This window comes from Methylobacterium sp. V23 (assembly GCF_002917135.1).
GTDB lineage: Bacteria > Pseudomonadota > Alphaproteobacteria > Rhizobiales > Beijerinckiaceae > Methylobacterium.
The window spans coordinates 55,725-112,255 of record NZ_PDHT01000017.1; the positions used below are offsets into that span (position 1 = coordinate 55,725).

Annotated in this window: 52 protein-coding genes, 1 tRNA gene and 1 pseudogene; 26 read left to right on the forward strand and 28 right to left on the reverse strand. The window is 66.4% G+C overall.

What is annotated here, in order from left to right:
• Nucleotides 1-120: 120 nt before the first annotated feature.
• From CRT23_RS16780 to fliL, 6 genes are all read right to left on the reverse strand, one after another.
• On the reverse strand, nt 121-534 hold the full coding sequence (locus CRT23_RS16780; RefSeq protein ID WP_103710584.1) for a hypothetical protein: 414 nt from the start codon (nt 532-534) through the stop codon (nt 121-123).
• A gap of 38 nt (nt 535-572) precedes the next feature.
• Nucleotides 573-1,226 (reverse strand): invasion associated locus B family protein, encoded by a 654-nt coding sequence (locus CRT23_RS16785; protein ID WP_245436310.1) that lies wholly within the window; start codon nt 1,224-1,226, stop codon nt 573-575.
• Between the two features lie 141 nt (nt 1,227-1,367).
• Nucleotides 1,368-2,183, reverse strand: a complete 816-nt coding sequence (locus tag CRT23_RS16790) for a hypothetical protein (protein ID WP_103710586.1) — start codon at nt 2,181-2,183, stop codon at nt 1,368-1,370.
• Complete coding sequence (locus tag CRT23_RS16795) at nt 2,180-2,704, reverse strand: DUF6468 domain-containing protein (protein ID WP_103710587.1); 525 nt, start codon at nt 2,702-2,704, stop codon at nt 2,180-2,182. Before CRT23_RS16795 ends, CRT23_RS16790 begins: the two co-directional genes overlap by 4 nt.
• Nucleotides 2,705-2,715: 11 nt before the next feature.
• Nucleotides 2,716-3,933: a flagellar motor switch protein FliM gene (gene fliM / locus CRT23_RS16800; protein WP_103710588.1), complete on the reverse strand. Its 1,218-nt coding sequence runs from the start codon at nt 3,931-3,933 to the stop codon at nt 2,716-2,718.
• Nucleotides 3,934-3,985: 52 nt separating this feature from the next.
• Nucleotides 3,986-4,489 carry a flagellar basal body-associated protein FliL gene (gene fliL / locus CRT23_RS16805; RefSeq protein WP_103710589.1) on the reverse strand — a complete coding sequence of 168 codons (504 nt, stop codon included), beginning with the start codon at nt 4,487-4,489 and terminating at the stop codon, nt 3,986-3,988.
• 285 nt (nt 4,490-4,774) lie between these two features.
• Between fliL and flgF the strand changes: the two genes are divergently transcribed.
• From flgF to flgH, 4 genes are read left to right on the forward strand one after another with little or no spacing between them, the layout of a single operon-like run.
• Nucleotides 4,775-5,515: a flagellar basal-body rod protein FlgF gene (flgF, locus tag CRT23_RS16810; protein WP_055951331.1), complete on the forward strand. Its 741-nt coding sequence runs from the start codon at nt 4,775-4,777 to the stop codon at nt 5,513-5,515.
• Nucleotides 5,516-5,527: 12 nt separating this feature from the next.
• A complete protein-coding gene (gene flgG / locus CRT23_RS16815) occupies nt 5,528-6,319 on the forward strand; it encodes a flagellar basal-body rod protein FlgG (RefSeq protein ID WP_055951334.1) in 792 nt (263 codons plus the stop codon).
• Nucleotides 6,320-6,333: 14 nt separating this feature from the next.
• A complete protein-coding gene (gene flgA, locus CRT23_RS16820; protein WP_103710590.1) occupies nt 6,334-7,425 on the forward strand; it encodes a flagellar basal body P-ring formation chaperone FlgA in 1,092 nt (363 codons plus the stop codon).
• Between the two features lie 47 nt (nt 7,426-7,472).
• Nucleotides 7,473-8,219 (forward strand): flagellar basal body L-ring protein FlgH, encoded by a 747-nt coding sequence (gene flgH, locus CRT23_RS16825; protein WP_103710591.1) that lies wholly within the window; start codon nt 7,473-7,475, stop codon nt 8,217-8,219.
• A gap of 71 nt (nt 8,220-8,290) precedes the next feature.
• Here the strand turns inward: flgH and dksA are convergent, their stop codons facing one another.
• A complete protein-coding gene (gene dksA / locus CRT23_RS16830) occupies nt 8,291-8,710 on the reverse strand; it encodes an RNA polymerase-binding protein DksA (protein WP_055951344.1) in 420 nt (139 codons plus the stop codon).
• Between the two features lie 583 nt (nt 8,711-9,293).
• Here dksA and CRT23_RS16835 point away from each other — a divergent pair.
• Nucleotides 9,294-9,836, forward strand: coding sequence for a ferritin-like domain-containing protein (locus CRT23_RS16835; RefSeq protein ID WP_055951347.1), 543 nt, complete (start codon nt 9,294-9,296; stop codon nt 9,834-9,836).
• Between the two features lie 22 nt (nt 9,837-9,858).
• Here the strand turns inward: CRT23_RS16835 and CRT23_RS16840 are convergent, their stop codons facing one another.
• Nucleotides 9,859-10,284 (reverse strand): flagellar assembly protein FliX, encoded by a 426-nt coding sequence (locus tag CRT23_RS16840; RefSeq protein ID WP_103710592.1) that lies wholly within the window; start codon nt 10,282-10,284, stop codon nt 9,859-9,861.
• Nucleotides 10,285-10,590: 306 nt separating this feature from the next.
• Between CRT23_RS16840 and CRT23_RS16845 the strand changes: the two genes are divergently transcribed.
• From CRT23_RS16845 to CRT23_RS16855, 3 genes are read left to right on the forward strand one after another with little or no spacing between them, the layout of a single operon-like run.
• Nucleotides 10,591-11,664: a flagellar basal body P-ring protein FlgI gene (locus CRT23_RS16845; protein ID WP_245436312.1), complete on the forward strand. Its 1,074-nt coding sequence runs from the start codon at nt 10,591-10,593 to the stop codon at nt 11,662-11,664.
• A gap of 45 nt (nt 11,665-11,709) precedes the next feature.
• Nucleotides 11,710-12,087, forward strand: a complete 378-nt coding sequence (locus tag CRT23_RS16850; protein ID WP_055951355.1) for a rod-binding protein — start codon at nt 11,710-11,712, stop codon at nt 12,085-12,087.
• Nucleotides 12,071-12,559, forward strand: a complete 489-nt coding sequence (locus CRT23_RS16855; RefSeq protein WP_103710626.1) for a hypothetical protein — start codon at nt 12,071-12,073, stop codon at nt 12,557-12,559. Before CRT23_RS16850 ends, CRT23_RS16855 begins: the two co-directional genes overlap by 17 nt.
• A gap of 55 nt (nt 12,560-12,614) precedes the next feature.
• On the opposite strand, the gene CRT23_RS16860 is transcribed toward CRT23_RS16855, so the two are convergent.
• The 4 genes from CRT23_RS16860 to CRT23_RS16875 all read right to left on the reverse strand — a co-directional run bounded on the left by CRT23_RS16860 (nt 12,615) and on the right by CRT23_RS16875 (nt 18,206).
• On the reverse strand, nt 12,615-12,938 hold the full coding sequence (locus CRT23_RS16860; RefSeq protein ID WP_146056410.1) for a porin: 324 nt from the start codon (nt 12,936-12,938) through the stop codon (nt 12,615-12,617).
• A gap of 75 nt (nt 12,939-13,013) precedes the next feature.
• Nucleotides 13,014-14,828, reverse strand: coding sequence for a hypothetical protein (locus CRT23_RS16865; RefSeq protein ID WP_103710595.1), 1,815 nt, complete (start codon nt 14,826-14,828; stop codon nt 13,014-13,016).
• A 56-nt stretch (nt 14,829-14,884) separates the two neighbouring features.
• Nucleotides 14,885-16,765 carry a flagellar hook-associated protein FlgK gene (flgK, locus tag CRT23_RS16870; protein WP_103710596.1) on the reverse strand — a complete coding sequence of 627 codons (1,881 nt, stop codon included), beginning with the start codon at nt 16,763-16,765 and terminating at the stop codon, nt 14,885-14,887.
• A 46-nt stretch (nt 16,766-16,811) separates the two neighbouring features.
• Nucleotides 16,812-18,206, reverse strand: a complete 1,395-nt coding sequence (locus CRT23_RS16875; protein WP_103710597.1) for a flagellar hook-basal body complex protein — start codon at nt 18,204-18,206, stop codon at nt 16,812-16,814.
• Nucleotides 18,207-18,458: 252 nt separating this feature from the next.
• Here CRT23_RS16875 and CRT23_RS16880 point away from each other — a divergent pair, with 252 nt between their 5' ends.
• Both CRT23_RS16880 and CRT23_RS16885 read left to right on the forward strand, forming a co-directional pair.
• Nucleotides 18,459-18,926, forward strand: a complete 468-nt coding sequence (locus CRT23_RS16880; protein WP_055951371.1) for a BLUF domain-containing protein — start codon at nt 18,459-18,461, stop codon at nt 18,924-18,926.
• Nucleotides 18,927-18,981: 55 nt separating this feature from the next.
• Nucleotides 18,982-19,434 (forward strand): response regulator, encoded by a 453-nt coding sequence (locus tag CRT23_RS16885; protein ID WP_055951374.1) that lies wholly within the window; start codon nt 18,982-18,984, stop codon nt 19,432-19,434.
• Nucleotides 19,435-19,618: 184 nt separating this feature from the next.
• Here the strand turns inward: CRT23_RS16885 and CRT23_RS16890 are convergent, their stop codons facing one another.
• From CRT23_RS16890 to CRT23_RS16900, 3 genes are all read right to left on the reverse strand, one after another.
• On the reverse strand, nt 19,619-20,410 hold the full coding sequence (locus tag CRT23_RS16890; RefSeq protein WP_103710598.1) for a DUF2189 domain-containing protein: 792 nt from the start codon (nt 20,408-20,410) through the stop codon (nt 19,619-19,621).
• A gap of 240 nt (nt 20,411-20,650) precedes the next feature.
• A complete protein-coding gene (locus CRT23_RS16895; RefSeq protein WP_103710599.1) occupies nt 20,651-22,270 on the reverse strand; it encodes a peptide chain release factor 3 in 1,620 nt (539 codons plus the stop codon).
• A 101-nt stretch (nt 22,271-22,371) separates the two neighbouring features.
• Nucleotides 22,372-23,124 (reverse strand): SDR family oxidoreductase, encoded by a 753-nt coding sequence (locus CRT23_RS16900; RefSeq protein ID WP_103710600.1) that lies wholly within the window; start codon nt 23,122-23,124, stop codon nt 22,372-22,374.
• 98 nt (nt 23,125-23,222) lie between these two features.
• On the opposite strand from CRT23_RS16900, the gene CRT23_RS16905 reads away from it, so the two are divergent.
• A tRNA-Gln gene (locus CRT23_RS16905) sits at nt 23,223-23,297 on the forward strand.
• Between the two features lie 116 nt (nt 23,298-23,413).
• A complete protein-coding gene (locus tag CRT23_RS16910) occupies nt 23,414-25,171 on the forward strand; it encodes a site-specific integrase (RefSeq protein WP_103710601.1) in 1,758 nt (585 codons plus the stop codon).
• A 46-nt stretch (nt 25,172-25,217) separates the two neighbouring features.
• Here the strand turns inward: CRT23_RS16910 and CRT23_RS16915 are convergent, their stop codons facing one another.
• Complete coding sequence (locus CRT23_RS16915) at nt 25,218-25,457, reverse strand: helix-turn-helix transcriptional regulator (protein WP_348628864.1); 240 nt, start codon at nt 25,455-25,457, stop codon at nt 25,218-25,220.
• A 436-nt stretch (nt 25,458-25,893) separates the two neighbouring features.
• On the opposite strand from CRT23_RS16915, the gene CRT23_RS16920 reads away from it, so the two are divergent.
• Entirely contained in the window at nt 25,894-26,685 is a 792-nt protein-coding gene (locus CRT23_RS16920) for a hypothetical protein (protein ID WP_103710603.1), read from the forward strand.
• Nucleotides 26,686-26,711: 26 nt separating this feature from the next.
• On the forward strand, nt 26,712-27,149 hold the full coding sequence (locus CRT23_RS16925; RefSeq protein WP_103710604.1) for a hypothetical protein: 438 nt from the start codon (nt 26,712-26,714) through the stop codon (nt 27,147-27,149).
• Between the two features lie 1,056 nt (nt 27,150-28,205).
• Here CRT23_RS16925 and CRT23_RS16930 read toward each other — a convergent pair.
• A complete protein-coding gene (locus tag CRT23_RS16930; RefSeq protein ID WP_103710605.1) occupies nt 28,206-29,930 on the reverse strand; it encodes a diadenylate cyclase in 1,725 nt (574 codons plus the stop codon).
• Between the two features lie 89 nt (nt 29,931-30,019).
• Here CRT23_RS16930 and CRT23_RS16935 point away from each other — a divergent pair, with 89 nt between their 5' ends.
• The 5 genes and pseudogenes from CRT23_RS16935 to CRT23_RS16950 all read left to right on the forward strand — a co-directional run bounded on the left by CRT23_RS16935 (nt 30,020) and on the right by CRT23_RS16950 (nt 34,857).
• The gene (locus CRT23_RS16935; RefSeq protein WP_103710606.1) at nt 30,020-30,955 is read left to right on the forward strand and encodes a patatin-like phospholipase family protein; all 936 of its coding nucleotides are present in this window, start codon (nt 30,020-30,022) and stop codon (nt 30,953-30,955) included.
• Between the two features lie 30 nt (nt 30,956-30,985).
• Entirely contained in the window at nt 30,986-31,852 is an 867-nt protein-coding gene (locus CRT23_RS16940; protein ID WP_103710607.1) for a nucleotidyltransferase, read from the forward strand.
• A 721-nt stretch (nt 31,853-32,573) separates the two neighbouring features.
• Complete coding sequence (locus tag CRT23_RS29165) at nt 32,574-32,780, forward strand: hypothetical protein (RefSeq protein WP_245436304.1); 207 nt, start codon at nt 32,574-32,576, stop codon at nt 32,778-32,780.
• A gap of 12 nt (nt 32,781-32,792) precedes the next feature.
• Nucleotides 32,793-33,071 (forward strand): annotated as a pseudogene (locus CRT23_RS29750) (hypothetical protein); the annotation flags it as partial.
• Nucleotides 33,072-33,723: 652 nt separating this feature from the next.
• Nucleotides 33,724-34,857: a hypothetical protein gene (locus CRT23_RS16950; protein WP_103710608.1), complete on the forward strand. Its 1,134-nt coding sequence runs from the start codon at nt 33,724-33,726 to the stop codon at nt 34,855-34,857.
• Nucleotides 34,858-35,657: 800 nt separating this feature from the next.
• Here the strand turns inward: CRT23_RS16950 and CRT23_RS29755 are convergent.
• The 5 genes from CRT23_RS29755 to CRT23_RS16975 form a co-directional block, all read right to left on the reverse strand.
• Entirely contained in the window at nt 35,658-35,909 is a 252-nt protein-coding gene (locus CRT23_RS29755; protein ID WP_348628865.1) for an SDR family oxidoreductase, read from the reverse strand.
• Nucleotides 35,906-36,442, reverse strand: a complete 537-nt coding sequence (locus tag CRT23_RS16960) for an SDR family NAD(P)-dependent oxidoreductase (protein ID WP_348628866.1) — start codon at nt 36,440-36,442, stop codon at nt 35,906-35,908. Before CRT23_RS16960 ends, CRT23_RS29755 begins: the two co-directional genes overlap by 4 nt.
• A gap of 74 nt (nt 36,443-36,516) precedes the next feature.
• A complete protein-coding gene (locus CRT23_RS16965) occupies nt 36,517-37,539 on the reverse strand; it encodes an aldo/keto reductase (protein WP_103710609.1) in 1,023 nt (340 codons plus the stop codon).
• A 40-nt stretch (nt 37,540-37,579) separates the two neighbouring features.
• A complete protein-coding gene (locus CRT23_RS16970) occupies nt 37,580-37,993 on the reverse strand; it encodes an SDR family oxidoreductase (RefSeq protein ID WP_245436306.1) in 414 nt (137 codons plus the stop codon).
• Nucleotides 37,994-38,039: 46 nt separating this feature from the next.
• Nucleotides 38,040-39,098, reverse strand: a complete 1,059-nt coding sequence (locus CRT23_RS16975) for an SDR family oxidoreductase (protein WP_103710610.1) — start codon at nt 39,096-39,098, stop codon at nt 38,040-38,042.
• Between the two features lie 307 nt (nt 39,099-39,405).
• Here CRT23_RS16975 and CRT23_RS16980 point away from each other — a divergent pair, with 307 nt between their 5' ends.
• The gene (locus CRT23_RS16980; RefSeq protein ID WP_103710611.1) at nt 39,406-42,081 is read left to right on the forward strand and encodes an excinuclease ABC subunit UvrA; all 2,676 of its coding nucleotides are present in this window, start codon (nt 39,406-39,408) and stop codon (nt 42,079-42,081) included.
• A 125-nt stretch (nt 42,082-42,206) separates the two neighbouring features.
• Nucleotides 42,207-42,890 (forward strand): type 1 glutamine amidotransferase domain-containing protein, encoded by a 684-nt coding sequence (locus CRT23_RS16985; protein WP_103710627.1) that lies wholly within the window; start codon nt 42,207-42,209, stop codon nt 42,888-42,890.
• Between the two features lie 119 nt (nt 42,891-43,009).
• Here CRT23_RS16985 and CRT23_RS16990 read toward each other — a convergent pair whose 3' ends face one another.
• The 3 genes from CRT23_RS16990 to CRT23_RS17000 are packed head-to-tail and all read right to left on the reverse strand — an operon-like array spanning nt 43,010 to nt 45,724.
• The gene (locus tag CRT23_RS16990; protein WP_348628867.1) at nt 43,010-43,834 is read right to left on the reverse strand and encodes a type 1 glutamine amidotransferase domain-containing protein; all 825 of its coding nucleotides are present in this window, start codon (nt 43,832-43,834) and stop codon (nt 43,010-43,012) included.
• A 1-nt stretch (nt 43,835) separates the two neighbouring features.
• Nucleotides 43,836-45,005 carry a zinc-dependent alcohol dehydrogenase gene (locus CRT23_RS16995; RefSeq protein ID WP_103710613.1) on the reverse strand — a complete coding sequence of 390 codons (1,170 nt, stop codon included), beginning with the start codon at nt 45,003-45,005 and terminating at the stop codon, nt 43,836-43,838.
• 11 nt (nt 45,006-45,016) lie between these two features.
• On the reverse strand, nt 45,017-45,724 hold the full coding sequence (locus CRT23_RS17000; protein ID WP_103710614.1) for an SRPBCC family protein: 708 nt from the start codon (nt 45,722-45,724) through the stop codon (nt 45,017-45,019).
• 389 nt (nt 45,725-46,113) lie between these two features.
• On the opposite strand from CRT23_RS17000, the gene CRT23_RS17005 reads away from it, so the two are divergent.
• Nucleotides 46,114-48,075: a PAS domain S-box protein gene (locus tag CRT23_RS17005; protein ID WP_103710628.1), complete on the forward strand. Its 1,962-nt coding sequence runs from the start codon at nt 46,114-46,116 to the stop codon at nt 48,073-48,075.
• A gap of 312 nt (nt 48,076-48,387) precedes the next feature.
• Here the strand turns inward: CRT23_RS17005 and CRT23_RS17010 are convergent, their stop codons facing one another.
• Entirely contained in the window at nt 48,388-49,176 is a 789-nt protein-coding gene (locus CRT23_RS17010) for a Crp/Fnr family transcriptional regulator (protein ID WP_103710615.1), read from the reverse strand.
• Nucleotides 49,177-49,245: 69 nt separating this feature from the next.
• A complete protein-coding gene (locus tag CRT23_RS17015) occupies nt 49,246-50,343 on the reverse strand; it encodes a hypothetical protein (RefSeq protein ID WP_103710616.1) in 1,098 nt (365 codons plus the stop codon).
• Nucleotides 50,344-50,897: 554 nt separating this feature from the next.
• On the opposite strand from CRT23_RS17015, the gene CRT23_RS17020 reads away from it, so the two are divergent.
• From CRT23_RS17020 to CRT23_RS17035, 4 genes are all read left to right on the forward strand, one after another.
• Nucleotides 50,898-52,076, forward strand: coding sequence for a peptidoglycan-binding protein (locus CRT23_RS17020; RefSeq protein ID WP_103710617.1), 1,179 nt, complete (start codon nt 50,898-50,900; stop codon nt 52,074-52,076).
• A gap of 88 nt (nt 52,077-52,164) precedes the next feature.
• The gene (locus tag CRT23_RS17025) at nt 52,165-52,416 is read left to right on the forward strand and encodes a hypothetical protein (RefSeq protein WP_103710618.1); all 252 of its coding nucleotides are present in this window, start codon (nt 52,165-52,167) and stop codon (nt 52,414-52,416) included.
• Nucleotides 52,417-52,674: 258 nt separating this feature from the next.
• Entirely contained in the window at nt 52,675-53,850 is a 1,176-nt protein-coding gene (locus CRT23_RS17030; RefSeq protein WP_103710619.1) for a zinc-dependent alcohol dehydrogenase, read from the forward strand.
• Nucleotides 53,851-53,868: 18 nt separating this feature from the next.
• Nucleotides 53,869-54,468 carry a hypothetical protein gene (locus CRT23_RS17035; RefSeq protein ID WP_103710620.1) on the forward strand — a complete coding sequence of 200 codons (600 nt, stop codon included), beginning with the start codon at nt 53,869-53,871 and terminating at the stop codon, nt 54,466-54,468.
• Between the two features lie 158 nt (nt 54,469-54,626).
• On the opposite strand, the gene CRT23_RS17040 is transcribed toward CRT23_RS17035, so the two are convergent.
• The gene (locus CRT23_RS17040; RefSeq protein WP_245436308.1) at nt 54,627-56,099 is read right to left on the reverse strand and encodes a LuxR C-terminal-related transcriptional regulator; all 1,473 of its coding nucleotides are present in this window, start codon (nt 56,097-56,099) and stop codon (nt 54,627-54,629) included.
• Between the last annotated feature and the right edge of the window lie 432 nt (nt 56,100-56,531).

A 56,531-nucleotide genomic window follows, 5' to 3' on the forward strand; every position in this document is an offset into this window, starting at 1 on the left:
AAACCCAAGGGGCGAAGCGACTCGCAGCCGAGCCGATCCGCCTTACGCCGCACTATCCGGTCACTCTCGCCCGTCGAGGCTAACGGGCGCTTAAGACGCAGTGCCGCTTTGTCCGGACCGCTAACGTTTGACGATCAGACCCGGGATCGTCCGGCCGGTCTCGCCGAAATTCTCGGCGGCACGGGTGCAATTGGCGGAAATGTCCTTGGTGTAGATCTCCGTATAAGCCCGGCTGCGCAGGTTCAGGTCACCCTGGGCAAGATCGTCGGGCGCGACACCGAGCCCGGCGACGACGGCATTTAGGCGCTCGGTGTTCGGCTTGAGGTCGCGGCAATAGGTCTCCACGAAGGCCAGCAGGCCGGAAAGCTTGGCCGCGCTGTTCTTCTGGCGCTCCGCCTTGGCCTCGGCGGCCGTCGGCGGGGGGCCGGGCGGCTTCTCGGGCGGTCGTTCCTCCTGGGCCAGCGCCGGGGCTGCCAGGGCTCCGGCTACCATCAGGGTCATCAGGCTTCGGGTCAGCAGGGCCGATCTCTTCATAGGCAAGCTCCTCGGGTTCGGCTCCGCCGTGGTCCGCCTCAGCTCGTCAGCGCGATGGCGCGGGCCAGAGCGTTGGCAAACCCTTCGAGGGGCACCGTGATGGTCACGGGCTCCTTGGCCTCCGGCTTCGTCGCGGAGACCAGCAGGTTCTTGGCGGTCTTCATCGTGTCGGTCGCCAGGGTGGGAAGGCTGATGGGCACGAGGCATCCCTCCTGGCTGCAGGACAGATAGGGCGCGCCCTTGCCGAGCACGGCCTCGTCGAGCTTGAACGAGATGCCGGGCTCGATGGCGAGGCCGAGCGGCATCAGAATGAAGCCCTGCGCGCGCCCATCGTTCGGCGGTCGAATCTCCAACGCGAATTCGCGCCGACCCTTGGCCCCCTGGGCCTGCATGATCGCGCATTCGGTCTTGGCGTTGGCTTCGGCCTTCGCGCAGGTCACGGTCCAGTCGCCATAGACCTCGCTGAGGGAGCTTGCCCCGGTTGGCCAGCTCAATGCGGCGGTCGGAGGCGCGGAGGTGGCGGCCGGGGTCGCCGCGGGCTTTGCCGGAGCCGGCTTCGGCGGGGCTGCCTTGCGCGGTTTCGGCTTGGCCGGCGCCTCGGTGGCGGCCGGAGCGTCGGCGTCCTGCGCAGCGGCGGGGGCCGCGACGGTCAGGGCCAAGCTCAGGGCGGCGAGGATTCGGATCAGGCTGATGGACGGCACGTGCTTGGCTCCCCGAACCCGCGCGGTGGGGATTTCATCCGCTCGGGATGCCTGCCCCTAGTCGGGCGCGGACGAACGCGCAATGGAGGCCCGGACAACCCAGTGGATGACCGTCCGCAAACGTTAGGGAGGTCAGCGCCTGGGCGGGGGCGTCGGTGCGTCGATCGCCGGGAGTTCGTTCGGACCGAGACCGGCCGCGACCGTGGCCGCCGGGCCACCGCCCTGCCCGCGCGCCCGGTTGGCCAGGGCCACGGTGAGCTTCTCCGCGGGCTCCGACTGCATCAGCGCCAGCACCTCGGCCATCTTGCGCGGATTCATCGCTAGGACGATGGGCACGAGGACGTCGAGGTTCAGCCGATCGAACACCCGCGCGGCGTCCTTCGGCTTCATCGTCTCGTACATCGTGACGATGTTCTTCAGCGCGGCCCGCTCGGTTTCGGTCCGCTGCGCGCTGCCCCCCTCGGCCTTGTCCTCACCCTGCTTCAGCGTATCGACGCCCTCCTCCAGCTTGCGCTCGGCGGTACCGATCAGCTGCTCGCGGAGATCGAGCGCCTCGCTGCGCTGCTTGAGGGTATCGCGGCGGGCGGCGAGGCGCTCGAGGATGGCGCGCTCGGACGCCGGCATCGGCTCCGGTGGCGGCGGTGGACGCGGCACCGGCTTCTCGGGTTCCGGACCCGGCTTTTCGGGTTCCTTCGGCGTCACCGAGCCGGTGGTGGACGGGTCGTAGGGTTCGTAATTGGTGCGGGCCCTGGCGAGGACGCGCGCGAACTCCGGCATCGTTGCCCCCGGCTGCGGCTTCGATTCCTCCACCGCGATGGCCGCGACCTTCAGCACCAGGAGCCCGGCCGCCGCCAGGGTCACGGCATCGATCAGGCGCAGTTTCAGCGGCCGCGTCTGACGGAACCGGACGAGGCTGCCGGACCGCTTCCCGGGAGGCGGCTTCGTCACGCGGCCTTGCTCCGCAGGCGGCCGAGGGCGCGCTCGGACATGGCGAGGGCAGCGGCGGCAGCGACTCCGAGGCGCTCACCGTTGGGACTCGACGGTGCGGCCGGTGCGACGCGGACGGGCGGGACCACGCGCTCGAGGTCGCGCGGCTCGGCCAGGGGAGCCGCAGCGGACGTGCGCGCGACCTCGCGGGTCGGAGCGGCCTGGGCGACGATGGAGGCAATACGGGCGATCACCGTCTCGCCCGCCTCCACGTGGGCTGCGAGGTCGGTGGCGTAGCGCTCGGCGGTGCCCAGGCGGTCTGCCAGGGTACGGTCGCATTCATCGAGGGTGGCGCGCAGGCCGACGATCGCCCGCTCGGCGGTGGAGCTCGCCATCACGAGATCGCCGATGGTCTGGCGCAGGGCCGCCTCGTCGGCCTTGAGCTTGGTGATGCGGCCGCTGAGGCGCATCGAGGAGACGATGCTGGCGACCAGCAGGACGGCGACGAGGCCATCGGCCAGGAGGGTGACGAGGAGGCTCATGGCTGGTCGCGTCACCCGTCGTTGCGGTTGTTCATGGAGGCCTCGAAGGCCTGGAGCGTGGTGCGCGACCGGCGCAGGGGCCGGGTGAGCTGCACCGCGATGTTGTCGTCGGTCCGGCCGATCCGGCCCTGGGTGAGGGCCCAGTCTCCGCAGCGGACCGCGATCAGGTCCGAGGGTTTGGTGTCGAACATCAGCGTATCGCCGACCTTGAGCGACAGCACCTTCTTCAGGGGCAGCATCATCTCGTGCAGCACCGCCTCCATGGTCGCGTCGGCCTGCCAGATCTCCGTGGCGAGGTGACTTTCCCAGACGTGGTCGCGGCCGAGCTTCTCGCCCATGAAGCTCTGCATGAGCAGTTCACGGATCGGCTCGATCGTGGCGTAGGGGAACAGGATCTGTAGCAGGCCTCCGCGTCCGTCCATGTCGAGCTTGAGGCTGATCAGGATGGCGGCGTTGGCAGGTCGGGTGATGGTGGCGAAGCGCGGGTTGGTCTCGATCCGGTCGATGGCGAAGCGCACCGGCGAGAGCGGCTGGAACGAGAGTTCGAGGTCCGTGAGGATGATTTCCACCAGGCGCCGCACGAGCTGCATCTCGATCGTCGTGAAGGGACGGCCGTCGAGGCGGGTCGAGGAGCCACCGCGCTTGCCGCCGAGAAGCAGGTCGAGGGTCGAGTAGGCGAGATTGGATTCCACCGTGACGAGGCCGGAATTCTCCCAGGCATCGGCCCGGAAAACACCGAGCAGGGTCGGCAGCGGGATCGCGTTCAGGTAGTCGCCGAAGCGCACCGAGGTGATGTTGTCGAGGGTCACCTCGACGTTGTCCTGGAAGAAGTTGCGCAAGCTGGTCGACAACAACCGGATCATCCGGTCGAAGACGATTTCCAGCATCGGCAGGCGTTCGTACTGAACGACGCCCGAATCGACGATGGCGCGGACGCCGCCGGCCCCGGAGGCCGAGAGCTCGCGCAGAGAGAAGCCGAGGACGCCGTCGATCTCGTCCTGGTTCAGGATGCGGTCGTTGCCGGCGAGCTCGGGGAGATTGTCGGTCTCCCCGTCCTCGATCATCGTCGCCCATTCGGCGGCGACGTCGCTGGCATGGGTGGTGGTGCCCTGCTCGGCGAGGGCCGCGCCCCACTCGTCGGCGAGCGAGGCTTCGCCCCCCTCGCCGTTCTGGGCGATGAGTGCGGCGGCCCAGTCGTCCTCGTCGATCTCGTCTTCCGGTCCGGCCATCAGACTCTCGTCACCTACGAATTCTCAAAACATTTCGGGATGGGGCAGCAGCCTATTGGATCACCACGTCCTTGAAGAGGACCGCCTCGGCCCGGGCCGGGTGGATGGCGACGTTGACCCGACGCAGCAGTTCCTCGCGCAGGCGGGAGATGCCGGCCGATCCGGAGAGGTCGCTCGCGCGCAGTTCGCGCAGGTAAACTTGGAAGGTGTCCTCGATGCGTGGCATCAGCGGCTTCACCTCGCCCTCGACCTTGGCGTCCTTGAGCTCGATCGCGACCTTGATCTTGGCGAAACGCGTCCGGTCCTGGCCCGGCTCGCTGGCCAGATTGACCATCATCTCGCGGACGTCGAGGAAGACGACCGGCTTCTTCACCTCGGCGACCGCTTCGCCGTGGCCGTCGCCCGACTTCTTCTTCAGGAACACGAAACCGCCACCACCCGCCAGCGCCAACACCACGGCGCCGATGATGATGAGCTTCTTCTTGCCGCCTTTCGGGGCTTCGCCCTCGGCCCCCTCCTCACCCTCGGCGGCGGCCTTCTTCGGCTTCTTGGCCATCGGTGGACCTCGGGTCTGCGCAGTGGGGTGAGCGGCACGCGCTCGACGGCATCGACACCCCCGGACGTCGACCCTCGCAAAGGTATCGGGCGAACAAGGTTAACGCGTCGTTAAGGCGGCAAAAGCTGCCGGGTCGGACTTGCCGCGCGGCCGGACGCGGCAATCGCTGCCTTCCCCTCTAGGTTCAATCAAGTCACTGATTAAAAGAAGGAAATCGAGATCATCAGAACTGGCACGGCCCATGCGGATGGTGGTCTATCGTCGCTCGTCGGGGCTGAGAGTGTCATGCAGAACGCATTGTTCGTGGGGGTTTCGAGCCAGGTTGCGCTTCAGCGCGAGCTGGACGTCATCGCCAACAACATGGCCAACATCTCCACCAACGGCTTCAAGGGGCGCAACAGCCGCTTCCAGGAATACCTGATGCCGGTGGCGAGCGCGGATTCGTTTCAGAAGCCGGACCGCCGCGTCTCCTACGTGATCGACCAGGGCACTGCCCTGGACCTTGCCCAGGGGCCGATCGAGCAGACCGGCAATCCCCTTCACGTCGCGGTGCGCGGCGAGGCCTTCCTGGTGGTGCGCACCCCGAACGGCGACCGCTACACCCGCAACGGCGCCTTCGAGACCGATGCGCAGGGCACCCTGGTGACCAGCGACGGTTACCCGGTGCAGGGCGAAGCGGGTCCGATCCAGATCGGCCAGCAGGAGACCGGCGTATCGATCGGCCCGGACGGTACGGTCTCGACCAACCTCGGCATCCGCGGTCGCGTCCGCCTCGTCACCTTCGCCAATCCCCAGGCCCTGACCAACGAGGGGGCGAATCTCTACGCCTCCGCCGCGCAGCCCCAGGCGGCCGGCCTTGCCGGCCGGGTGGAGGCCGGCGCCCTGGAGCGCTCCAACGTGAAGCCCGTGATCGAGATGACGCGGCTCATGGACGTGAACCGCACCTACACCATGGTCTCGGGCGTGATCTCGCGCCTCGACGATCTGCGCGGCACGGCGATCCGCCGTCTCGCCGACGTCGCGTAAGGATCTCCGCAGATGCGCGCCCTCTACGCTGCCGCCACCGGCATGGCGGCCCAGGAACTCAACGTCCAGGTCATCTCGAACAACATCGCGAACCTGCGCACCACCGGCTACAAGCGCCAGCAGCCGCATTTCCAGGATCTGCTCTACCAGAACCTGCGCCGGGCGGGCTCCTCGACCTCGGACCAGAACACCCAGCTGCCCGCGGGCCTCGCCATCGGCTCGGGTGTGAAGACGACGTCGACTGCCCGGGTGATGTCGCAGGGGACGCTGACGAGTACCGAGAAGGAATACGACGTCGCCATCCGTGGCGAGGGCCTGTTCCGGGTGACGCTGCCGGACGGGCGCACGGCCTACACCCGCGACGGCTCGTTCGACCTCTCCGCTCAGGGGCAGCTCGTCACCCGCGACGGCTACCTCGTCGATCCCGGCGTGACGGTACCGAACAACGCGACGTCGGTGACGATCAGCGCCCAGGGAGCGGTCCAAGCGACTGTCCCGGGACAGACCGCGCCGCAGGCCCTGGGCCAGTTCCAGCTCGCCCGCTTCGTCAACAAGGTCGGCCTCGAATCGATCGGCGACAACCTGTTCATCGAGACCGCCGGGTCCGGCCCGGCGATCAACGGCCTGCCGGGTTCGGAAGGGTTCGGCAACCTGCAGCAGAGCTATCTCGAGGAGGCGAACGTCAACGCCGTCACCGAGATCTCGTCGCTGATCGCGGCGCAGCGTGCCTACGAGATGAACTCGAAGGTGGTGACCGCCGCCGACCAGATGCTCTCGACCACCTCCCAGATGTTCCGCAGCTGATCGAGGTCCTGACCATGCATGCCCTCAGACAGATCGCCCCGCGCCGTTCGACCCGGGTCTCGACCTTGAGCGTCGCCATCGTCGGACGCACCCTCCTGGCCGTCCTGGCCTTCTCCGTCCTCACCTTTCAGGTCCTGGCCCAGGAGGCCCGCGTCCCCGCCCAGGAGGCCCGCCCCGCCGGCGCGACCCTGCGCCTGCGCGGCGACGTCACCGCGCGCGGCGACGTGCTCACTCTCGGCGACCTCATCGAGGGGGCCGCGCCGGAGACGGCGCAGCGTCCTCTGTTCCGGGCGCCGGCTCTCGGCGCCACCGGCACGATCCAGGCACGCCGCATTGCCGACGCGGTGGCCGGTCTCGGCCTCGGCCTCGGCCCAGTGGAGACCGGCGGCCGGGTCCAGGTCTCGGTCCAGCGCGCCGCCCGCCGGGTGACCCAGCCGGAGATCGAGGCCGCCCTGAAGCGTGCCCTGGAATCCGGCTACGGCGTCGACCCGCGCAATCTCGCTATCCGCCTCGACGGTGAGGCCCCGACCCTTCTGGCGCCCCTGGACCTGAACGGACAGGCCGTCGCCCTCGACCTCAGCTACGATCCGCGCTCGCGCCGGATCGCCGGCCTGATCACCCTGGGTGAGCGTCAGGCCTCCCTCCGGGTGTCGGGGCAGGTCATGGAGATCCGGGAGGTTGCCGTCCTGGGACGCAGCCTCAATCGCGGCGAGACGATCAACGCGGCCGATCTCACCCTCGAGCGCCGTCCTCGCGAGGCAACGCCGTCGGACGCGCAGGGATCTCTCGGGGATCTCGCCGGACAGGTGGCGCAGCGCAGCCTCAGCGCCGGTGCGATCCTGCGCTCGGGCGACTTTGCGCCGCCCGACCTCGTGGCCCGGGGCGAGGCCGTGACCATCCTGTTCGACTCTCCCGGGCTCAATCTCTCCCTCCGGGGACTGGCCAACGAGGCCGGCCGCCTCGGTGCCATCATCACGGTCACCAACCCGGTCTCGAAGAAGATCCTGTCCGCCACCGTGACCGGACCCGGCCGCGTCTCCGTCGGTCCCGCGCCCCTGGTGCGCCAAGCCAGCGCCGCCCTCGACGGTTCCGCGCTTCAGCGCTGAGCCTCTCCGTCCGCGCCCCCTCTCGGTTTGCCAAAGGTTCGGTCCCGATGACCCACCGCGTCTCCCCCGCCCTCGCCGTCGCACTGCTCTGCACGACCCTCGGCGCCTGCAACACCGCGGACCGTCTGTCCCAGATCGGTGCGACGCCGGCCCTCTCGGCCATCGAGGACCCGACCGCCCAGGCCGGCTACAGGCCGGTGCGCCTGCCGATGCCGGAGGTCCAGCCCGTCTCCTACGCTCCGAACTCCCTGTGGCGGACGGGCTCGCGCGCGTTCTTCAAGGACCAGCGGGCCGCCCGGATCGGCGATCTCGTCACCGTGAAGGTCAACGTCACCGACAAGGCGAACCTGAACAACGAGACCAAGCGGTCGCGCTCGAACGCCGAAGGTTTCGGCCTGCCCAACGCCTTCGGCCTCGAGACCAGCAAAGGGGTGGCGGCGGCCGGGATCAGCCCCGACAAGCTCATCAACGCCACTTCGACGACCTCGAGCGACGGTGCCGGTTCGGTTCAGCGCAACGAGACCGTCACCACCAGCGTCGCGGCTATCGTCACGCAGGTCCTGCCCAACGGAAACCTCGTGGTGGAGGGCAAGCAGGAGATCCGCATCAACTTCGAGGTCCGTGAACTCATCGTCGCGGGCGTGGTCCGGCCCGAAGACATCGAATCGGACAACACCATCGATTCGAGCAAGATCGCCCAGGCCCGGATCGCCTATGGCGGACGCGGCCAGATCACCGATGTGCAGCAGCCGCGCTACGGCCAGCAGCTGGTCGACGTGCTGCTGCCCTTCTGAGGCGCGTCGGGGCCATTCGTCCTTCCGGGCGCGCAGGTCGTTGAATAGCGATCCACCCGGGACCGGGCCTCTCAGTCGTCCCGGTAGACGCGCTCGCGGCGCTCGTGGCGTTCCTGCGCTTCGAGCGACAGCGTCGCGATGGGGCGGGCATCCAGGCGCTTCAGCGAGATTGGCTCGCCGGTCTCCTCGCAATAGCCGTAGGAGCCGTCCTCAAGCCGCGCCAGGGCGGCGTCGATCTTGCCGGTGAGCTTGCGCTGCCGATCTCGCGCCCGCAGCTCGATGGCCCGGTCCGTCTCGGAGGAGGCACGATCCGCCAAGTCGGGGTGATTTTCGTTCTCGGTCTGGAGTGCGACCAGCGTATCCTGGGCCTCACGCAGAATATCGGACTTCCAGCCGAGGAGTTTGCGACGGAAATATTCCCGTTGCCGATCATTCATGAACGGCTCGCTCTCACTCGGTACGTACCCGTCCTCAATCGTGACCTTCGCCATTCGCGCCTCTTGCAGCCGGTCCGCGGCGATCATTTTGCGTGGCTATAATGCAGGGTGCAGGCCACGACAACGCATCGTGATCCCACGCACCGCAATCCTCTCGGATGTTTTGCGCGCTGCGGCAAACACGCAACGGCTGCAACGGCGCCACCAGGGGATGTGCGCTGCAACAGAAGTCTGGCTTTGTCACCCAGAAGCTGTCCTGCGTTAAAATGCAGGTCGGTGTCGCGAAGGGTCAGGAAAGGATCGTCAACCAGGAGCAAGTTGGAGTGGTCAGCGGGAGAACATGGAAAATTCTGTCCTGCAGGGGTCGTAGGGCGTCCGCGCAAAGGCTTTGCAGACTCCTATTGTTCTGAAGCGCAAGGCGATATCTTTAAGAATCGATAACTTTCCGTCTGATGACGCTATTTTTAGCCTCAGAGATTGCGAATAAGGAGAGAGATTAAAGGACAATTTGAGGGGAACTGGTTTCGATGCATGCGGTTCTCCCGGTGCGATGCTGGCGGGACGCTTCGGGTTTTTCGGCCCTGACTCCGCTGGTGATCGCGCCTCTTTCCACAATCGGAAGTTCGGAGATCGCCCCATGGCAGCCAAGGCCAAGACCCTGCACGACGCGTTCTACGAGACTCTCAAGGACGTCTACTACGCCGAGAAGCAATCCGTGCGAGCCCTGAAGAAGTCGGCGAAGGCGGCTGAGCACGCGGAGCTTCGCAGCGCGTTCGAGACCCACGCGGAGGAAAGTGCCGAACAGGTGGAGCGCCTCCAGCAGGTTTTCGAGATCATCGGCAAGCCGGCCCGCGCCAAGACCTGCGAGGCGATGCAGGGCATCACGTCCGAGATGGAGGAGGATCTCGAGGATTTCGGCGATAGCCCGGCGGCCGATGCGGTGCTGGCCGCGTGTGCCCAGGCCGTCGAGCATTACGAGATCGCCCGCTACGGCACCCTGAAGACCTGGGCACGGCAGCTCGGCTACGAGGACGCTGCCAAGCTTCTCGAACAGACCCTTGAGGAGGAGAAGAAGACCGACGCCCTGCTGAGTCAGATCGCCGAGCAGATCAATACCGAGGGCAGCGAGGGCGCTGCCGAATCGGACCAGGCGCCGCGGACCAAGAAGACGAAGGCCTGACATCGGCCCCCGCCCCCGCGCCTCAAGCGGCGCGGGCGGCGGACAGCTTGGCGAGTTCCACCGCGGCCCGCAGCTCTATCTCGGCGATCAATCCGTCGAGACGGGGGTCGCTGCTGGTGCCGCTGCGCTCCGATAGCCGAGCCGCGATGGCCTGCAGGTCACGCGTTGAGACGCGGCCCATGATCAGGGAGGCCTTCAGCCGATCCAGCCCATCGAGCAGGTCGTTGCCGCGTTGGGCCGACCGGCGCCGGCGCTCCTCGGGTGTGTCGGTGTTGCTCTGCAGCGTGAGGATTGCGTCGAGGCCGGCGAGCGATGTCGCCGCGGTGGTGCCCGGCCCACCGGTGCTCGTCGCGGGCCCGGCCACGGAGAAGGCGGGCGCGCTCTCGCTCCGGCGCGGTGCCGCGCTCGGGCCGGTGCTGGCAGTGACGAAGCGGGTATCGACGCGCATGAGGTGAGACCGATCGGGGCGGTGGTCCGCCCGGCAGCGACAGAATCCGGCAGCCTTGGTTAACCGGTCGTAAATGACCCGGCAGAACGTGCCGGGTCGGCATGAAGCGTCCGGGAAATCCGATCGGAAGCTGCGGATATCTTCGAAGAAATCGTTCAAAAACAAGGCATTAGTGAAAACGTTTGGTTGGCATGGTCCTGGCAGACTGGACAGGACCTTCCCGTCGCAAAGTGTGCCATGACCGACACTCCGAACGGCCCCACCCGAATCCGGCACCTCGCCCTCTGCATCCTGGCAGGGTGGGCAATGCTGGTCGGCCAAACGGTCCCCGCCCTCGCCCTGTCGCGGGTCAAGGACCTCGCCAGCGTCGAGGGCGTGCGCCAGAACCAGCTCGTTGGCTACGGCATCGTGGTCGGGCTCAACGGCACCGGCGACACGCTGAACAACATCCCGTTCACGAAGCAGTCCCTCCAGGCGATGCTGGAACGTCTCGGCGTCAACACCCGTGGGGCTACCATGCGCACGCAGAATCTCGCGGCCGTGATGGTCACCGCGAGCCTGCCGCCCTTCGCCACCCAGGGGAATCGCATCGACATCACCGTCTCCTCCCTGGGCGACGCCAAGTCCCTCCAGGGCGGTACGCTCCTGGTCACGCCGCTGCTGGGTGCCGACGGCGAGGTCTACGCCCTGGCGCAGGGGTCGGTGGCGATCGCGGGCTTCTCGGCCGAGGGCGACGCCGCCAAGATCACCCGCGGCGTTCCCACGAACGGGCGCGTGCCGAACGGCGCGATGATCGAGCGCGAGATGGCGTTCAAGATGAACGACATGCGCTCGCTGCGCCTGTCCCTGCGCAATCCCGACTTCACCACCTCGAAGCGCATCGCCGCCGCGATCAACGACTTCATGGGTGCCGATACCGCCGAGCCGACCGACCCGGCCACGGTGACCCTGCAGATCCCCGCCCGCTACACCGGCAACATGATCCGGCTCGTCACCGAGATCGAGCAGCTGAAGGTCGAGCCCGACCAGACCGCGCGGGTCGTCGTCGACGAGCGTTCGGGCATCATCGTGATGGGCCGCGACGTACGGGTCTCCACGGTGGCGATCGCGCAGGGCAACCTGACCGTGACCATCACCGAGCAGCCGCAGGTGAGCCAGCCGGCCCCCCTCTCCAATGGCACCACCACGGTCGTTCCGCGCACCGGCGTCAAGGTCGATACCGGAGACGGCAACAAGCTCGCCCTGGTCAAGGAGGGCGTGACGCTGCGCGAACTCGTCGACGGCCTCAACGCCCTCGGTATCGGCCCTCGCGACCTCATCTCGATCCTGCAGGCGATCAAGGCCGCGGGCGCCCTCCAGGCCGATATCGAGGTGATGTGATGCCTCTCACTGCCCTCTTCCACCTCCAGCCGGAGACCTGATCCCATGCTGTTCGCGCCCCTCGCCGCCAGCGCCGCCCTCGGGGTCGGCAAGGCCATCGTCGGCGACATCGCCAAGACCGTGCAGAGCGCGGTCGGTTCGAGCGCCGGGAGCGCCGCGAAGACGGCAGCCGAAGCCAAGGCCAAGAAGGCCTCGACCGACTTCGAATCGATGTTCCTGGAGCAGTCCCTCGACCGCCTGTCGCAATCCGAGGGCACCGACGGGCCCCTCGGCGAGAACGGTACCGGCGGCGGGGTCTACCGGTCGATGCTGACCAAGGAATATGCCGGCCAGATCGTGAAGAGCGGCGGCGTCGGCATCGCCGACCAGGTGTTCCGTGAGATGATGAAGATGCAGGAGGGTGCCGGTGCAAAGGTCAGCTGACGTCCCGGCACCCCGCGTGTCCGACCGGGCCGGGGCGACGGCCCTGGTCGCGGGGGTGATCGCGAGCCTCGAAGCGCTCGAAAGCGTGCTCGCCCGCGAGAGCGACCACATCCGGGTCGGCCGCCTGCGGGAAGGCCTCGCCGAGAACGAGCGCAAGTCGGCCTTGGCAGCATCCTATTTCCAGGGGCTCGAGGCCACGAAGGCCAACGCCATTGCCCTCGCGCGCTTCGCGCCGGAGGGGATCGCCACCCTCAAGACCGCCCATGCGCGCTTTACCCAGGCCCTCGAAACCAATCAGGCCGTGCTGGCGACGGCCCGATCCGTGTCGGAAAGCCTCGTGAAGACCCTGGCGGACGAGATCGGGCGAAGCCGTACGCCGACGGTCTATGGCCGCCCGTCCCAGGGCCCCTCCCCCTACGGCCGCAGCGGGGTCGCCCGAAGCCAGCCGCTGGTTCTTTCGCGCAGCCTCTGAACACCGGGTCCGCGAAAGCCTTATCGCGCGACGGGAACCCTCGCCGCGCGGCGCGTCAGGGACGTCCATGACCCATGCGGACGAAGGCACGCACCGGCCCGAACTCGGATTCGCTGCGTGTGTCGATCGAGAGCTGCCCCGCCGTGACCGGCGCGGCGCCGTTGCTGCCGACATCGATGCCCCCGACGGCGCGGCCGCTGAGGCGGATGCAGGTTGGTGAGCCGGGCACGCGCACGAAGCCGGCACCCTGCTTCGGGCAGGGCAGAAGTTTTTCCCCCTGAACCTGCGGCCGCAGGCGCTCCGCCGCGCCGGCTCCCGCCCGGAGGCCGGGCAAAATCAGCACCGCCATGGCCAGCACGGTCTGCATCCTGGGGGTCATGACCGGGCTCCCACATTCGCTCCGGCCCTGAAGTTAAGCCATCCCGGTCGCCGGACCAACTCGCCGATTTCCACCTCAGCTTAGATAGTTCACCAAGTTCAGCTTCGAGAGCATCGAGGTGACCTGGTAGCTCGCCTGGAGCTGCGTCTGCAGCTGCAGCAGCTGTGCGGTCACGTCCTCCGCCGAGATGTTCTCAACGCCGTCGAGCGAGCCCTGCAGGGCGTTGCGGTTGGTCCGGTTTTCCGTCTTGGTGTCGGAGAGGGTACTGGCGGCGAGGCCGAGATCGCTGGCGATGCCCGGAACACCCCCCGTGGTGTTGTTCGAGACGAGCAGGGTGTTGGCGTGGTCGGCGAGCGCGCTGAAGCGCCGGGCCTCCGGCGTCCCGCTGACGGCCGTCGTCCCCGCATCGGCCGCGATCATGGCGAGACCGGCGAGCACCTTCCGGATCGGAGCCTCGTTCGCCTGCACGCCGATGTTCAGCACCCGGTTCGCCCCGATCTGCGCCGTGGCTGTGGCCCGCGGATCCGACGCGGTGTCGTCGCCCGTGTACCAGATCACGGTCTTGGTGCTGGCCGCCTCGGCGTAGCCGTTGCCGTCGGTGCTGATGCGCCGGGGCGCCAGGCCGGTGGATTGCGACCCGGCGAAGAAATCCTGTGCGGCTCGGGACGCCGAACTCGCCGCGAGGCTGGTGGAGGCCGCACCCTTCAGGGCATTGGTAACGGCCTGCGAGAGACTTTTCGCGACAGCGTCTGGTCCGCCGGCAAGGGAGAATTCGGTGCTGGAGGTTGCGTCGGTATTGGCGCTGGCCGTCAGGGTCAGGGTCTGGGTGGTGCCATCGCGCATGGCAACGCTGACCGTCACGGTGTCGCCCGCGACGGGTGTTCCCGTGACGCCGAGAGTCAGCGATGCCGGCGTGCCGGATCCGAAATTCGCTTGCACGCCAAGATTGCTGGGGCCCTGGATGCTCGCGATCGGCTCGGCCGCGAAGCGCGTGTTGAGGTAGCTCTGCGCCTCCGCAGCCGTGGCGAAGACCGGCATGGTGTCGGTCGCACCCGCCGACGCGGAAGCCTTCGCGGTGAGATCGACGAAGTTCTGCGTCCCGTCCGGCTGATTGATCGCGATTCGAAGGCGATCGCCCTCGACCGGAGGCTTCGCCAGGGTGAACGTCACCGGCGGAACTGTTGCATTCGTGGTTTTACTCGCGGAGATCGCCGTCACGTTGGAACTCGTCGCCGAGAGCAGCCGAAAACCGAAATTGGCCCGCGTTTCGGTTCCGGCGGCCCCGGTCCCGTCCTCGCTGATCGTCACGGTGTTGGGCGGCGATCCGGTCACTGACGTGCTGACCCGGCCGGATCCGGCCGGCAGACCGAGGTCGGCATTCTTCTGCTCCGCGATCAGGGTCTTCAGACCGGCGAGGTCCTTCGAGACGTCGCCGTTCAGGATCGTGTCGGTGGAGGCAACCGGTGGCGAATCGGTGGCGCGGCCACCGAAGATGTACTGTCCCGCGAGATCGACGTTCAGGGCATCGACCGCCGCGTCGAGGCTGTTGCGCGCGACCTGCGGTGTGTTGGCGATCGTCGAGCTGTTGCTGGCGGTCAGCGAGCGCCGCATCCCGTCGCCGAGGGTGTTGATCTGCGTCACGCTCGCGTTGGCGAGGGTGACGCGGGTCGTCGCGTTCGTGATCACCGCATCGTAGCCGTCGAGGGCGCTAAGGGCCGCGTGCGCGCTCAGGCTGGTCGTCCGCCCCGTGCCGAGGCTGCCATAGGTCGTGCCGACCTTGCCGCTGGAGAGCTGGTTCGTCAGCGTATCGAGGCGGCTCTTCAGGCCGACAAGATTGGCCGTGTTGCGGTCGCCCAGATAGGTGCTGGCATTGAACGGAGCGATGCTCATCGGGGCCTCGGAAGCAGTCGGGATTTCGGTGGGGCTTGGCGCATGGGGGCCCGGCCTCAGATCCGCAGGAGGGTGTCGAGGAGATCGCGGGCGGCGGTGAGCACCCGCGCGTTGGCGCTGTAGGCGGTCTGGAGCTGCACGAGCTTCGACATCTCCTCGTCGATACTCACGCCGGAGACGGAGGCGACGCGGGACTGGGCGGTCGCCAGCGCAATGCTCTGCCCTTCGTCGAGATTCTGCGCAGAGGCGGCCCCCGCCCCCTGGGCGTCGATGATTCGCTGGGCGAAATCCTGGACGCTCGCAGTGTAGGGCGCGGCGACGCCGCCGATTCCACTGGCCGCTGCGAAGGTCCGGCTCGCCCCGGTCAGGGCCTGGTACAAGTACTGCGGCCGCGATGCATCCGACGCCAGGGTCTTGGGCGAGAGGGTTACGAGGTTGGCGGTGTTGCTGACCACAGCCTGATTCACGCTGATCCGCTGCGCGAAACCCGTGAGCTGCGAGCCACCGTCGAAGGAGCCGGTGTAGAGCGTGCCCTTCTTGTTTCCATCAACGAAGAGCGGGATCTGTGCGGTGCCGCTCTGGAAATTGTTCGGGTCTTTCAGCTGCGTGACGCTCGCGCTGATGCCGAGAAGAGTCGGAGACCCGGCCGCTGGTTTGACAGAAATCCGAAGGCCGCCCGTGCCAGCGCTGGGTTGATTGGCGACGGTGAATTCTGAGCCGAGCGCGGTCTCCAGAGCGGCACGAAGATCGGTCGTCGTGCCCGTCAGGGGAATCATGGTGATCTGTTTTGCGGTCGGATCGGCCAAGTCGGATAAATCGATGGCTGGTGCAGTTGCGGAGCTGTAGGGGATCAGAACCCGGTTGTACGAGGCGCCGCTCGCGTCCTTGAGGCTTACCGTAATCGTATTTCCGGCCTTCAGTCCGGCGAGGTCGATATCCAATGCCCCCGTCGTCCCGTCGGTGGGCGGGGTGCCCACCGCGCTGCGATCCGACAGGGAGCGCGAGAGCCCAGCCGCCAGTTCATCGAGCTGGCGCTGCGCCTGCGGTAGGATCGAGTCGCGCAGCTCGATCCCGGCGGCGAGCGAGCCGGACCGAATCGCCTGGGTGGCGATCAGGTCGATCTTGGATCCGCCGGGGGTCGTCGCGGTGATCGTTCCGACCCCCCGGGTCGCCGGGTTATCGGTGTATTCCGAGTCGGGCGAGAGCGTGCCGCGGCCGTCGAAGCTCAGGATCGCCGCGGCACCGCGATCGACGAGGGTCATGCCCGACGTGGTGATGACCGAGACGGTGCCGTCCCGCTGGTCGACGGTCTGGATGTCCATGTAAGCGGATAGGCCGGTCACGGCCTGGTCGCGCTGGTCGAGCAGGCTGGCGCGGGCCCCCACGTCGGTCGCGCCGGTGATCTGCGAGTTGAGTTTGGCGATCGAGGCGAGGTACGCGCTCGCCCTCGCCGTATCGCTGCCGAGTTGGCTCTCGGTCGCCGAGCGGAGGTCCTGGACGCCTTGCGCGATGGTGCCGATGCTGGAGGCGAGATTCGAGGCCTTCGTCACCACCGTGGCACGGGCCGGTGCCGAGGTCGGGTCGCTGGCGAGGGCCTGCAGCGACTGGGCGAAGTCGTTCATCACCCCATCGAGGGCCGTGGACGTGCCCGGGGTCCCGTAGAGCTGATCGAGCTGCGTTCGAACCGCCGAGAGGGAGCCGGTATAGGCGGCGCCCGACGTCTCCATGCGCAGTTGCCGCAGGGAGGCCGCGTCGAGGGCGCGCCCGATCGTGCCGACCGCCACCCCCGAATTGCCGACGCCCGTCGAGACGGTGTCGAGCGTGCGCTTCGTGTACCCGACCGTGCCGACATTCGCGATGTTCTGCGAGACGACCCCGATCGCGGCCTGGGTCGCCTTCAGCCCGGCGGAGGCGGTGTTGATGGCGTTGAAGCTCACGTAGCCCCTCCCCTCGGTGTCGGATCGCGTACGGTGTCAGGCGTCCTCAGCGGATGATATTGATCAACGCGGACATCATGTCCTGGGCGGTCGAGATAACCTTCGTGTTGGCGGAATATGCCTGTTGGGTTACGATCATCTTAGAAAACTCGCCTGCAATGTCGGTATTCGACTGCTCCACATTGCTGCCGACGACGGTGGTTCCGTTCAGTCCGACGAGGGCCGTGCCGGACTCGAGGGTCTGCTGATAGGTGCCGTTCGAATTCGCCTTCAGGCCGTCCGAGTTGGTGAACTGCACCACCTTGATGTTTGCCAGGGCGATGGTGTTGCCATTGCTGTAGGTGCCGGAAACCTTGCCGTCGGTGGTGATGCTGAGGCCGGTGAGTGTCCCCGAGGTGTAGCCGTCCTGAGTCTGAGTGTTTGTCGTCACGGTGCCGCCTGCCGAGGTGTAGGCCGTCAGGCCGCCGCTGCCGTAATTGAGCTGAATGTTGCCCAGATTCACGTCGCCGACCGTGAGAGCGGGAATGGTCACCGCATTGGAGGCTGGCGAAATCAGCTGACCGCTGCTGTTGAACTGGAAATCCGTACCGGCATTGACCCAGGACGTTCCGGAATCCGACACGGTGCTCTTGTCGGCATAGTACAGATTCCAGACATCGTTGGTCGCCGGGGTCGCCCCGTTGGCCGCTGCGCCGTTCTGAACTTTCGCCCACCGCATCTGGATGCCGACTGGTCCACCGCTCGGCGTGTAGGCGGTGAGTGCCGGCCCTGCGATGCTGGTTGCAACGAATTTCTGTATGTCTGCCGGGCTGGAGATTTTGACCTGCGCGCCCGTCGAACTCGCTCTCCACGCGGAATCGCTGATGAGTTCCGAGTTCGGCTTGTTGGCGTCCGCCGCGGAGGTCGCTGGCGTCTTGGGCAAGTTGGCCGAGTAGGTGATCGTTGTGGTGGCGTGCGCCGGTATGATTGAATTCGAGACCTTAATCGGTCCTTCGCCGGTCGCTTGTCCGGTCAGCGGGTCGAGGCTGCTGCCCTTGAGATAGGCGCCCCCGCCGTTGACGAGGTACCCGTCCTTGTCCAGAGCGAAGTCGCCGCGTCGCGTATAGGAATCGCCGGTCGCGAAGTTCGACTGGCCGTTGGCGTCGCCGGACTTGGTGGCCACGGCGAAGAAGCCCTCCCCGTTCAACGCCATGTTCGTGCCGATGTCGGTGGCGTTCAGGTTGCCCTGCACCGTCGTCGTCTGGCGGGAATTCGCCGCGACCGATCCGGCGACCTGCCGGCTCGGCGTCTGCTGCTCGGCGACCAGGTCGACGAAGCTCGTATCGACCCGCTTGAATCCGGTCGTCTGCGAATTGGCGATGTTGCCCGAGATGTTGTCGAGCGAGAACGCCTGCGCTTTGAGGCCAGAGACGGCCGTCTGCATCGCGGTGAAGACATCCATGGCCGAAAACCTTGCGTCACGGTGGCAGTGCCGGCGCGTTCCCGCACGGCCTCAGCCTCATCGAGCAATCGGCATGCCATGAGCAAGTCGTTGATTAATCGGAGATATCCGTGATCGGCACCCGGCAGAAATCGTACTCTGCCCCATCCGATCGGCAGCTTTTGCCGGGTCAACAGTCGCAGGCGCGGTCGTTTACGCGCCGTTATCGTCGTCTCGTCTAAGGTCGCCGGAACAAGGTGGTGGATCGAAATCATGAGAGCCAAACGGTCGACCCTCGTCCATCTGATCTACTTCTCGCGACTCAACCTCGCGGCGGACGCGGCGACGCGCACCCGGCAGATCGGCGAGATCACGCGGCAGGCGCAGAAGAAGAACGAATTCTCGGTAATCACCAGCTTCCTGCTGATTGAGCAGAACTTCGCTGCGCAGGTCATCGAGGGCGAGCGGACCTCGGTCAGCGAGACCTTTGCCCGGATCAGCAACGATTCGCGGCATCGTGACGTACAGATCGTGGAATGGCGCGAGATCTTGAAGCGCGAGTTCGTGAATTCCTTCACCACGGGGATCCGGGGGCCGGTCAACGACGCGATCTTTCAGAAGGCCAACCTGCTCCCGATGTTCCAGCGCGGAACGCCGAAGGGCATCGCAATCCATGCCCTCGCGGCGACTCTCCAGGCGGAGTCGATGACGAAGCAGGGCATCGACCACCTTTTCGTTTGATGCTTCGGTTGCGTGGCGCGCCGTCGTCGCCCCGTCCTCAAACCCGTGAAATGTCATGAGCGATACGCCCTCGATCCTCATTGTCGATGACCAGGAGAAATTGCTCAAGCTGGTCATCCTGCTGATGAACCGGCTCGGCTTCCCCGATGTCGAGGGTGTGACCGACGCGGTCACGGCCCTGGAGCGTATGCGGGAGCGGCGCTACGCGCTCGTAATCTCCGATCTCGACATGGAGCCGATGGACGGCCTCTCGTTCCTGCGGGAGATCCGGGCGGACGACGCCCTGATGAACACGCCGTTCTTGCTGACCGAGGCTTCGTTCGACTTCGAGGACATCAACCTCGCCCACCAGGCCGGCGCCGACGCCTTCATCCTCAAGCCCTTCGACATGTCGGTGCTGAAGGCCAAGCTGAAGCAGGTCATCAACCGCAAGCCACGCCGGCGCGAGGCGCCGCTGGCCACCGAATCGGCCCTGAGTATCGACTTCCCGATGTTGGGAAAGTTCTGACGCCGACCCCGCGTCGGTCTGCGCCTGGTTGGATGGCACTGCCGGTGCGGACCTCCTCGCTCCCGATCGTCGGCGGATGGGCCGACAGTGTCGGAGCGTCACACGAGCGGTTGACCGCTGCCTGATCACAAGGCCGGGCAATCATGACGCGTCCGGGGGCCGTTCATCCGGCTCACCCGACGCATCAGGCGGGGATGACCCGCCTGTAGAGGTGCCAGGTCGCGTGGCCGAGAATCGGCATCACCACCGCGAGACCGACGAAGAGCGGCAACGATCCGAGGATGAGCAGGCCGGCGACGGTGAAGCCCCAGGCTGTGAGGGTCCGCGGATTGCGCCGGAAGGCGGCGAGCGAGGTTTCGATCGCGGTCAGCATATCGACGTCCCGGTCCACGAGCATCGGCACCGAGACCACGCTGAGCGCGAGGACCACGAGGGAGAAGGCAAAGCCCACGAGATTGCCGATGACGATCAGGGCCCAGCCCCGCGGCGTCGTCAGTACGTCTTCTGCGAAGGCGAAGATGGACTCCGGCACACTCGTTCCGTAGAGCGCCCAATAGATCCCCTGCGCCGCCACCAGCCAGCAGGCGAAAACCGCCAGCAGCAGCAGTCCGAGCCCGGCAAGGGCGCTCGCTGCCGGTCGCGTCAGGTTGGCGAAGGCGTAGGCCCAATCGGTGGACAGCCCTTGCTCGCGGCGACGGCTCAGCTCGTAGAGACCGATCGCCGCGAAGGGGCCGATCAGTGCGAATCCCGCCGCCAGGGGAAACACCAGCGGGAGGATCTCGGTGCCGAAGGCGGCGGTGGCCAGAACGATGCCGACAATGGGGTAGATGAGCCCGATGAACAGGGCGTGGGTCGGCATCGCCAGGAAATCATCGACGCCGCGCCGCAGCGCCATCGTGAGGTCATGCCCGTCGATGGCGTTCACCACCGGACGGTCCATGCTATGGCCGAAATCGTGAACCGGAAGGGTCGTCATGGCTCAAGCCCTCGCGCAGGAAGGATGCTCACGACTGCGTCGCCCGAGCCCGTCTTGGCAAGACGAAAGTCCTTGCGAACACAATCCTGCCGCGCATGCCCGTGCGTCGTTGCATCGAGAGCGAATGCCTTCGACGCTAATCCTTTTTGCCGATCTTGTCTTCAGCCGCGCGGATATGCGGGCGAAGATTTTGGGATACTGTCTGCTGTGGCGCGATAGCTTGGCGCTGGATGGCCTGCGTTACACCGCGCGCTTCTGATAGTCCTTGATATCGCTGAAGCGCACGTCCGGAGCGCGCTCCTTTTCATAGCGCAAGGAAAAGGCCGTGGTGGCCATGAAGACCGGCGCTCCGTCGAGGTCGCTCGCCATGGCGGAGCCGTGGTTGCCGATGAATTTGTCGAGCTCGGGCTCCTTCTCGGCGGTGATCCAACGGCAGATCGAGAACCGGGTCGGCTCGTAGTCGATCGGCAGGCCGTACTCCGCCTGGAGACGTTCCTTCAGCACGTCGAGCTGCAGGGCGCCCACGACGCCGACGATGGCCTGGGAGCCGTCGTGCGGGCGGAAAACCTGCACCACGCCCTCCTCGCCCATCTGCTGCAGGGCCTCCTTCAGCTTCTTGGCCTTCATGGCGTCGGTGAGCTTGATCCGGCGCAGGATCTCGGGCGCGAAGCTCGGCACGCCGCGGAACACGATCTCCTCGCCCTCGGTCAGGGTGTCGCCGATGCGCAGGGTGCCGTGGTTCGGAATGCCGACCACGTCACCCGCGAAGGCTTCGTCCGCGATCGCCCGGTCCTGAGCGAAGAAGAACTGCGGTGCGGAGAGCGACATCGGTTTGCCGGTGCGGACCAGCTTGGCCTTCATGCCCCGATTCAGGCGCCCCGAGCAGACCCGCATGAAGGCGATGCGGTCGCGGTGGTTCGGATCCATATTCGCCTGGATCTTGAACACGAAGCCAGTCATCTTCGGCTCGGTCGGCTCTACGAGGCGCTTGTCGGCATCCTGGCCGCGCGGTGGCGGTGCGAAGCGGGCAAGCCCGTCGATCAGGTCGCGCACGCCGAAATTGCGCAGGGCCGAACCGAAGAACACCGGCGTCAAGTGGCCCTCGCGGAACGCTGCGAGGTCGAAGCGCTTCAGCCCGGTCTCGGCGAGCTCCGCCTCCTCGCGCCAGGTCGCGGCCTCACCATCCTCGGTCAGCAGCTGGTCGAAGAGCGGATCTGCGACGCCCGACACCGCCACGGTGCCGGCATCGTCGGCCGCGTCGAGGCGGCGCACCCGGCCGTTCCCGAGGTCGTAGGTGCCGGCAAAGCTCCGGCCGCGGCCGATCGGCCAGGTCACCGGTGCCACGTCGAGGGCCAGTACCTTCTCGATCTCGTCGAGGAGCTCGAAGGGATCGCGCGCCTCGCGGTCGAGCTTGTTGATGAAGGTGACAATGGGGATGTCGCGCAGGCGGCAGACCTCGAACAGCTTGCGGGTGCGCGCCTCGATGCCCTTGGCGGCATCGATCACCATCACCGCCGAATCGACCGCCGTGAGGGTGCGATAGGTGTCTTCGGAGAAGTCCTCGTGCCCCGGGGTGTCGAGGAGGTTGAAGACGCAATCGCCGTACTCGAAGGTCATCACCGAGGTGACGACGGAGATGCCGCGCTCCTTCTCGATGCCCATCCAGTCCGAGCGGGTCGACACGCGGTTGCGCTTGGCCTTGACCTCGCCGGCGAGCTGGATTGCGCCGCCGAACAGCAGCAGCTTCTCGGTGAGCGTCGTCTTGCCGGCATCCGGGTGCGAGATGATCGCGAAGGTGCGGCGGCGGGCGACGGGGTCGGCCTTCGCCTCCGGCGGCTTGATCTCAGATTGCATCAGCATGGCGGGCAAAAATTTCCGGGTCCGCGCACGGCGGCACGACGTTCGTGACGAGAAGCGACGAAGGGCTGTTCTGTAGGCGTTTCGGGCGCAATGCGCAAAACTCAGCCGCGTCCGAGATAGGGCATGGCGGTGGCCATCACGGTGAGGAACGGGACGTTGGCCGAGAGCGGCAGGCCCGCCATGTAGACGACCGCGTCGGCCACGTGCCGGGCATCCATGACCGGCTCCGGGCGAATGCTGCCATCCGACTGCCGGGCGCCCTTGGCGATGCCCGCCGTCATCTCCGTCTCGGCATTGCCGACGTCGATCTGCCCGCAGGCGATGTCGAAGGGGCGCCCGTCTAGGGCCGTCGCCTTGGTCAGCCCGGTGATCGCGTGCTTGGTGGCCGCGTAGGGGGCCGAGTGCGGCCGGGGCGCCTGCGCGGCGATGGAGCCGTTGTTGATGATGCGCCCGCCCCGCGGATCTTGCGCCTTCATCATGCGGAAGGCCGCTTGCGTGCACAGGAAGGCGCCGGTGAGGTTCACGTCGACCGAGCGCCGCCAGTCGTCGAGGGCAACCGCGTCGATCGCTGCCGCAGGCGTGAAAACCCCGGCATTGTTGAACAGGAGGTCGAGCCGCCCGAACCGCTCGGCGACGCGGGTGAACAGTCGCGCCACGGAATCTGCGTCCGCCACATCCGTCTCCACGGCCTCGGCGGCGGCACCGGCCGCCCGCGCCAGTCCGGCCACTGCTTCCAGAGGGGCCAAGCGCCGCCCGGCCAGGGCAAGATCATAGCCGGCCCCGGCCAGCGCCAGGGCCACGCTCCGTCCGATCCCCGACCCTGCCCCCGTCACCACCGCGATCCGCCTGCCCATGTCCCGCTCCCCTATCGCGCCGCCAAGAGCCATAAGCGCCCCCTTCCCCTGTTGCCAGCACCCGACGCTGCGTCTAGACACACCTCCGCCGAGCGCGATGGGGCGTCGCCAAGTGGTAAGGCAGCGGTTTTTGGTACCGCCATTCCCAGGTTCGAATCCTGGCGCCCCAGCCAACTTTCCCTCTAAGTCTTTCAGAATACTTGGCTTCTCGCTTACGCGCCCCGCGGGGTGAGCCAGTTGCTACACACCGCTGCTACACAGGCCGCCTCGCTGGCGGCGGGGAAGCGGAGTGGGCTCAATCTCTAACGTCGTCCTACGGGGGCGCATCTTCCACTTCCGGCGCCGCGTGCCGGATGCCCTAAGACCGAGACTGCATCTCAATGAATTGGTGCGCAGCCTCGCGACAGCCGACCTGCGTACTGCCAAGGTGCGAGCCTATCGGGTATACCTTGCCTCGGAGAGCCTGTTCGCTGCCCTCCAAGCGAGCCCGATGCTGACCAACGACCAACTCGCCCGCCTCGTGCAGGATTTCTACGGACTGATCCTCGACCAGGAGAGCCGAGGACGGCTCACCCACGGGGCGATCCCGAACGACGTACGCATGCGCCGCATCGTGGGGTACGATACGATGGCCACGCGCAACCGCGAGGCGCTCGCCTGCAACCGTCTGGAAGAAGCAGGTTTCGTTACGGACGCCATGCTGCGCAAGCAGGATTTGGCCGCGACCGACCTCAGCCCAACCGAGCTCGCCCAGGCGCGACAGGCCATGCTGCGCGCCGGTATCGACTTGGCCGAGGCGCTGAAGGCCCGCTACGAGGGCGACTTCAACCACGAACCCCGCGACCGTCTGCTCAAGGCGCAACTGGCCGCCCTCGACCAAGCCCCACCGCCACCTTCGTCAGGGGATGAACCTGTCCCCCGACCGCCCGAACGGAGCGATACACCGGCGCCTGCCGCCGAGCTTTTGTCGGCCATAGGCACGGCGTTCCGCACCACCCAGGTCGCCACCGAGACCTGGGACAAGCAGACGGCGGCACAGGCCGGAGCGACGTTTCGGCTGTTCGTGGACGTGTGCGGGGACCGGCCGCTCGCCGCCTATTCGCGCAAGGACGCCGGACGCTTCCGGGATCAGGTCGAGCGGCTGCCGAACGACTACGGTAAGCATCCGCGCTACCGCGGCCTCAACGTCAAGGCGATCCTGGCCTTGCATGCCGCACTGCCTGAGGGGCGGCGTACGCCACCGATTACTCAGCGGACAGCCAAGCGCCACTTTTCGGCGCTTTCTGCGCTCTGGACTGCGGCGGTGGCGAGGGACGAGGCGGCCACCAACATCTTCACGGGCTTCCGCTTCGGAGGCGGTCGCAAAGCCAGCGAGCAGCGCGACATGTGGGAGCGGGCCGAACTCGCCCGCCTGTTCGCTACGCCCGTCTGGACGGGTTGTGCGTCCCCCGCCCGACGCACCACGCCGGGCAGCCTCGTCGTGCGGGACGAGAAGTTCTGGCTGCCCCTGATCGCCGTGTTCTCCGGCATGCGGCAGGAAGAGATCTGCCAGCTCCGCGTCGAGGACATCCGGCAGGACGAAGGTGTCTGGTTCATCGACATCAACGACCGCCCACCGCGCAAACTCAAGAACGCGACCGCCGTGCGCCGCGTACCCATCCACTCCGAACTAATCCGACTCGGCGTGCTCGCCCACGTCGACAAGCAGCGGCGCATCAAGCAATCGCGGGTCTTTCCTGGCCTCGAACCGGGCGGGGCTGACGGACGCCTCGGCCACGCATTCACGAAGTGGTTCACGCGCTACCGCCGCGACGTCGGGGTCTACCGGGTCGGGCTCGACTTCCACTCGTTCCGCCACACCGCGACGACGTTGATGCATCAGGCCGGCGTAGCCACCGCCGTGATCGACCACGTCACCGGCCATGTGACGGCGGGTGAGACGGCACGGTACACCAAGCGTTCGACCCTGCCGCAACTACGGACCGCCATCGAGACGATCGTGATCGGTGTGGATCTTTCCCCACTCCACACCAGCGTGCAGCGGTAAGCGTGCGGCCGGGAGATTCTTCTCAAGACGGGGTCGAGGACACACATCACCGACGACGGCCTCCGCGAAGTGGCTTGGGCGGTGTTGCGTCCTCGGCCGGCGCTACGAACAACTCGCAAAGCGGCACGGCCAGCGCTTTGACGACTTTGTCGAGCAGGTCGACCGTCGGGTTCTCCGCCTGCCGCTCCAGCTCACAGAGATACGCCCGGTCCACGCCCGCGTCCGCAGCCAGCCTCTCCTGGCTCAAACCCTGCGCTACACGCACTCGGAGCAGGTTCCATGCCACCAATGGCTGGCCTGGTGGATAGACGACGGCAGCGTTCCAACGCCCGGTTGCCGCGGTCTCCTAGCCGAGGCTAGACGCGGTCTGACGGCACCGGCCCCGACAGGGTGCGACGGCCCGCCGCGGCAGAATCTATGTCCGCGGGTAAATTTCGGAGGGTGTCTAGGGGAATCCCTCTCCTCGGCTCCGTCGGAGCGTCCGCGAGATCCCTTCGTCATGTTCAGCCAGTCCCATCACCCCACCCCGAACCGCTGCACGCCACGCCTCCGCCCGTAGGTCTACCCCACATCGAACGCACTGCCGCTCGGCGTGCTGAGCCCGTGCACTCTCATCTCGGTGGCCATGATCTCGCGGTTACCGTCCGGTCTGTCCTTCCGCCCTCCAAACCTCAACCCGATCCGCCTGCTGATCCCCGCGGACCGATCCAGGATACGTGACCATGCATGCCCTCTCCACCTGCATCACCGCCGGCGCCTTCATGACAGCACTCAGCGGTTTGCCCACAGTCGCCGCCGTTAAACCCACTTCGCCGCTTGCGCCATACGCCGGCACCTGGGCGCCAAGCCTCGCGCAGTGCCGCGACCCGGACACGCGCCTGAACCAGCGCATCGTGTTCGACCCGGAGGAGAACGCCGTCGTGGACGGTCGCGCGCTCGACGTCAGCTGCACGGTGGAGAAGTCGAAGACTTACCCGACGGGCACGAACCTCGGGCTCATCTGTGGCATCGGCCAGGAGACGCCGTTCAACTTCCGCACGGACATCAGCCTGCTCAAAATCGGCCCGGGCAAGCTCGCGCTCACGAACAGCTTCGTCGACCGCAAGCCGGAGACGCTGGACTTCATCCGTTGCAGCGAGCGCGACCTGCCGAAGCCGAGCGCGACAACAATCAACGCGCCCGCACCCGATATGCATTACGAGCTACCGCCGCTGCGCGAGGGCGAGTTCTATGCCGGCCAAGCCTTCCCCGCGGACTACACCGAGCGCCGTGCCGAGTTGCTGGGCGAGAAGGCCAAGCCCCTCTCGCGTACCGCCGCCGACACCTGCACCCACGCATTCTGCAAGCAGTATCCCGAAATTCGCGCCTGCTACGCCGGCTACTGCGTCGCCCGTTGGGAGCGCGCGAACGGCGCGACGGTCGACTTCGTCGTCAAGCCCGACACGCTCGAGGTCCGGAAGACGGTCTGCCGCGACACCTGCGGTGCGGACGAGATCCGCCCGCCGGCCCAGTGATTACCCTCCACCGGAGAGACAACGCTATGAGATCTGCAGAAGGAGGCGGACCGGATCGCTGCGACCACGAGGCGGCGACCGTACCATCGGTCGGCATCTTTTGGGGCGTGCCGGACAGCGGGCGTATGGTGCTGGTCACGGACCATACGACCCTGGCGGAGGCGGAAGCCTACGGCGACTGCCTCACCCATCCACGCGGACACCACGAGGTCTGGGAAGCGTGGCGCCGACTCGGGGCCACGGCCTTGCGGCGCCGCGGGCTGCCCCCGGCCATCGCGAGTCATGAGTACGAGGCGTTCCCGCGTGGACGGGTGGTCTACATGCGCGGGCCGGCCCTCTTCACCCTCTACGCCGACCGCCGCCTGCAGCGACCGACGACGATAGCCGAGCTCGTCCGGCTGTTCGGCCTGACTGAGGAGCACCACACGGTGCGCTCGGACGCGCACTACCGCACGTTAGCCTGAGACGGCGGGGACGCAGCATGGGCGGCAGTTCGGCCGACATCGGGCGCTCCTCGTCGACAGTGATGACCCTTCACTGTCGACGAGCCGAAGCGCGCAGTTTTAGCTCTAGAGAAGGAGAGTTTGCTGGCGAGCGAAGAATCAATTTCTACTCACGGCGCTCTCAGGAGCAATGTTCGACCGGCGGCCTTCAACCTTCTTGGCCTACTGGCCGGCAATCCAAACCTGGCCACCCGCTCGAAAAATCCGCCTATAGTCACAAACCGCCTCTCGTCACCCAGACAAACCATTGGTCGGACTCCGCTATTCCGGCCCGCCCACACGCTCACCTGCCCCGTTTTGAAGGAGGCAGATGGCGATCGGCGACGCGGTTTTGTCAATGACGTCTGCGTTCAGCCGGTTCATGGCAGAGCGACGTTCCCGGCTTCACCCGAACCGCGTGCTGGTCTGGCGTCTGCAACGGGCGGAGGCCGAGGAAGGCGGCGAGCGCGGCCGTCCGAAACGACGCCCCCAGCTCGCTGAGTAGGGCGAACGCGTACACGGCTGCTCTGCAGCTGTCGCGACCATTACATTAAAGCGAAAATCACCCAAGCTGGCGGCAGATGAACTGAACCGGCAGGACCGCCCCCCAGCCGCCTTAGACACCCCGCTGGCAGGCGCTGGCGTACCTACAGCAGATGAGCAAGTGCGCCCTGGACTCGGCGCCTCCGTCACCATGCCCATACGGCTTGGCGCCCCTGAGCTTCACGCTCGGCTGACTTCAGCACCGACCACCCGACCCGGACCATCGCCGGTTTCCCGCCGATCCCGACCCCGCCAAATGTCTGAAACTTGGCACTTCTCGACAGGCCGGTTCTGCCGACATGCGGCCTCGACGGCGGCCAACGACCTGTAGCTCGCCCCCGCGAGAGAATCGAGTCACGACATCGCAGAGCTGGGCGACGCTGACGCGAACTCATGACCCTGAGCAGTCGCTCGGAGCGTCTGCTTGTGGGCACTCAACTTCGGCCTTGGACGACCCATGTTGGCCGAAAGCAAGGCGAGCCTCGCTTTGAACCTTCAGCCGACAGTCGCATCTTCCTTCAAGTAGCTTTCGTTGAACGCCGGATGCGGCTCGAACCGCGAGGTCAAGATGACGACCTGGCCGATCTCTCTCGACTCGCTTTCGATTCGGTCGAGCGCCTCATTGACCACACGACATTGTTCCGCGTTCAAGTAGAAGCGATGATCGTCGAGGAAGGACCGGGGCTTGTGATAGTTATCTAAGGTCGCACTGGAAATTGCGATGACCGCCCCGTTTATCTTGCTGCGCTCGACACGTGGTCTAAGCAGTGGAACGACGTCGAGCGTTCGGTCTTCTGAAATGACAAAAGCCATGCGCGGAGCCGGCGCGGCCGAGACATATCGGACGGCAGAGTTGAAGCGGGCCCCACGTGAGGGCGTGCTTTCGTCAGAGGCCTGCCCGTCGAGGATGACCCCGATCGCGTGACAGACGCCCTCCTTGTCCGCAAGAATGGTTCCATCGATCGAGGTTGCGCGCTCGAGCAGCTCCTTGCTCAATGGCGTCGGTGCGATGACCGTCCCTTGTCGCGCAAGCCGTTGCGCTTCGCTCGCCGCATCGGTCGCGATTACGAGCGAACTACCGTGATGCAGTTGGGCAAGAAGGTCGAGCACGATCCTGAACCGAGCGATCGCCGGCTCGTCAATCCCCTCGAATACGCGGCGCATGTTCTCGATGAACCTCTCCTTACCGATCGGCTCCTGCGGTAGGCGCGCCTCGCCAAACCGGCATCGCAATAACACCTGGTCGCCCCGTCTGAGATCCCACTGATGGTGGTCGAGGAACTCGACCGAGAACGGTGGGGCGCTAACGTCAGACACGCGCCCGAGCCCGACGACGACGTCGTACTCGGCGATCAACGCCGCCTCTAACGTCGCCATCTGCAGGAGCTTGCGTGCCCAGCGCGTCTCGCTGAGCGCTGCGGGGCGCGCGAGGCGCAACACGTACGTGATGTTCGCGTCCGTGGCCGAGGCAAGCACGAGCAGGCCGGTTCCGGTCCGGCCCTCGTAGCGTAGTTGCGATAGCCGATTGACGGCCTCGAACAGGTCGCAGGTGCAGAACTTGCCCACGATGAACGGCGTGCGCATGAAGTTTGATGCCGCCCGGCGGATGATCTCCTCAGCGGACCGCATCTCGTCGCCCGAGCGTCCGGGTTCCGGGAGAGCCAGGCCGCCGCGGGCCTCATTCAGGAGCACTTTGATGCAGGAATGGATCAGGCTCGCCTCATAGGGCTCGCCCTGCCACGTCGCCTCGAAAGGCGGATACTGCCGGAACAGACGCTCCGGTAGCTGCAGCGCACAAACGACGTCATAGTCGCCGACGGGGTAGGCGGGGCTGCAGAACGTCCGCCGGCCGAGCTTCTGTCCTTCTGTGTCAAGGGAACGCTTGACCTCGTCGGCGACCGCCAGCCGACGGATGCGTTCCGGCTTCTCGCGCATCGTCCTCTCGTCGCCGTAGAACATCCGCTGCTCGGGATGCAGCGAGATGGCTTGCGCTACCTTCTCGTCGAGAGCGTCGAAGGTAACGAGCGGCCACTCGCCGTCCTCCGGCTCCATGCAGACGAGATGTCCTGGCTGCAGTCCCGGCCGGCGCAATCCAACCAACAACACCTTCGGCTCAGTCTCTGCACCGAGGAGCTCGAACACGTGCTTGGCGCGATACTCCAGGCTGGCACGAAAATGGGTCTGATAGCCCCACATGAACAGCTTGATTTTGTGCGACATGGGTGCCCCCCGTATAGCGTGCTAACGCGCAGTTCCCGCCGAGCGCCCATTCGGCTATCGAAAGCGTATGATGTCGAGAGGCGCTAATCGTGACTGATGCGGCACCTGCCCCGTTCCGCATCCTCAGCCTGGACGGCGGAGGCGCGAAGGGATTCTACACGCTTGGCGTCCTCAAGGAGTTGGAGGCGCTCGTCGGCGTGCCCCTGTGCGATAAGTTCGATCTAATCTACGGGACGAGCACCGGCGCTATCATCGCGGCGCTTCTCGGGCTGGGAAAGCCAGTAGATGAAATCGAGTCGCTCTACCGCCTCCGGGTCGTGCAGATCATGGGCAAGCTGCTGCCGAGCAGAAAGACCGCGGCGCTCGAAAAACTAGCGAAGGAGGTCTTCGAGGGTAAGCGGTTCGACGCCTTCAAAACGGAGATGGGCATCGTCGGAACGCGCTGGGAGGACGAACGGCCCATAATCTTCAAAACGAGCCGCGGCCAGGCGTTCGCCGGCGCGGGGACGTTCGAACCGGGCTTCGGGTGCACGATAGCCGACGCCGTTGTTGGATCGTGCTCGGCCTACCCCTTCTTTCTGAAGAAGATGGTTACGACCGGCCGCGGCGATCGCATTGAAGTGCGGGACGGAGGGTTCGTCGCGAATAACCCCACGCTCTATGCAATCGCGGATGCAACCAAATCGCTCGGCCACTCCCCCACCATGGTGCGGGTGGTCAGCGTTGGAGTTGGAGAATACCCAGCTCCGAACCTCTCCGTCACGAGCGCGCGGAAGTGGCTGAACAAGTGGCCGACCGTGAAATTCGCCCAGAAGCTGTTGGAGATCAACACGCAGTCTATGGAACAGTTGCGGGGAGTGCTCTTTGGTGCCGTCCCTACGCTCCGCATCAACACGAGTTACACACAGCCAGAAATGGCGACGGACATGCTAGAAGCCGACATGGAAAAGCTCGGGAAGCTTTGGAGCCGTGGGCGCGATTCCGCCCGCGAGCAGGAAGCGCAACTTAGGCAGTTTTTGATCTAGGGGGGTTCGGTGCCGATTTCGGAAGCTCAGTTGGAGACCTGGGGCAAACAGGGCCCGACTGCACAGTTCACGGCAACGTACGAGGCCGTGCGGGGCGTACTGAACGACCCGACATCACCGTACTATCTCAGAGACTTCGAAATCTTTCTGCAGGGCTCGTACAAGAACATCACGAATGTTTACGGCGATAGCGACGTGGACGTGATAATCCGCGTGGACTCCATCTTCTACACCGACCTGTTCTTCCTGAACGAGGAAGAGAAGAAGCGGTATAACGCGCAACGCAGCGCTGGCGCGTACACCCTCGGCGAGTTCAAGGCCTCAGTCATCGCCTGGCTGACGAAGGCGTATGGCAGCGATGTTAAGCTCGGGAAGAAAGCCGTGTTCATCAAGGGCAGCGGCACGCGCCGCGACGCGGATGTGCTCGTGTGTGCGAAGCTACGGCGCTACTACACGTTCCCCGCCAATGGCACTCCCGTCTACGTTGACGGGATTTGCTTCTTCCTGCCGGATGGCACGCGCATAGAGAATTTTCCCGAGGTACACAGCCAGAACTGCACCGCAAAGCACCAGAAGACAAGTCAATTGTTCAAGCACACCGTCCGCATTTTCAAAAATCTGAGGAACACGATGATCGAGAAGAAGATCATTGAAGATGGCCTAGCCCCTTCCTACTTCATAGAGGGCATGCTCTACAATGTGCCGCCCGACCGTTATGGCGGCTCCGAACAGCTGAACTTCAAGGACGTGCTCAAGTGGCTGCTCGCGGCGGATCGCGACAAGTTCGTATCCGCTAACGAGCAATTCAAGCTGCTGGGCAATGGGCACGTGACATGGCCTGCCGCCAATTGCGCCCGTTTCCTAAATGCGGTTAGCGCTTACAACAACGCGGTGTAGGCTACACACAAACAGCTCGGCGACACCGGGTTAGACGACAGGACGTTCACCCCTGCCTGACGATGCTCACCGCGGCGCATACATGCATTTAGCCGGATCTGAACTGATGCGCGCGTTGAATAGACCATCGGAACGATGCCCAGCGAGCGACAGCATCCCGCGGTTTCACTTCTCGAAAGCGCTCGTTCCGATTTCGGCCAGCTACGGCCGTTGAGGTCGGGCCCTGCACGGTCCGGATCTGAAGGGAAGCGGCCATGACCGCCTCGGGCTGACGAACTTCCGCTATGGGGCAAGCAGCCAATGTCCGGAGTTGGCGCATCTCGGAAGGCGTGACGGCGCTTTGACGCACGGCAACGAGTGCACCCCAGCTGCCGAACCCGCTATCTTCGCGAAAACATCAGCCAGACCAGGGAAGAAGCGCACGCAGCCGGCCGGCCAAGGGCAGCGGTGGTGCACTACCTGCGCCTACCACCCCTACGCCGACACCCACCGGAATGCCTGCCGTACCGCCGCCGACGTGGACGACGACGGTGGCGACCGCCCCCCGGCGGACCGGCACCTTGACCGGAGACCACGGCGAAGCACCAGCCCAACCACATCGGTGCGCACCGGCCGCCTAGCAGGAGGCCAGCCGCACCGTTTTCTTCGTCGTTCATCTCGCTGACCTCTCCGGGAACCCAGTCGAGCCGCACCACCGCGGCCGTGACTCAGGACAACCCCGATGGACATCACCGCCCCCCTACCGCCCGTTGGCGCCGACGACCCCACGCCCGTCGTGGACGCCGCCCGCGCTGTTCTCGACCTCAGCGGCCTCGGACCGATCGAGCGCGTGCCCCTCATCCCCGAGGCCGTCCGGCGCCGACACCGTGTCTTCGTCCCCGCCGACCACCGCTTCAAGGCCGCCGCCCGCTTCATGCAAGCGCTCTAGCGCGAGGACCGCGGCCTCGCGATCGGCACCCACGTCGACCGCCGCGAACCAAACCGCCCCCGCCGGCTCCGCTCGCGCATCGCCACCGCGGCCGGCGCGCCCGGCAGCAACTTCCTTCATCTAGACATCGTCCCGGTGGTCGCCCGTGCGCTGGCCTACCGCGAGCCGGGCGCGGCATACGATGTCGACCGCCTCAGGACCAACCTCCTGTCCCTCACACGATACGGACATTCCCTCCAGAAAACCGCGTATAGCCACAAACTCATCCTCGACCACCACTTAAACCGTTGAAATAAAGGATCAATTTTGGCTACTTCCTGCACCCATCTGCCCCATCTCACACGAGGCAGACGTCGCAGGCATCCTCATAAACGGGTAGCCGCCATCCGGACGGAGGCAGGATGCGGACATGACTCTGCCTGACTACTTTAAATGTACTAGGTCGACTGCATCTCGAGCTTCTCGCTGAAAACGGCGCTTTACAGCAGTGTTCTAATGGCGGCGCTCTGACGCATAAGATAAACTGCATCGCAGCTGTCGAGCCCGCTATCTTACGCGGAAACATCAGTCAGAGCAGCGGACACACACGCCACTACTGGCACCTAGCTGGTGAGCGGGCGCCACTGCCGGCAGGCGGACACTACCGGCATGAATTCACCTACCGTGACGACTATGCCGGCTGTAGCTGCCCCGGAGCGATGCGGAAGACTGCGACGCTAGCCACCACGCCGTTGGCACTGCCCGAGCCAATCCTGCCCATACTGAGCCCCTACAACCGCATGCCGAAGCGAAAGACGGTGGCGCGCTCAGATAGCATGACGACATCAGCCTCCGCCTGAGGTTCTGCCGCGCGCCAACCACTTGCTGTTCCCTGTTCAGCTTCTGCGCAGAGGCGGGAATCCTGACCTGACCGCACGCCGCGGCCGTATGTCAGGACTTCATCATGACAAACAACGCCCTTGTCCCGCTGCCCACCGCCAGGACAGCCGATAATTCATCAGCCGCGTTCGCACCCTTCGACCCGAGCAATCTTGGAACCATGTATTGGGTGCCGCTCATCCCCGAGCGCCAGCGCCGCAAGCATCACGTCTTCGTCCCCGCAGATCACCGCTTCAAGGCTGCAGCCCGTTTCCTTCAGGCACTCTGGCGCGAGGACCGCGACCTATCGATAGGCCAATATCCCGACAGCATCACTGGCCGACGCCTCGGCTCACGCATCAGTATGCCTGCCGGTGGGGACGGCGCGAACTTCCTTCATCCCCGCATCATTCCGGTCGTGGCGCAGGCCCTTCACTACCGCGAGCCGGGCGCGGTCTATGACGTCGACCGGCTCAAGACGAACCTGCTCTCGTCCCAGCCCCTCACCTTCAACTTGTTCGGCTTGCTCGCCCGCGACCTCGACCTCGCCACCCGCTTCGTCACCGACCTATTACCGGGGACAATGGCCGAGGTAACGGAGCTCCTGTTCGAGCACAGCCCCGGTCGTGGCGACACCCGATTCACCGCCGACGGCACTGCCTTCGACCTTGCCATCCGCGGCCGCTCAGCCACAGGAGAGCGCGTCTTCATTGGCATCGAGGTGAAATACAGCGAGAACGCCTACGAACCGGCCTCGCGCGTCAACGAACGATACGCGGCCCTTGCCCCGACCACCGACCTATTCATCGACGCAACCGATCCCGGCCTGGTCTCCAACCCCTGCCAGCAACTCTTCCGGCAGCACTGCCTCGCCGCCTCGATCCTCGATCAGGGCCTGGCGGACCACGTGATCCTCGCCTTCATTGCGCCGAGCCACAATTACCTCGCCCACGCCGCGGCCACGACCTACGCCCGCCACCTGCACTCAGCCTCGACCGGCCGCATCCCCTTCATCCCACTAACGCTGGAACGGGCAATCACGGCCCTAGCCGCGGCCGGGCTCCCTGACCACGCCCGCGCCCTGCATCGCCGCTACCTCGACTGGTGGCTTGTGGACGGCGAACTTCACCTCGACGACGTCACGGCCGCGGCCAGCAACCTATTCACCGCCGCCGCTTCCGCCGACCGAACCACCCGGCGATCTAAACGCGCCGCCTAAGCCGCCACTTCGACCTTCATCTTAACAGCGCGGTCTCGGCCCCGGCACATCACTGCCACGAGCCGGGACCGCATTCGAGCTCACCTTCCTGACCGGATCAGCGCCTGAATCACGGCTCCTCCGTTGCACCTACGAACAGAGCCGATGCCGTTCTCCTACCCACCATCTATGCGGCCGAGCGTCCGAAAACCCAAGTGACGACATCTCATAATTTTCGCGAAAATGGTCACAGCCAAGTCTTTGAAACTATGGAACGCTCGACCCAATCTTTCTACCCACATGACGCTTTCGGTGCCACCAACGAGCTGTAGCTCAGCCTCACCAAGAACCCGGCAATATGGCGTCAACTCGTCGGCGGGCTGAATATGACCAGAAGACCGAAAAGCGCCTGCAGCAGACGTTCCGCCTCCGACCCAACTACGTCATTGCGAGAGTTCTTCCAGGTTACCGGAAGCGGTCGTTCAGTTGAACGACGGCCAGCTCAGGCCCGGCAAGGCAGCAGGGACAGCTTAGGGGAGCCGTCGATCATACAGGACTGCGGGTCTGGCCGAAGGCCGTCTCCGGCGCCTGACGGAGATGACCAGGCGGACCCGTACGCCAAACGGCTCCAGCTTGAGGGCTCGGGGCTCCGAGAAGAGTTTCACGGCGGCGTTGCTTGCTGTGTTGCGAAGACGCGCGCATTCTACGCCGGTCGCATCGACCGTTTTAGCGGCTGACGTGAAGCCGTCCGTTGATGAAGCTCGCGATGTGGCCGATGATCGTCGCTTGCGCTCCGATCGCGTCCTTCGCTTGCCCGTTCCTCAGAGGCCGCGGATGAGGCCGCCGTCGATTCGGATCTTGGCTCCGGTCACGTAGGAGGCGCGCGCGCTGGCCAGGAAGGTCACGACGTCCGCGAACTCCTCCCGCCTGCCATAGCGGCCCGCCGGAATCGCCCCGATGGCCGATTTCGCAACATCGTCGCGCGTCGTTCCCGTCCGTGCAGCCGCGGCGTCATCGAGCTGGTCGACGCGCTCCGTGTGGATGCGGCCGGGCAGCACCACGTTCACCGTCACGCCCTGGCTCGCGATCTCGGCGGCGACGGAGCGGACCAGCCGACGACGGCAGCACGCACGGCGTTGGAGACCACCAGCCGTGGGATGGGCTGCTCGACGCCCGAGGAGGCGATGGTGATGATGCGGCCCCAGCCGCGCTCGGTCATCTGCGGTAGCAGGCCCTGTACGAGGTGGAACAGGTTGGCCGCCATCGCCTCGAAGTGCACGAGCCAGTCGCCGCGGCCCGTGTTCCGTGCCTCTCCGGGTGGCGGGCCGCCGGAGTTGCCGATCAGGATGTCCACGCCGCCGCGCCCGCGCAGCGATGCAACCAGAGTGTCCACCGTGGCGATGTCCGAGAGGTCGAAGGTGACCGCCTCCACCCGCGCCCGCTGGTCCGCTGGCAAGGCATCGATCCAGCTGGCGAGCGCTCCGGCGTTGCGGGCGGCCGCCACGACGGTCGCCCCTTCCTGCAGCAACGTCCGGGCAATCGCGGCGCCGAGCCCGCGGCTTGCCCCAACCACCAGGGCCCGTTTACCAGCCAGTCCAAGATCCATCTTCAATCCTCCGGTCAAGTCGCGAATGAAACGCCTGAGGGCCGGGTGCGTCCGGCCTGCCAGGTTCGCGTCGGTCAGCCGCGCTCATTCAACATCGGGAAGCCGCGCTGGTGCCAGACCGGATAGGCAGGGGGCACGTCGCTGGCCGCGTCGAGCCTTGCCACCTGTTCCGCCGAGAGGCTCCAACCCACCGCACCGATGTTCTCGATGAGCTGCTCCTCGTTGCGCGCCCCCACCACGATGCTGGACACCGTCGGGCGCTGGAGCAGCCAGTTCAGCGCAATCTGAGGCACGGTCTGGCCAGTCTCCTCGGCGACGCAGAGCAGCGCATCGACGATCCGGAAGAGGCGCTCCTGCTCGTAGTGCGGTCCGGTCTCGGCGATGTCATGCGCCCGTGTGCCTGGCTTCGGGGGCTGATCGCGACGGATCTTGCCGGTCAGCTTCCCCCAGCCCAGGGGGCTCCAGATCACGGCGCCGACGCCCTGGTCGCGCCCGAGCGGCATCAGCTCCCACTCGTAGTCGCGGTTGAGCAGCGAGTAGTAGGCCTGGTGCGCCACGTGCCTCGGATAGCCGTATCGGTCCGAAACCGCGAGCGACTTCATCAGGTGCCAACCGGAGAAGTTCGAGGCGCCGATGTAGCGGACCTTGCCGGAGCGCACGATCTCGTCGAGCGTCGAGAGCGTCTCCTCCACCGGGGTGTTGTAGTCCTGCCCGTGGAGCTGAAGCAGGTCGATGTGCTCGGCGCCCAGCCGTTTGAGCGCCTTGTCCACCGCGTCGACGAGATGCTGGCGGGACGAGCCGAAGCCGTTGGGGTCGTCGCCCATCGGGAAGGTGGTCTTGGTCGAGATCAGCAGGCGGTCGCGCTTACCCTTGATGGCCGCGCCCAGGATCTCCTCGGCCAACCCATCCGAATAGACGTCGGCGCTGTCGAACATCGTCACGCCGTGGTCGAGGCAGACATCGACGAGGCGAGAGGCCCCTCCCGCGTCGGTCGAGCCCCATGCCTTGAAGAAGTCGTTCCCCCCGCCGAAGGTCGCGGTGCCGAAGCTCAGGGCGGGGACACGAAGGCCCGAGTGTCCGAGGCGTCTGAAGTCCATGGTCGTTTTCCGTTTTCGATGGGGGGCGATTCCACGACAATCAGCTATCCGACCCGGGGCTACGCCCACCGAAGGCTGCATCCGGCCCGGCGGACCGGCGCACGTCCGGGGTGCGCGATGGGATCAGGCCTGGCGCGGTTGGCCGTTCGAGGCGGACAACCCGCCGCCGACCGGCAGGTTCACGCCGGTCAGGAAAGGGGCATCGTGGCTTGCCAGGAAGGCGATGACGTCGGCGGTTTCCCTCGGGCTCGGCCCCACGGCCCATCGGGATGCGGTCCGCGAACATCGCCATCAGCCCGGTATCGTGCTTCATGGACCGGGTCAGGTCCGTCAAGGTCAGGCTTGGGTTGACCGCGTTCACTCGGACACCCGTGTCGCCGGGCTCAAGCGCCAGCGACCGGGTCAGGTTCGTCACGGCACCGGTGACGACGACGCGCTTCTCGAAGCGAGCCATGTTCGGCTTCCTTCCTGACAGGTGATGCTGTGGGCGATGCCGGATCTCAGGGAACGAGCGGGATCACCTTCAGGTCGCTCAGGTGCCGGAACTGGTTCCGGAACATGTCCTCGGTGTCGATGCAGGCTTGGAAGCCGGCTTGGCGGGCCTTGATCGTGCTGCTGATGTTGTCGAAGCCGCTGGCGAAGATGAAATCGCCGAAGGGCCATGAGGCCACCTTGTCGTAGGGAATGGGCTGCAGGCCGTAGCGCTTCGTCATCCTGTCCCAGAGCGGGCCCTTGTCGGTCATGTAGGTCGCCAGGGGCATCGGGATCGGATCGGCCCAGTCCATGCCGAACATGCGCGCGATCCGCGGCCACATGTGCTGCCAGCGGAAGTAGTCGCCGTTGGTGATGTTGAAGATCTCGTTGCGCGCGGCCGGCGTCGTGCCGGCCCAGTCCGCGGCCTCCGCCAGGATGTCGGCCGAGCTGACCTGGTAGAGGGCCCGGTAGGCGGCCTCGGTCCCGGGGAAGCGAAGCGGGATGCCGAGCTCCTTCGAGATGGCCGCATAAACGGCGATGACCGTGAGCAGGTTCATCGGGTTGCCGATGGCGAAGCCGCAGACCGCCTCGGGCCGAAGGGCCGTGAACGACCAGTCCTTGCCCTTCTGGCGCTCGCGCAAGAGGTCCTCCTGGTCGTAGTAGAAGTTCGGCGGCATCAGGCGCGGGTCGTCCTCGCGGGCCGGCGTCTTGAACGGGCCGAGATCGGCGCCGTAGGCTTTGCCGCCCTGGTAGAACGTGACGTGCCGCAGGCCCGGCGAGGTCTCCTCGACGACGTCGAGCAGGTTGCGCAGGATCGCGACGTTGACGGTGCTCTTCTCGGCCGCGGTCTGCTTCTCAATGTAGGCCCCGAACACGATGTGGGTGACGTCGCGGACCTCGCCGAGGCTCTCCCGGACCCGGGCCGGATCGAGCAGATCGACGGAAACCGCTTCGACGTTCGGGATGGCCGGCTCGGTCCGACGAGAGAGGCCCAACACCGTCGTTTCGGGCTGGGCGGCGAGACGGATGGCCGCCGCGCGACCGATGACACCCTGGGCGCCGGCGACGAGGACTTTTCTCTGCATGATTGGCTGTTCCTGTTCCCCGTAATCTGGCTTGCCGGGAAGCACAGGACGTGATCGCATCGGAAGCCGGCCTCACACAGGAGAAAAGCTGCCGCCGGCGTCCCGGGTTCGCACCCTGCGTTTCTCGACAAGATCAGCACCCGGCTGGACGTGCCTGCTTTCCAAGGGACAAACGCTGCAGAGTTCGCTCGAACCGCCTGCGTCGATTTCAAGGGACCTTCGACGCGTAATTCCCGCGTTATCGACATCGAGTCGGCACGACAACGTCCGGTGCCCTGCGAGAACGGATGCGTCGAGAGGATGGACCATGGACCAGCCGAAGCCGAGAAAACCCGTCGGGATGGCTCGATCCGGCGCGGGACGGCCGGGCTACGTCATGGTGAAGGGTGCCAGGGAGCACAACCTGCGCGACGTCGACGTGGAACTGCCGCGCGACGCCCTGGTAGTGTTCACGGGTGTCTCCGGCTCCGGCAAGTCATCGCTCGCCTTCGGCACGCTCTATGCCGAGGCCCAGCGGCGCTACTTCGAGTCCGTTGCCCCCTATGCGCGGCGGATGATCCACCAGGTCGGCGTGCCCAACGTCGACGCCATCGAGGGGCTTCCCCCCGCCGTCGCCCTCCAGCAGCAGCGCGGCACACCCAGCGCCCGCTCCTCGGTCGGCAGCGTCACCACCCTGTCGAGCCTCGTGCGGATGATGTACTCGCGCGCCGGCACCTACCCACCGGGCCAGCCGATGCTCTACGCGGAGGACTTCTCGCCCAACACGCCCCAGGGCGCCTGCTCGTCCTGCGGCGGGCTCGGGCGGATCTACCGGGCCACGGAAGCCTCCATGGTGCCCGACCCGTCGCTGACGATCCGCGAGCGGGCCGTCGCGGCCTGGCCGCAGGCCTGGGGCGGCCAGAACCTGCGGGACATCCTGGTGAGCCGGGGGGTCGACGTCGACACGCCCTGGAAGGACCTGCCGCTGGCGCTCCGGGACTGGATCCTGTTCACGGACGACCAGCCCCAGGAGCCAGTCTATGCCGGGCTCTCCCCGGAGCAGACGCAGGCCGCCCGCCGGCGCCGCATGGAGCCGAGCTACATGGGCACGTTCACGAGCGCCCGCCGCCACGTGCTCGGCACCTTCACCAACTCGCAGAGCGCCCTGATGCGCCGCCGCGCCTCACGCTACCTCGTGAGCGAGGACTGCCCCGTTTGCCAAGGCAAGCGCCTGAAGCCCGCGGCACTCTCGGTCACCTTCGCGGGCCTCGATATCGGTGACCTGTCGCGCCTGCCGCTTTCCGACCTCGCCGAGACGCTGCGGCCGGCCGCCGAGGACCGGCTGCCAGATGCCGAAACTGCCGACGACGCCAAATCCGGGACGCTCGATCGCGAAGCGGGCCGGCGGGATCGGGCCTGGCGTGCCGCCTCCGGGACGTCGGCCCATGCGGGTGCGCCGGACGTGCGGGCGACGCCGAACCTCTCCATTGAGAAGCGGCTCGCCGCCCAGCGCCTCGCAGCCGATCTCGTCGACCGGATCGGGACGCTCATGGGGCTGGGCCTCGGCTACCTGTCGCTGGACCGGGTGACCACGACCCTGTCGTCAGGCGAATTGCAGCGCCTGCGGCTGGCCACCCAGCTGCGCTCGCAGCTCTTCGGCGTGGCCTACGTGCTCGACGAGCCCACGGCGGGGCTGCACCCCGCCGACGGCGAAGCCATGCACGAGGCGCTGGCCGGGCTGCTCACCTCCGGGAATTCCCTCTTCGTCGTCGAGCACGACATCGGCACTATGCGCCGCGCCGACTGGCTGATCGATGTCGGCCCTGCGGCGGGCGAGCACGGAGGCACCGTGCTCTACAGCGGCCCGCCGGAGGGCCTGCGCGCGGTGGAGGCGTCGCGCACGCGCCTGCACCTGTTCGGCCTTGCCGAGCCGCCACGGCGCCCGCGGCGCGAGCCCTCCGGATGGCTGTGCCTGAAGGGTATCGTCCGCAACAACCTGCGCGGGGTCTCGGCTTCGTTCCCGCTGGGCTGCCTTACCGCCGTCACGGGGATCTCGGGCTCCGGCAAGTCGAGCCTCGTCGCCCAAGCCCTGCTGGACCTCGTGGGCGACCGCCTCGGCAGACCCGTCGACACCGACGACGAGCCGGAAGATCCCCTCGACGAGGCGCCGGATCCGACGGAGGGGCGCATCGTCGGCGGCATGGAGGGGGTCCGGCGTCTGGTCAAGGTCGATCAGAAGCCGATCGGGCGCACGCCCCGCTCGAACCTCGCGACCTATACGGGCCTGTTCGACGCCGTCCGCAAGCTGTTCGCCGCCACGCCCGAGGCTCGCAAACGCCGCTACGACGCCGGCCGCTTCTCCTTCAACGTCGCGAAGGGCCGTTGCCCGGCCTGCGAGGGCGAGGGCTTCGTCAGCGTCGAGCTCCTGTTCATGCCGAGCGTCTACGCCCCCTGCCCGACCTGCCATGGGTCCCGCTATGCGCCGGAGACGCTGGCGGTCACCTGGAACGGGCTGACCATCGCGGACGTGCTCGGGCTGACCGTCGAGCGCGCCTGCGCGGCCTTCGCGGACGAGCCGCCCGTGCTGCGGCCGCTCGCCGTGCTGCGGGACCTCGGCCTCGGCTACCTGCGCCTAGGCCAGCCCGCGACCGAACTCTCCGGCGGGGAGGCTCAGCGCATCAAGCTCGCGACCGAGTTGCAGAGGGGGCAGCGCGGGGGCACGCTCTACGTCCTCGACGAACCGACGACAGGGTTGCACCCGACCGACGTGGACCGCCTCATGCTTCAGCTCGACGGCTTGGTCGATGCCGGCAACACGGTCGTCATGGTCGAACACGACATGCGCGTCGTCGCGGGGGCCGACCACGTCATCGATGTGGGCCCCGGCGCCGGAAGCCTCGGTGGCACGGTCGTGGCGGCCGGTCGTCCCGAGATCGTGGCACGGGCGCGGGCGAGTCGTACGGCACCCTATCTGCGGGACGAGCTCGATGCCCCCGAAGGCTAGGGCTCGCGACCCCGGCCGGGTGCGCGCCGACCGCTGGGGATTCCACCGTCGTGATGGCATTCCCCTTAACTGATCCGCTCGCGAGCGTAGGAACGATAGACTCAGAACAGAACCGGAGAATGATGATGAAGATCCTGATGGTCCTAACCTCGCACGACACGCTCGGCGACACCGGCCGCAAGACAGGTTTCTGGCTGGAGGAGCTCGCCGCGCCTTACTACGTCTTCAAGGACGCGGGTGCGGAGGTGGTCCTCGCCTCGCCGAAGGGAGGGCGTCCGCCGCTCGATCCCAAGAGCAGCGAGCCGGATTCCCAGACTGATCTGACCCGACGCTTCGAGGCCGATGGCGAAGCCGACGCCGCGTTGTCGAACACGGTCCGGCTCGATGGCGTCACCCACGAGGGCTTCGACGCGGTGTTCTATCCCGGCGGGCACGGCCCCTTGTGGGATCTGGCCGAGGACCCCGCATCGATCCGGCTAATCGAGACGACGCTCCGGGCCGGCAAACCCGTCGCCCTCGTCTGCCACGCCCCCGGCGTGCTGCGCCATGCCAAGGCGCCCGACGGCAAGCCGCTCGTCGCGGGCAAGGCCGTGACCGGCTTCACGAACACCGAGGAGGAGGCCGTGGGCCTGACCGCCATCGTCCCCTTCCTCGTCGAGGACGAACTCAGGCGGAATGGCGGCGTGTTCTCAAAGGCCGGCGACTGGGAGCCGTACGTGGCCGCGGACGGATTGCTGATCACGGGGCAGAACCCAGCCTCGTCCGGACCGGCGGCCGAGCGCCTGAAAGCCACGCTCGACGATCGATGACGGCTTATGGGCGATCGACCCGTCAGGGACTTTCGCGGCCGTTTCACGCGTCCAGGAGCGCCCGAGCAGAACGGTACTCCGAGGGTCGACGTTCGTGGGTGCGGCATGGCTCGCGCGCTTCACGCGGGCCGAACGCCCCCGCGTGACTCCGCCAACAGCGTGATCAGAGCTCGATTGAAGGCCGGGATGTCATCGGGCTTGCGGCTGGTGACCAAATTCCCGTCCACGACCGATTCTTCATCCACCCAATCGGCCCCCGCGTTTCCGAGGTCTGTTCGGAGCGACGGCCACGAGGTCAGGCGTCGGCCGCGCACGGCATCCGCTTCGATGAGGGTCCAGGGCCCGTGGCAGATCGAGGCCACGGGCTTTCCGGCCTCGAAGAAGGCCTTGGTGAACGCGACGGCCTTCTTATCCGTCCGAAGTGCGTCGGGATTGATGACGCCGCCCGGCAGAAGCAGGGCATCGAATTGATCGGGCCTCGCTTGATCGAGGGGTACGTCGACGGGCAGGCTGTCACCCCATTCCGTGAACTTCCAGCCGCGGACCTGACGGTCCTTGGGTGATACGATCGCGGTGTCGGCGCCAGCCTCGTCGAGGGCCTTGCGCGGTTCGGTCAGCTCGACCTGCTCGAAACCGTCCGTGACCAAGATGGCGATCTTCACTCCCTTGATATCGGCCATGTCGTGGTTCCTTCTGATGTGATCCATGAGGCACCGGCCGCCGCTATCGGGGAAGCCTCGCGGCGGGCAGGTCGATGTCCCCGATCGATGGCGGCTCTGAGAACAGGGCGGACGCCTGCGCCTTCGGCGCCTGCGCGACGCCGCCGGGCAGATGGCTTGCCGCCCCGCCTTGTTGGGGAGGGCGTCGAAAAGACCGACGGTCGACGGTCCTCTTCGAACGGCGAACCAGCCTGTCGCCGCCGACGCCTGATCGACGATCGACATCCTACGGCGTGAACACCGCACGCACGCAGCCGTCCGTCTTGTGCTTGAACATGTCGTAGCCGCGCGGTCCGTCCTCCAGCGAGAAACGGTGCGTGGCGAGATAGGCTGGGTTGAGCTCGCCCTTCTGGGCATGCGCGAGCAGCCGCTTCATGTAGGCCTGCCCGTGCTGCTGGGCGGTGCGCACCGTCATGCCCTTGTTCATGATGACGCCCATCGGGAACTTGTCGATCATCCCGTAAACGCCGAGGACCGAGAGCGTGCCGCCCTTGCGGCAGGCCATGATGGCATCGCGGAGCGCCTCAGCGCGGTCCGTCTCCAGGCGCAACGCCTGCTTCACGCGGTCGTAGGCGTATTGGGATCCGGTGCCGTGCGCCTCCATGCCGACGGCGTCGATGCAGGAATCCGGCCCGCGCCCGCCCGTCATGTCCTTTAACGCGTCCAGGACACTGTGAACCTGCGTGTAGTCGATCGTCTCGGAGCCGGCATGCTCCCGCGCCATCCGGAGGCGCTCGGGGTAGCGGTCGATCGCGATCACCCGCTCGGCGCCCATCAGCCGCGCGCTCTGCTGCGCCATCAGGCCGACGCCGCCGCAGCCCCAGACCGCGACCGTGTCCCCCGGACGGATATCGCAGAAATCGGCGCCCATGTAGCCCGTCGGCGCCGCATCGGAGAGGAACAAGGCCGTCTCGTCCGCGACGCCGTCGGGCACCTTGAAGCAGTCCACGTCGGCGTGCGGCACGCGGATATACTCGGCGTGGGATCCCGCATAACCCCCGAAGGCGTGCGTGTAACCGTAGATGCCCGCGGTCGGATATCCGAGCAGCGGCTCCTGGAGTTCCGGTTTCGGATGGGTACAATCGCAAAGAGAGAAGAGTTTCTGATCGCAATACCAGCATTGACCGCAGGCGATGAACGAGGGAACGACGACGCGGTCGCCCTTCTTCACCTGTTTCACCTCCGGCCCGACCTCGACGACTTCGCCCATGAACTCGTGCCCGATCACGTCGCCGGCTTTCATGGTCGGGATGTAGCCGTCGATGAAGTGCAGGTCCGAGCCGCAGGTGGTCGACAGCTTGACCTTCAGGATGGCGTCGCGGGGGTTGACGATCTCGGGATCCTTGACGGTTCCGACGCGCAGGTCGTTGACGCCATTCCAGTACAGCGCACGCATATCCAAGCTCCTCAGCGGGAGTCGCGCCGGGCGGCCGGCTGACGATCGGTGGTGGGAATTTCGCCTGTCAGGACGAGGCTCTTGAAATAGCGGAGTGCCTTCGACGCGAGTTCCCTCGGCACGACGCCCTTGAAGACGCGGGCGGCCACGTCGCCGAGCATGCCCCCGGGCGGATCGAAGCGGACGCGCAACGTGGCGATCGTGCCGCGACCGCCCGAGGCCGCGCGGAAGCGAACCTCGCACTCGGTCACGAGGGCGCCGCCTCCGTCCGCGCTGGCGCGGATCAGCTCGCCAGGGCGCTCTTCGGTGATCTGCATGACCCAGGCATGGCTTTGGCCAAGCGAGCCGCCGGTGTGCCACTCGCTCCGCCCGTCTCCGGTGGGGCGAATTTCGGCCAGAAACGCCATGATGCGCGGGAGGGTCGCCGGATCCCGCCAAACCCGAAAGAGTTCGTCGGCGGGCCGCTCGATGGTGATGGAGTATTCGACCTCGGGCTCCTCGCCCCAGGCCGGCGCGGCATCGGTCTTTGCCGCGCCCCCTCGACTCGGCTGGCCGAGCCGCTGGGCGCCCAGGATGGCGAGGGCCGCCGCTCCGGCTATGCCGGCCAGCGCCAATCCCACTCCATTGACGCCGGGTCCGGCGTGCGCGCGCGAGCCGGCGGACGCGCGATCACGCTCCATCGGGTCACACGTTCTGCCGTTGCCGTATCGATCGGCCATGGGCCACCCCCTTGATCAAATTGCTGCGGTCTGCGGGCGCGCGTGAGGGTCGGGCGGGGTGTCGAGAGGTGGAGCAATCCGCCCCGAACAACCCAACCAGTCCAAGCCTGAGAAACATCGGCCGAAGCACCTCGGTTTGATCAGGGGTGTTCCTAAGGAGGGTCCCGGTGTCAGCGCGAGGGCATTGAAGGTAATTCCTTTCCGGGCGCTCGATCCTTTGCGCCATGTTCGCCACTGCGGAAGAAACGGACAGAATTGCCTGACACGAGCAGAGGATCACCGCACTTAATCGGCATGCGGCGTCGCCCAATTGCTCGGTCCAGCTTCTCTCTTGATAACCTATTTGATTCTATACCTTAGACGCAGATCAGATTATGTGGCGGATGAGGATGGTCGCAGTCCATGAGCAGGCCCTGATCCGCCGTTTCGGCGCGATCCCGGAAGGAGCCGGAGTGGAAACCGGAGATTTTCTCACGGGGGGCGGTCAGGTCGCTGCCCGCATCCGTGCGCATGACTGGAGGTCCACACCGCTCGGCCCGATTGAAACATGGCCGAACACGTTACGGTACACCTTGAGCAGCATGCTCAACTCGGCCTTTCCAACTTACCTGGCCTGGGGTCCAAACCTCACGAGCTTCTACAATGATGCATACCGACCCATCCTCGGCATCAAACCCGAGGCTTTGGGGCGCCCCTTCCCCGAGGTCTGGAAGGAATCATGGGACCAGGTCGGACCGGTGACGGAGCTCGCGCTCCAGGGTGAGGCAACCTATCTGGAAGACCACGGCATTACGACGGACCGCCACGGCACTCGGGAGCAGAGTCACTGGACGTTCGCCTACTCGCCGGTCCGGGACGCGAGCGGCAGCGTGCAGGGCGTGCTGTGTCACGTCCACGAAACCACCGCTCGGATCCACACGGAGCAGCACCTCCGATCCGCCCTGAAGGAGATCAAGGCGCAACAGGCGCGCTTCAACGCTTTGATCGAGCATCTTCCTTTCGGAGCCGGACTCTTCGGGGCCGATGGGCAAGCGCTGCTCATCAATCCGCTGTGTCGCGAGTTTCTCCCCGGCGGCCCCCCCTCCCTCGATTCGGACGCACAGCTGCACTGGACCGGCTACGACACGGAAGGCCGTGTGGTGCCCGTGAACGAATACCCGTTCATGCGGGCGATGCGGGGCGAAGTCGTGCATAACATGCGCTTTCTACACCGGCCCAGAGACGGCAACGCGTGTTGGAGGCGCATCAGCGGCATTCCGGTCCGCGGAGACGATGGTTCTATCCGGCAGGCCATCGTGGTGGTGCAGGACGTCGATCGGGAGCAGCGGGCCGAGGCGGCCTTGCGCGAGAGCGAGGCGCGATTTCGGCGCTACGCCGAGCATTCGGCGAACGTTCTCTGGCTCGCCGATCTGGACAGCGGGCGGCTCGATTACCTCAGCCCGGCCTTCGCACAAGTCTGGGGCATGCCCTGCGCGGACATGCCGGATATCGCGGGTTGGCTTGCCAGCATCCACCCGGAGGACCGAGGTGCCGCGGCCCACGCGCTGGAGCTTGTCGGCGACGGCGAGACAATGGTTTTGGAGTACCGCATCCTGCGCGCCTCGGACCAGGCCGTGCGTCGGATCCGCGATACCTTCTTTCCGATCCCGGCTGAAGACGGGCAAATCCGACTGGCCGGTGGGATCGCGCAAGACGTCACGATCGCGACCAGCTTGCGCGCCTACGTGGTTGCGCGCGGGGCTGACGCCCGGCATAGGCTCGTGAGCGCACTTCAATCCAGCGGGTACGCCGTTCAGGCCTTCGCGAACGACCAAGACTTCCTCAAGATGGCAGGCTCCCTGATGCCGGGCTGCGTCGTGCTCGACATGGCGGAGATCGACGGGTTCGTGACCACAACCGAGATGAAGGCCTACCGGTCTCACCTGCCCGTCGTCGCGGTGGGCGCGAGCGGGGGCGATGTCGGGATCGGCGTTCGCGCCATGAAGGCGGGGGCGGTCGATTTCCTCGAAACCCCCTGGACCTCGGAGGCGCTCCTCCTCGCGGTCAGGACGGCATTGGCCGGCATCCGCGACGCCGCTGAGCGGTCGCGCGCGCACGAAGCGTCCCTGAATCGGATCGCGACGTTGTCGGAGCGCGAACGCGCGGTGCTGGAGGGACTGCTCGCGGGGGGCACCAACAAGACCATCGCCCGCACGCTGGGCCTGAGCCCGCGCACCGTGGAGATCCACCGGGCCCGGGTCATGGATGCGCTCGGTGCCCATACCCTGCCTGAAGCTGTCCTCATCGCGACGGCCGCTGGCGTGCGTCCCGCGCACCAGGAATGCGACGAGATCCAGCCCGGCGAACGGTAGAAACGGGTTCGATCCGTTTCTCAGAGCGCCCGGCGAAGCGGGGGTGGGTCCAGCGCACGAGAGCGCGTCGATGCGAGGTCCGCTCGCGCGACCGCGTGGCGGTGGTCGTCCGCCGGACCTCACCGACCCTGCCCATGGGTCGAGTCCGTGAGACTTCGCCTCGGAGCCGCGCATCGCCGCAACGCGATCGGGCACGGCACCAAGACAGCGGCGAGCGCTGCAGCACGCCTTTGTCGTACCGGACGCGCGGCGATGCTTCAGGCCGGTCTTGCTTCGGCCCGAAAGCTGAGACCCCTCCCGGATGAGGATGCTCTAGAGGTACCCCGCCTCGAACTCCGCGAGTTCGCGCAATTGCCGCGGCGCGAGGACGCACAATCGACCTCCCCGCCATGCGATCAGCCCTTCGCGCCGCAGCGCTTGCAACACGCGGTTCACGTGGACACTCGACAGGCCGAGCGCGTCGGCCAGATCCGTCTGGGTCAGCGGCATATCGAATTGACCGGCTGTGACCTGGCCGATCGATCCGAGACGTTCCAGCAGTTCGCAGAAGAGATGCGCCATCCGCTCAAGACCCGAGCGCATGCCGATATTGGCCATCCACTCGCGGGCGGTCGCCTGTTGGGCGAGCTTGGCATGCTGCAACGCCAGCGCGATACGGGGATGCTGGCCGAGCAGGTCGAGATAGGCCGCGCGGGGAATCCTGGCGATCCGGCAGTCGGTCAGGGTTTCGATCGTGTGATCGAGGGCGTATCCGTGGAGCGCGCCATAGTCGCAAAGGTCGCCGGGGATGAGATAGGCGAGGATCTGGCGGCGGCCTGAAGCGCGGCGCTTGTACCGGCTGGCAAACCCGGCGAAGACGATCAGCGCGTGGTCCGGGACACTGTCCTGCTCCGCCAGGACGGTGTGCCGCTCGATCCGTCGGACGTATTCGGTCAAGCCGACGAGTGCCGCTCGATCGGCTTCGGCGAGCGAAATGAAGTTGTCGAGCTTACGAATCAGCGCACACGCGGGTGAGACATCCTCCGGGGCCGAATGCCGCGGCGCGCGTGCGGGTCCGGATACGGGGGGATCCATCACGGTTGAGAGGGCGAAGGGCACCATTGGGAGATTGCTCCAGGATGAGAGCCCTATTCAGCCGTGCCGACGCGGCGCGTACATCCGTCCCATTCCTTAGGACGCCTCCGCTCCGTGCGCTTCGATGTCCCCGCTCCGATAGGCCATCGCGGGGGCAAGTCGGGTGATGTGGGGCCACCAATGCGCACGGAGGTCGATATAGGCCTGCGCTGCGGCCTCCTCTCGGGCAACCGCGATGCCTGCCTCGGCAAGCCGAGAGACAGACCGTTCCCAATGGGCGCGCCAGCGCTGCCGTTCCCTCGGATCGACGGCCTTCAGGACGACCGGATCACCCGGCAGGAAGGTCGTTTCCAGGGTGACGATCAGCAGTTGGGCCACCCGCCACAGTGCTTCGACCGCTGCGGATTCCTTCAACCATTCCGTTTCCTCACCCGCGAGCGTGCTGCGGATCAGCGAGACGGCATCGAGGGCGAGGTAGGCCTGCGCCGAGACCGAGTAATAGGGCTTCTCGAACCGGAAGTAGAACAGGACCGGGTAGAAGTGGTGGGCTTCCTTCATCTCGGCCATCGCCTCGCCGAGCGAGACGAGGTGGCTGTAGCCGCCACTGAACTGTCCGCGAGGTCCGAGCCTGGCCAGCAACTCGCCTACGTCGGAGGTTTGCGCGGAGAGGATATGGAGCTGAAGGCCGAGCGTATTGCGCTGCCGCAGGGCACCGTAGACCTGCATGACGTAGGTTAGGACCAGCGAGGTCACCGTCATCCCGATCAGGGAATGCACGAGGTAGACGACCCGGTAGGCGTCGGTCGTGGGCTTGAAATCGCTCGCCCCGACGATCGCCATGCTGCTGCCGCCGGCATAGAGCGCGGTGAGGATGTCCGTGGGTGTCGGGCCGTTGCCCGCCTGCACGCCCGCCCCGAGCCCGGGATGGATGATGAGCCCGGCGCCGAGCGTCAGGCCGAGGGCCCAGAGCAGGACGTAGAGGAGAAGGACGACGGGTCCACAGAAGGAGAGCACCGCCCCGCGGCGAGCCCCGGCCCCCTCCGCGGCGCGCCGAAAGGCCATCCATGTCAGATGTGCGGCGCGGTCCGCCACCAGACCCGTGCCGATGCGCGCGTAGAGAACGGTGAGGAAGACGTCGAGGAGGACGGCCGCCATCACCAGGCCGCCGAACGCGCGTTCGAGGAGGGAAGCCATGATCATCCCGGTAGGAGGCCCTGCGCGCCGCAGGCGCCACGTCCGTCGCGAACCAGCCGGTGCCGTCCCCGTTCCCGCGATAGATCCCTAGGACGATCCCTATCGGGATCGGGCCGGCGGCCCTGCGTCCAGGGTCGGCCCCGGTGGCGCCGGGCACGGCCCGCCGGACGGCGTGTCCAGCCGATAAAGCTTCCCGACGGCGCTCCAGAAGGCGATTTTCATCTCGGGACACCTCTGATCGAGGAATGCCTCAATCGCCGTTGCGGCTTCGCGTGCGCAAGCATCGCGGTCTTCATCCGAAAAGGGATCGGCCATGGCACGCCTCCGGACCGGTGGCCGATCAGGCCACCCTCGGAGGCGCGACAGTGATATCGAAAATCTCACCCGACGATCCGGATGCTTCCGTAGTTTCGATCCGGGTCCAAAATAAATATTCAGTAAGTCCTTATCCTGTCTCAGATTTAATCTCGTATCGTAGGTTTCCTACGGTTTGTCCGCAAGAAACTGGTGTGGTCCGACTCGGTTCGTCGTCATGTCCATATCAGGAGGTCTTCATGAGACTGAGGCACATCTTCCTCGCAACCACGGCCATCGCGTCCTTGGGCGGCGGTTACGCACACGCTCAGCAATCATCCGTCAGCAATCAGCGCGTCACCCAGGATCAGGCCGATGGGCAGGGCACGCAGATCTACGTCAGCTCGGCGGGTGTGCGGCAGATCCAGCAGGCCCTGACCCAGAAGGGCTACAGCACGGGGACCGTCGACGGTCGCTGGAACCCGCAGACCGTGGCCGCGGCGCGCAGCTTTCAGCAGGCGCAGAACATGGAGCCGACCGGCACGCTGACCATTCCGCTCGCCTATGGTCTCGGTCTGGAGCAGGACATCATCCTCGGCAATCGCGGCGGGCAGGGCGGCGGTCAGGGCGGCGACCAGGGGACCAAGCAGGTCGACAATCAGCGCATTGTCGTCGAGCGCGCGGACAGCCGCGGCACGCCCCTTCATGTCAGTCCTGCCGGCATCAGGCAGATCCAGCAGGCCCTGAACCAGCAGGGCTGGAATACGGGACAGGTCGATGGACGCTGGGGGCCCGCGACCGTTCAGGCGTCGCGCAGCTACCAGCAGTCCCACGGGCTCGAGCCGACGGGGCGGCTCGAGGTTGGCCTCATCGCCGCCCTCGGCCTGACCGACGCGATCTTTTCGGCCGGTCATGGCACGGGTCCACAGGCCGCCAACGCGGCACGCCCGCAGCCGACCCAGGCGGCCGGCCCGGGAGGCGACCGGCAGGTCGACAACCAGCGCATCGCCATGGAACGCGCCGAGAGCCCCGGTGAGCCGATTTGGCTGAATGCCGATGGTGTCCGCCAGATTCAGCAGGTGCTGAACCAGAGGGGCTATGCGGCCGGGCATCTCGACGGCAACTGGAATAACGACACGACGATCGCCGCGACCCACTTCCAGCAGGCGCAGGGCCTCGAGCCCACCGGCACGCTGACCACGAACCTGCTCGCCGCGGTCGGCATGTCGCGCTGGGAGCGGGGCGAGTTCCTGGGCGGCATGACGGCCCGTGCCGACACGTCGGGCAATCCGAACGTGCAGACCACCGGGGCCGTCCAGGCCGCGGGCAACGCGGGCGCATCCGCTTCGAGCGCTGCGGAAGGACGTCGCTCCGGAAAGGCCGACGCGCCCGCTGGGCAGGGCGGCGACGCGGCGCCCGCACCGTCAGGGACGCGATAGCCCACGCCCGGGGCGCACGTCTCGGCGGCCCGCTCGGCGCACATGCCGGGCGGGCGTTTCGATGCGCGTGAAGCGCGGGAGGTGCCGCATGCACAGCTTGTCCAGACCCGTCGACGATCCGATGATGCGCAAGCTGGTCGCGCTGGTGCAGGAGCGGCTGCCGAACGCGACGCCCCGGGGCCGCCTCGCCCTGTTGGAGGAACTCCACGCTCTCGAACGGAACGCCCTGGAGCACCGGGCTGATCCGGGCACCCTGCGCTCGATCCGCGCCACACAGGTGTTCGTCCGGAGACGTGATCCGCCGCCGGATGCCTCGGGACACCGGTCAGACCGGGTCTGACGGCGGACGACCCCCCATCCGCAATCCTGCCAGCCGCGAAGGCCGCGGACCGGCGCGGCCGCTGGACTGCGGGACTTCCTCGGCGACGGCCCGCCGGGGGCGGAGGCCTCCTAGGGAATTGTCCGCAGGAACGGCGCGCTCCTCACCCCGGTTCGCCTCGTTGCGACACCGACCATCATCCCCGCGAGGGGCCGAGCCCGGGAGGGCCGCACCGCCCGGATGGGCCTCTCGCATCTCAACCCATGGGAGAAGACGGCTATGCGAGCCCTGGTTTGGCATGGGAAGGAAGACATCCGCTGCGACACGGTCAGCGATCCGGAAATCGAGGACGGCCGTGACGTCGTCGTCAAAGTCACGAGTTGCGCGATCTGCGGCTCCGATCTTCACCTGTTCCACAACTTCATCCCCGCCATGCTCCCTGGCGATGTCCTGGGTCACGAGACCATGGGCGAGGTCGTCGAGACCGGGCGCGGGCTGAACGGCAAGCTGAAGAAGGGGGACCGGGTCGTGGTACCCTTCACCATCGTCTGCGGCGAGTGCGACCAGTGCAAGCGCGGGTACTTCTCCGTGTGCCAGAAGAGCAATCGCAAGAAACATCTCGCCGAAAAGGTCTTCGGCCACACCACCGCGGGCCTGTTCGGCTACTCGCACCTCACCGGCGGCTACCCGGGCGGCCAAGCCGAGTACCTGCGCGTGCCGTTCGCCGATTCCACCGTCCAGAAGGTGCCTGAGGGCATTCCCGACGAGAAGCTGCTCTTCCTCTCGGACATCTTCCCGACCGGGTGGCAGGCGGCAGTCCAGGCGGACATCCAGCCGACCGACACGGTGGCGGTCTGGGGCTGCGGGCCGGTCGGCCAGATGACGATCCGCTCGGCCGTTCTCCTCGGCGCAGAGCAGGTCATCGCCATCGACCACCTACCGGAGCGGTTGGAGATGGCGGAAGCCGGGGGCGCCATCACCATCAACTTCGACGAGGAGAACGTCGTCGAGCGGCTGAACGAGCTGACCGGCGGCGAGGGCCCTGAGAAGTGTATCGACTGCATCGGCATGGAGAGCCACGTCACGCCCGCCATGCCGGACACGATCTATGATCGGGCCAAGCAGATCCTCCTGGCCGAGAGCGACCGGCCGCACGTGCTGCGCGAGATGATCTACGTGTGCCGGCCGGGCGGCCTGATCTCGATCCCGGGGGTCTATGGGGGCCTAGCCGACAAGATCCCGATGGGCGCGGCAATGAACAAGGGCCTGACCTTCCGCATGGGACAGACCCACGTCCAGCGCTGGACCGCCGATCTCCTGCGCCGGATTGAGGAGGAGCAGATCGACCCCTCCTTCGTCATCACGCACGAGGTCCCCCTCGACAGGGGGCCCGAGATGTACCGGACGTTCCGGGACAAGCAGGACAGCTGCATCAAGGTCGTTCTTAAACCCTGACACCGCGCGAGGGAGATCATGACGAACATTGCAAGCATCGCGAGCCTCTCGAACATCACGCGATCGGAGGGGGATCCGAAGGTTCTCCGCTCCGGGCCGAGTTCGCTCGGGATTGCCGACCGCCTCGCCAAGGGGCTCGGCTGGTTCAGCCTTGCTCTCGGGATCACCGAACTCGTGGCGCCCCAGCGCATCACGCGGGCGTTCGGGATGGAGGGCAAGGAGGCGCTGGTGCGCGCCTATGGCGCCCGGGAGATCGGCAGCGGCATCCTCTCCCTGTCGGTCGACAGGAACCTCGGCCTCTGGAGCCGGGTCGCCGGCGACGGCCTCGACATCGCGACCGTAATGACGGCGCTCCGGCCGGACAACCCGAAGCGCGGCAACGCCGCCGTCGCCCTCGCCCTACTGGTCGGTATCACCGCGGTCGACCTGATCGATGCGCAAGCCAGCACGGCCCTGCATAGCCGCGGAGCCCGTCGGAAACGTTCCTACCGGAACCGCAGCGGATACCCGCGCGGCGTTCAGGCGTCCCGTGGCGCAGCCCGGGACTTCAAGACGCCGCCCGACCTGCGTCACGCCCCCTCTCTCGCCGCGGTGTCGAAGCAGACATCCGTAGCCTGAGACCGCCCTATGCGGGCGAGGGCCTGGGGATTCTCGCGCCCCCCGAAGGCGGACAAGCGGGCGGTGGCTCAGTCCGCCTGCGCCGGCGTCATGGGTTGAACAATCGCGATCGCAGAGCCCACGGCACCTTGGTTTTCGTCCGGGCGCCGGATTGCGAACTAGTTGCCGCTGTGATTGGCGGGACGGACCCCGGCGGCCGTCGCGATCAGAACAGCCTCGGGCAGGGTGTGGGCGTCGAGCGCATCCATGACCCGAGCCCGGTGGATCTCCACCGTACGCGGGCTCAGGCCCAGCGTGCGGCCGATGGACTTGTTGGTCCCACCCGCCAGCAAGCCCTCCAACACTTCGCGTTCGCGAAGGGAGAGCGACGCGATCCGGGCCCGGGTCGCGTCGCTTCCGCGCGCCCGATCCGCCTCGGCGTGGATCTCGGCGAGCGCCGTCTTGACGGCGAATAGCAGCCCCCCCGGCTCCCACGGGGCTTCAAGGAAATCGCTCGCTCCCGCCTTCATGGCGCGCACGCCGAACCCGACATCGCCGCCACTCGCGCCGACCGCAACCACGGGCAGGTGCGCACGTGCCGCCTTCAGTTCGCTGAGGACAACGAGGTCGCCGCCTTCCTTCACATCGAGCAAGACGCAGCCCGGTTTCAGCGAACCCGCCATCTTGAGGAGGTCCTGACTGCTCGCAAAGGCTCGCACCTCACAACCAGCGTCCTGCAGAGTGCCGACGAGGCTGCGCCGCGCGTCGTCCCCAGCCGCAACCACGTAGGCGCGTAGGCCCGTATCGACGGTGACATCCTGGGCGATCCCGCCCGCGGATCGGATGTGCCCGTCCTCGGCCGGGATCGGGAAGAAGGTGTCGCGGATGCGACGGACCGTATGGTCGGAGGCGCGATGGATGCGGTACTCCAGATTGAGTGTCTCGCCGCCGCCGACCCGGTCCAGCGCATGGGCCGCGGCACCGCGGTCCTCCGGGTGGATGCTGGCAAGCCAACGCGCGACATCCGGCATGTCCTCGGCGAGCATACCCCAGACCCGAGCGAAGCCCGGGCTGAGATAGTTGAGCTGTCCAGTCTTCAGGTCGGCGAGCCAGAGAACGTTGGCCGAATGTTCGGCAAAGCGCCGGAACCGATCCTCGCTCGTGCGAAGGTCGCTCACTTTGTGCATGCGGTCGATGACCGGTCCCAAGATGATGGTGTAGGTGCGCAGGAACTCGGTGTCTTCCTGGATGAAGTCGCGCGGCTCCGTCGCGTCCACCTGGAGCAGGCCGTAGGGTTTCCTGCCCGGCAGGAAGATCGGAGCGTTTACCACCGCGACGACCTCGGCCTCCGTCATGAACTTGGGGAACTCGAAGCGCGTCTCCTTGCGGATGTCCTGCGTGATGACAGGCTTGCCTTCCTTGATCGCGAAGGTCTCGGAGGAGCGCTCTCCCATGGGTAAGCGCAGCCGACCAACGATGCCCGGTTTCCAGCCTACGCCCGAACGCACGAGCAGGCTTTGCCTGTCCTCATGGATCTCTAGGATTTTGGCGCGAGTGGTGCCGAGAGCCTCGGCGACGAGACGGCAGGCTTCGGTGAGCACCTCGTCAAGGTTCTCGCTGCGCAGGGCGAACTCGCCGAAATTGGCCAGCACCCGCTGGCGCCTCATCATCTGCTCTTGGATGAGCATCGAAGGTCCCCGGCGTTGAGCGATCAGGCGCTCGTCAGCGAAGGACCCTAGCTCGAACCCTGCGCATTAGCTCAATAACTTTTGTCAACACCGCGCCGGTCCTGGGTCCGAGCCCGTACAAATAGGGCTCGCCCCGGGGGGCGAACTGAACCAGCTTGGACCTGATGCTGTCCGAGAAGGTTCGGAGACAAACCTTGACCAATCAAGGCAATTGCCTTCAAATCTTTGAGGCCCGATGCTGGGTGTTTGCTGTTAAAGTAGCGGCCTTCACGGATAGACCCAGGCCCAGCGGGCTTCCTAGATCCGGCCTTAATCATTTAAACATGCCTCGCCGTTCGGCTGACATTGACCAGTGCGACGCATCGGCTGTCGATGGCACTTACACCACCGCCGTCA

Coding starts and splice junctions, on each gene's coding strand:
- CRT23_RS16780 (WP_103710584.1), bottom strand. CDS start 534: ATGAAGAGATCGGCCCTGCTGACCCGAAGCCTGATGACCCTGATGGTA.
- CRT23_RS16795 (WP_103710587.1), bottom strand. CDS start 2,704: ATGAGCCTCCTCGTCACCCTCCTGGCCGATGGCCTCGTCGCCGTCCTG.
- fliM (WP_103710588.1), bottom strand. CDS start 3,933: ATGGCCGGACCGGAAGACGAGATCGACGAGGACGACTGGGCCGCCGCA.
- fliL (WP_103710589.1), bottom strand. CDS start 4,489: ATGGCCAAGAAGCCGAAGAAGGCCGCCGCCGAGGGTGAGGAGGGGGCC.
- flgF (WP_055951331.1), top strand. CDS start 4,775: ATGCAGAACGCATTGTTCGTGGGGGTTTCGAGCCAGGTTGCGCTTCAG.
- flgG (WP_055951334.1), top strand. CDS start 5,528: ATGCGCGCCCTCTACGCTGCCGCCACCGGCATGGCGGCCCAGGAACTC.
- flgA (WP_103710590.1), top strand. CDS start 6,334: ATGCATGCCCTCAGACAGATCGCCCCGCGCCGTTCGACCCGGGTCTCG.
- flgH (WP_103710591.1), top strand. CDS start 7,473: ATGACCCACCGCGTCTCCCCCGCCCTCGCCGTCGCACTGCTCTGCACG.
- dksA (WP_055951344.1), bottom strand. CDS start 8,710: ATGGCGAAGGTCACGATTGAGGACGGGTACGTACCGAGTGAGAGCGAG.
- CRT23_RS16835 (WP_055951347.1), top strand. CDS start 9,294: ATGGCAGCCAAGGCCAAGACCCTGCACGACGCGTTCTACGAGACTCTC.
- CRT23_RS16840 (WP_103710592.1), bottom strand. CDS start 10,284: ATGCGCGTCGATACCCGCTTCGTCACTGCCAGCACCGGCCCGAGCGCG.
- CRT23_RS16845 (WP_245436312.1), top strand. CDS start 10,591: ATGCTGGTCGGCCAAACGGTCCCCGCCCTCGCCCTGTCGCGGGTCAAG.
- CRT23_RS16850 (WP_055951355.1), top strand. CDS start 11,710: ATGCTGTTCGCGCCCCTCGCCGCCAGCGCCGCCCTCGGGGTCGGCAAG.
- CRT23_RS16860 (WP_146056410.1), bottom strand. CDS start 12,938: ATGACCCCCAGGATGCAGACCGTGCTGGCCATGGCGGTGCTGATTTTG.
- CRT23_RS16865 (WP_103710595.1), bottom strand. CDS start 14,828: ATGAGCATCGCTCCGTTCAATGCCAGCACCTATCTGGGCGACCGCAAC.
- CRT23_RS16875 (WP_103710597.1), bottom strand. CDS start 18,206: ATGGATGTCTTCACCGCGATGCAGACGGCCGTCTCTGGCCTCAAAGCG.
- CRT23_RS16880 (WP_055951371.1), top strand. CDS start 18,459: ATGAGAGCCAAACGGTCGACCCTCGTCCATCTGATCTACTTCTCGCGA.
- CRT23_RS16885 (WP_055951374.1), top strand. CDS start 18,982: ATGAGCGATACGCCCTCGATCCTCATTGTCGATGACCAGGAGAAATTG.
- CRT23_RS16890 (WP_103710598.1), bottom strand. CDS start 20,410: ATGACGACCCTTCCGGTTCACGATTTCGGCCATAGCATGGACCGTCCG.
- CRT23_RS16895 (WP_103710599.1), bottom strand. CDS start 22,270: ATGCTGATGCAATCTGAGATCAAGCCGCCGGAGGCGAAGGCCGACCCC.
- CRT23_RS16900 (WP_103710600.1), bottom strand. CDS start 23,124: ATGGGCAGGCGGATCGCGGTGGTGACGGGGGCAGGGTCGGGGATCGGA.
- CRT23_RS16920 (WP_103710603.1), top strand. CDS start 25,894: ATGCATGCCCTCTCCACCTGCATCACCGCCGGCGCCTTCATGACAGCA.
- CRT23_RS16925 (WP_103710604.1), top strand. CDS start 26,712: ATGAGATCTGCAGAAGGAGGCGGACCGGATCGCTGCGACCACGAGGCG.
- CRT23_RS16930 (WP_103710605.1), bottom strand. CDS start 29,930: ATGTCGCACAAAATCAAGCTGTTCATGTGGGGCTATCAGACCCATTTT.
- CRT23_RS29165 (WP_245436304.1), top strand. CDS start 32,574: ATGGACATCACCGCCCCCCTACCGCCCGTTGGCGCCGACGACCCCACG.
- CRT23_RS16950 (WP_103710608.1), top strand. CDS start 33,724: ATGACAAACAACGCCCTTGTCCCGCTGCCCACCGCCAGGACAGCCGAT.
- CRT23_RS16960 (WP_348628866.1), bottom strand. CDS start 36,442: ATGGATCTTGGACTGGCTGGTAAACGGGCCCTGGTGGTTGGGGCAAGC.
- CRT23_RS16965 (WP_103710609.1), bottom strand. CDS start 37,539: ATGGACTTCAGACGCCTCGGACACTCGGGCCTTCGTGTCCCCGCCCTG.
- CRT23_RS16970 (WP_245436306.1), bottom strand. CDS start 37,993: ATGGCTCGCTTCGAGAAGCGCGTCGTCGTCACCGGTGCCGTGACGAAC.
- CRT23_RS16975 (WP_103710610.1), bottom strand. CDS start 39,098: ATGCAGAGAAAAGTCCTCGTCGCCGGCGCCCAGGGTGTCATCGGTCGC.
- CRT23_RS16980 (WP_103710611.1), top strand. CDS start 39,406: ATGGACCAGCCGAAGCCGAGAAAACCCGTCGGGATGGCTCGATCCGGC.
- CRT23_RS16985 (WP_103710627.1), top strand. CDS start 42,207: ATGAAGATCCTGATGGTCCTAACCTCGCACGACACGCTCGGCGACACC.
- CRT23_RS16990 (WP_348628867.1), bottom strand. CDS start 43,834: ATGTCGATCGTCGATCAGGCGTCGGCGGCGACAGGCTGGTTCGCCGTT.
- CRT23_RS16995 (WP_103710613.1), bottom strand. CDS start 45,005: ATGCGTGCGCTGTACTGGAATGGCGTCAACGACCTGCGCGTCGGAACC.
- CRT23_RS17000 (WP_103710614.1), bottom strand. CDS start 45,724: ATGGCCGATCGATACGGCAACGGCAGAACGTGTGACCCGATGGAGCGT.
- CRT23_RS17005 (WP_103710628.1), top strand. CDS start 46,114: ATGGTCGCAGTCCATGAGCAGGCCCTGATCCGCCGTTTCGGCGCGATC.
- CRT23_RS17010 (WP_103710615.1), bottom strand. CDS start 49,176: ATGGTGCCCTTCGCCCTCTCAACCGTGATGGATCCCCCCGTATCCGGA.
- CRT23_RS17015 (WP_103710616.1), bottom strand. CDS start 50,343: ATGGCTTCCCTCCTCGAACGCGCGTTCGGCGGCCTGGTGATGGCGGCC.
- CRT23_RS17020 (WP_103710617.1), top strand. CDS start 50,898: ATGAGACTGAGGCACATCTTCCTCGCAACCACGGCCATCGCGTCCTTG.
- CRT23_RS17025 (WP_103710618.1), top strand. CDS start 52,165: ATGCACAGCTTGTCCAGACCCGTCGACGATCCGATGATGCGCAAGCTG.
- CRT23_RS17030 (WP_103710619.1), top strand. CDS start 52,675: ATGCGAGCCCTGGTTTGGCATGGGAAGGAAGACATCCGCTGCGACACG.
- CRT23_RS17035 (WP_103710620.1), top strand. CDS start 53,869: ATGACGAACATTGCAAGCATCGCGAGCCTCTCGAACATCACGCGATCG.